The 54769-nt window shown below is 71.7% G+C and carries 58 protein-coding genes, 2 tRNA genes and 1 pseudogene (1 of these 61 cut by a window edge); 40 read left to right on the top strand and 21 right to left on the bottom strand.

The window, feature by feature from the left end; genetic code table 11:
• Both DLJ58_RS33440 and DLJ58_RS33435 read right to left on the bottom strand, forming a co-directional pair.
• Window positions 1-178: the 5' end (the start) of a CoA-binding protein gene (locus DLJ58_RS33440; protein WP_124863060.1), read on the bottom strand. Its footprint begins 230 nt before the window's first position; the window shows 178 of its 408 coding nt (coding positions 1-178); it begins with the start codon at window positions 176-178; its stop codon lies beyond the left edge, outside the window.
• Window positions 179-197: 19 nt separating this feature from the next.
• The gene (locus tag DLJ58_RS33435) at window positions 198-1244 is read right to left on the bottom strand and encodes an Rv2578c family radical SAM protein (protein WP_124863056.1); all 1047 of its coding nucleotides are present in this window, start codon (window positions 1242-1244) and stop codon (window positions 198-200) included.
• Window positions 1245-1337: 93 nt separating this feature from the next.
• Between DLJ58_RS33435 and DLJ58_RS33430 the strand changes: the two genes are divergently transcribed.
• A complete protein-coding gene (locus tag DLJ58_RS33430; RefSeq protein WP_124863053.1) occupies window positions 1338-1757 on the top strand; it encodes a thiol-disulfide oxidoreductase DCC family protein in 420 nt (139 codons plus the stop codon).
• Here DLJ58_RS33430 and DLJ58_RS33425 read toward each other — a convergent pair.
• The 3 genes from DLJ58_RS33425 to trxA all read right to left on the bottom strand — a co-directional run bounded on the left by DLJ58_RS33425 (window position 1721) and on the right by trxA (window position 3646).
• Complete coding sequence (locus DLJ58_RS33425; protein ID WP_124863051.1) at window positions 1721-2692, bottom strand: HTTM domain-containing protein; 972 nt, start codon at window positions 2690-2692, stop codon at window positions 1721-1723. The two genes, DLJ58_RS33430 and DLJ58_RS33425, sit on opposite strands and share 37 nt — an antisense overlap.
• Complete coding sequence (locus DLJ58_RS33420; RefSeq protein WP_091394742.1) at window positions 2689-3129, bottom strand: hypothetical protein; 441 nt, start codon at window positions 3127-3129, stop codon at window positions 2689-2691. The genes DLJ58_RS33425 and DLJ58_RS33420 overlap by 4 nt, the downstream gene beginning before the upstream one ends.
• A gap of 154 nt (window positions 3130-3283) precedes the next feature.
• Entirely contained in the window at window positions 3284-3646 is a 363-nt protein-coding gene (trxA, locus tag DLJ58_RS33415; RefSeq protein ID WP_007455291.1) for a thioredoxin, read from the bottom strand.
• A 548-nt stretch (window positions 3647-4194) separates the two neighbouring features.
• Here trxA and DLJ58_RS33410 point away from each other — a divergent pair.
• The 11 genes from DLJ58_RS33410 to DLJ58_RS33365 all read left to right on the top strand — a co-directional run bounded on the left by DLJ58_RS33410 (window position 4195) and on the right by DLJ58_RS33365 (window position 12619).
• Window positions 4195-4710, top strand: a complete 516-nt coding sequence (locus tag DLJ58_RS33410; protein ID WP_030486570.1) for a MaoC family dehydratase — start codon at window positions 4195-4197, stop codon at window positions 4708-4710.
• Window positions 4711-4802: 92 nt separating this feature from the next.
• Window positions 4803-5339, top strand: a complete 537-nt coding sequence (locus DLJ58_RS33405) for a hypothetical protein (RefSeq protein WP_208741488.1) — start codon at window positions 4803-4805, stop codon at window positions 5337-5339.
• 51 nt (window positions 5340-5390) lie between these two features.
• On the top strand, window positions 5391-6014 hold the full coding sequence (locus DLJ58_RS33400) for a TrmH family RNA methyltransferase (RefSeq protein ID WP_124863045.1): 624 nt from the start codon (window positions 5391-5393) through the stop codon (window positions 6012-6014).
• A 10-nt stretch (window positions 6015-6024) separates the two neighbouring features.
• Entirely contained in the window at window positions 6025-6771 is a 747-nt protein-coding gene (locus tag DLJ58_RS33395; RefSeq protein WP_341869946.1) for a DUF6758 family protein, read from the top strand.
• Between the two features lie 116 nt (window positions 6772-6887).
• Complete coding sequence (locus DLJ58_RS34190; protein ID WP_007455302.1) at window positions 6888-7046, top strand: hypothetical protein; 159 nt, start codon at window positions 6888-6890, stop codon at window positions 7044-7046.
• Window positions 7047-7052: 6 nt separating this feature from the next.
• Complete coding sequence (locus DLJ58_RS33390; protein ID WP_088951386.1) at window positions 7053-7928, top strand: PH domain-containing protein; 876 nt, start codon at window positions 7053-7055, stop codon at window positions 7926-7928.
• 103 nt (window positions 7929-8031) lie between these two features.
• On the top strand, window positions 8032-8814 hold the full coding sequence (locus DLJ58_RS33385) for a SigE family RNA polymerase sigma factor (protein WP_124863042.1): 783 nt from the start codon (window positions 8032-8034) through the stop codon (window positions 8812-8814).
• Complete coding sequence (locus DLJ58_RS33380; protein ID WP_124863040.1) at window positions 8811-10073, top strand: hypothetical protein; 1263 nt, start codon at window positions 8811-8813, stop codon at window positions 10071-10073. The genes DLJ58_RS33385 and DLJ58_RS33380 overlap by 4 nt, the downstream gene beginning before the upstream one ends.
• A gap of 53 nt (window positions 10074-10126) precedes the next feature.
• Window positions 10127-10999: a PHP domain-containing protein gene (locus DLJ58_RS33375; protein ID WP_124863037.1), complete on the top strand. Its 873-nt coding sequence runs from the start codon at window positions 10127-10129 to the stop codon at window positions 10997-10999.
• Between the two features lie 41 nt (window positions 11000-11040).
• Window positions 11041-11655: a MarC family protein gene (locus tag DLJ58_RS33370; RefSeq protein WP_091394729.1), complete on the top strand. Its 615-nt coding sequence runs from the start codon at window positions 11041-11043 to the stop codon at window positions 11653-11655.
• A gap of 13 nt (window positions 11656-11668) precedes the next feature.
• Window positions 11669-12619 carry a RecB family exonuclease gene (locus tag DLJ58_RS33365; protein ID WP_386995139.1) on the top strand — a complete coding sequence of 317 codons (951 nt, stop codon included), beginning with the start codon at window positions 11669-11671 and terminating at the stop codon, window positions 12617-12619.
• A 72-nt stretch (window positions 12620-12691) separates the two neighbouring features.
• On the opposite strand, the gene DLJ58_RS33360 is transcribed toward DLJ58_RS33365, so the two are convergent.
• Window positions 12692-13504, bottom strand: coding sequence for an oxygenase MpaB family protein (locus tag DLJ58_RS33360; RefSeq protein ID WP_124863031.1), 813 nt, complete (start codon window positions 13502-13504; stop codon window positions 12692-12694).
• Window positions 13505-13563: 59 nt separating this feature from the next.
• A complete protein-coding gene (locus DLJ58_RS33355) occupies window positions 13564-13992 on the bottom strand; it encodes a Fur family transcriptional regulator (RefSeq protein WP_112581661.1) in 429 nt (142 codons plus the stop codon).
• Window positions 13993-14193: 201 nt separating this feature from the next.
• Between DLJ58_RS33355 and DLJ58_RS33350 the strand changes: the two genes are divergently transcribed.
• A complete protein-coding gene (locus DLJ58_RS33350; protein WP_091397283.1) occupies window positions 14194-14676 on the top strand; it encodes a DUF2231 domain-containing protein in 483 nt (160 codons plus the stop codon).
• 34 nt (window positions 14677-14710) lie between these two features.
• On the opposite strand, the gene DLJ58_RS33345 is transcribed toward DLJ58_RS33350, so the two are convergent.
• A complete protein-coding gene (locus DLJ58_RS33345) occupies window positions 14711-15076 on the bottom strand; it encodes a hypothetical protein (RefSeq protein ID WP_124863028.1) in 366 nt (121 codons plus the stop codon).
• Between the two features lie 142 nt (window positions 15077-15218).
• On the opposite strand from DLJ58_RS33345, the gene DLJ58_RS33340 reads away from it, so the two are divergent.
• The gene (locus DLJ58_RS33340; RefSeq protein ID WP_124863025.1) at window positions 15219-15401 is read left to right on the top strand and encodes a hypothetical protein; all 183 of its coding nucleotides are present in this window, start codon (window positions 15219-15221) and stop codon (window positions 15399-15401) included.
• Between the two features lie 122 nt (window positions 15402-15523).
• Here the strand turns inward: DLJ58_RS33340 and DLJ58_RS33335 are convergent, their stop codons facing one another.
• A complete protein-coding gene (locus DLJ58_RS33335; protein WP_124863022.1) occupies window positions 15524-15766 on the bottom strand; it encodes a hypothetical protein in 243 nt (80 codons plus the stop codon).
• Between the two features lie 198 nt (window positions 15767-15964).
• Here DLJ58_RS33335 and DLJ58_RS34810 point away from each other — a divergent pair, with 198 nt between their 5' ends.
• Complete coding sequence (locus tag DLJ58_RS34810) at window positions 15965-16195, top strand: hypothetical protein (RefSeq protein ID WP_244219237.1); 231 nt, start codon at window positions 15965-15967, stop codon at window positions 16193-16195.
• Window positions 16196-16257: 62 nt separating this feature from the next.
• Here DLJ58_RS34810 and DLJ58_RS34805 read toward each other — a convergent pair.
• Both DLJ58_RS34805 and DLJ58_RS33325 read right to left on the bottom strand, forming a co-directional pair.
• Window positions 16258-16416, bottom strand: a pseudogene (locus tag DLJ58_RS34805) (FmdB family zinc ribbon protein); the annotation flags it as partial.
• Window positions 16413-17090: a 5-formyltetrahydrofolate cyclo-ligase gene (locus DLJ58_RS33325; protein WP_124863017.1), complete on the bottom strand. Its 678-nt coding sequence runs from the start codon at window positions 17088-17090 to the stop codon at window positions 16413-16415. The gene DLJ58_RS33325 and the pseudogene DLJ58_RS34805, both read right to left, overlap by 4 nt.
• A gap of 85 nt (window positions 17091-17175) precedes the next feature.
• Between DLJ58_RS33325 and DLJ58_RS33320 the strand changes: the two genes are divergently transcribed.
• From DLJ58_RS33320 to DLJ58_RS33295, 6 genes are all read left to right on the top strand, one after another.
• On the top strand, window positions 17176-19488 hold the full coding sequence (locus DLJ58_RS33320) for a GGDEF domain-containing protein (RefSeq protein ID WP_208741486.1): 2313 nt from the start codon (window positions 17176-17178) through the stop codon (window positions 19486-19488).
• Window positions 19489-19497: 9 nt separating this feature from the next.
• Window positions 19498-20460, top strand: coding sequence for a UTP--glucose-1-phosphate uridylyltransferase (locus DLJ58_RS33315; RefSeq protein WP_124863014.1), 963 nt, complete (start codon window positions 19498-19500; stop codon window positions 20458-20460).
• Window positions 20457-21770, top strand: a complete 1314-nt coding sequence (locus DLJ58_RS33310) for a molybdopterin molybdotransferase MoeA (protein WP_091394702.1) — start codon at window positions 20457-20459, stop codon at window positions 21768-21770. The genes DLJ58_RS33315 and DLJ58_RS33310 overlap by 4 nt, the downstream gene beginning before the upstream one ends.
• 111 nt (window positions 21771-21881) lie before the next feature.
• Window positions 21882-22532: a GNAT family N-acetyltransferase gene (locus DLJ58_RS33305; protein WP_124863011.1), complete on the top strand. Its 651-nt coding sequence runs from the start codon at window positions 21882-21884 to the stop codon at window positions 22530-22532.
• A gap of 207 nt (window positions 22533-22739) precedes the next feature.
• Window positions 22740-23522 carry a divisome protein SepX/GlpR gene (gene sepX / locus DLJ58_RS33300; RefSeq protein WP_208741483.1) on the top strand — a complete coding sequence of 261 codons (783 nt, stop codon included), beginning with the start codon at window positions 22740-22742 and terminating at the stop codon, window positions 23520-23522.
• A 241-nt stretch (window positions 23523-23763) separates the two neighbouring features.
• A tRNA-Ala gene (locus tag DLJ58_RS33295) sits at window positions 23764-23837 on the top strand.
• 106 nt (window positions 23838-23943) lie between these two features.
• Here the strand turns inward: DLJ58_RS33295 and DLJ58_RS33290 are convergent.
• Window positions 23944-24678 carry a hypothetical protein gene (locus tag DLJ58_RS33290; protein WP_124863008.1) on the bottom strand — a complete coding sequence of 245 codons (735 nt, stop codon included), beginning with the start codon at window positions 24676-24678 and terminating at the stop codon, window positions 23944-23946.
• A gap of 59 nt (window positions 24679-24737) precedes the next feature.
• Between DLJ58_RS33290 and DLJ58_RS33285 the strand changes: the two genes are divergently transcribed.
• Window positions 24738-25823, top strand: a complete 1086-nt coding sequence (locus tag DLJ58_RS33285; RefSeq protein WP_124863005.1) for a Gfo/Idh/MocA family protein — start codon at window positions 24738-24740, stop codon at window positions 25821-25823.
• Window positions 25824-25943: 120 nt separating this feature from the next.
• Window positions 25944-26963: a hypothetical protein gene (locus DLJ58_RS33280; RefSeq protein ID WP_124863002.1), complete on the top strand. Its 1020-nt coding sequence runs from the start codon at window positions 25944-25946 to the stop codon at window positions 26961-26963.
• Window positions 26964-27027: 64 nt separating this feature from the next.
• On the opposite strand, the gene DLJ58_RS33275 is transcribed toward DLJ58_RS33280, so the two are convergent.
• Both DLJ58_RS33275 and DLJ58_RS33270 read right to left on the bottom strand, forming a co-directional pair.
• A complete protein-coding gene (locus DLJ58_RS33275; RefSeq protein WP_124862999.1) occupies window positions 27028-27798 on the bottom strand; it encodes a DUF4352 domain-containing protein in 771 nt (256 codons plus the stop codon).
• A 202-nt stretch (window positions 27799-28000) separates the two neighbouring features.
• Window positions 28001-28657 (bottom strand): 4'-phosphopantetheinyl transferase family protein, encoded by a 657-nt coding sequence (locus DLJ58_RS33270; RefSeq protein WP_124862996.1) that lies wholly within the window; start codon window positions 28655-28657, stop codon window positions 28001-28003.
• 198 nt (window positions 28658-28855) lie between these two features.
• Here DLJ58_RS33270 and DLJ58_RS33265 point away from each other — a divergent pair, with 198 nt between their 5' ends.
• The gene (locus tag DLJ58_RS33265) at window positions 28856-29125 is read left to right on the top strand and encodes a hypothetical protein (protein WP_112581650.1); all 270 of its coding nucleotides are present in this window, start codon (window positions 28856-28858) and stop codon (window positions 29123-29125) included.
• Window positions 29126-29171: 46 nt separating this feature from the next.
• Here the strand turns inward: DLJ58_RS33265 and DLJ58_RS33260 are convergent, their stop codons facing one another.
• The 3 genes from DLJ58_RS33260 to DLJ58_RS33250 all read right to left on the bottom strand — a co-directional run bounded on the left by DLJ58_RS33260 (window position 29172) and on the right by DLJ58_RS33250 (window position 33257).
• Window positions 29172-29954 (bottom strand): peptidase, encoded by a 783-nt coding sequence (locus DLJ58_RS33260; protein ID WP_124862994.1) that lies wholly within the window; start codon window positions 29952-29954, stop codon window positions 29172-29174.
• The gene (locus DLJ58_RS33255) at window positions 29954-31231 is read right to left on the bottom strand and encodes a VWA domain-containing protein (RefSeq protein ID WP_124862991.1); all 1278 of its coding nucleotides are present in this window, start codon (window positions 31229-31231) and stop codon (window positions 29954-29956) included. Before DLJ58_RS33255 ends, DLJ58_RS33260 begins: the two co-directional genes overlap by 1 nt.
• 364 nt (window positions 31232-31595) lie before the next feature.
• Entirely contained in the window at window positions 31596-33257 is a 1662-nt protein-coding gene (locus DLJ58_RS33250) for a dolichyl-phosphate-mannose--protein mannosyltransferase (RefSeq protein WP_244219236.1), read from the bottom strand.
• A 140-nt stretch (window positions 33258-33397) separates the two neighbouring features.
• Between DLJ58_RS33250 and rsmI the strand changes: the two genes are divergently transcribed.
• Window positions 33398-34237, top strand: coding sequence for a 16S rRNA (cytidine(1402)-2'-O)-methyltransferase (gene rsmI / locus DLJ58_RS33245; protein ID WP_386995497.1), 840 nt, complete (start codon window positions 33398-33400; stop codon window positions 34235-34237).
• A gap of 31 nt (window positions 34238-34268) precedes the next feature.
• Here the strand turns inward: rsmI and DLJ58_RS33240 are convergent, their stop codons facing one another.
• Window positions 34269-35003 carry a hypothetical protein gene (locus DLJ58_RS33240; RefSeq protein ID WP_124862982.1) on the bottom strand — a complete coding sequence of 245 codons (735 nt, stop codon included), beginning with the start codon at window positions 35001-35003 and terminating at the stop codon, window positions 34269-34271.
• 370 nt (window positions 35004-35373) lie between these two features.
• Here DLJ58_RS33240 and metG point away from each other — a divergent pair, with 370 nt between their 5' ends.
• Window positions 35374-37176 carry a methionine--tRNA ligase gene (gene metG, locus DLJ58_RS33235; protein WP_124862979.1) on the top strand — a complete coding sequence of 601 codons (1803 nt, stop codon included), beginning with the start codon at window positions 35374-35376 and terminating at the stop codon, window positions 37174-37176.
• Between the two features lie 42 nt (window positions 37177-37218).
• On the opposite strand, the gene DLJ58_RS33230 is transcribed toward metG, so the two are convergent.
• A complete protein-coding gene (locus tag DLJ58_RS33230; RefSeq protein ID WP_124862976.1) occupies window positions 37219-38466 on the bottom strand; it encodes a hypothetical protein in 1248 nt (415 codons plus the stop codon).
• A gap of 129 nt (window positions 38467-38595) precedes the next feature.
• Between DLJ58_RS33230 and DLJ58_RS33225 the strand changes: the two genes are divergently transcribed.
• The 6 genes from DLJ58_RS33225 to DLJ58_RS33200 all read left to right on the top strand — a co-directional run bounded on the left by DLJ58_RS33225 (window position 38596) and on the right by DLJ58_RS33200 (window position 44619).
• Complete coding sequence (locus DLJ58_RS33225) at window positions 38596-39495, top strand: TatD family hydrolase (RefSeq protein WP_124862973.1); 900 nt, start codon at window positions 38596-38598, stop codon at window positions 39493-39495.
• A gap of 46 nt (window positions 39496-39541) precedes the next feature.
• The gene (gene rsmA, locus DLJ58_RS33220) at window positions 39542-40411 is read left to right on the top strand and encodes a 16S rRNA (adenine(1518)-N(6)/adenine(1519)-N(6))-dimethyltransferase RsmA (protein WP_124862970.1); all 870 of its coding nucleotides are present in this window, start codon (window positions 39542-39544) and stop codon (window positions 40409-40411) included.
• A gap of 86 nt (window positions 40412-40497) precedes the next feature.
• Window positions 40498-41445 carry a 4-(cytidine 5'-diphospho)-2-C-methyl-D-erythritol kinase gene (locus tag DLJ58_RS33215; protein ID WP_124862967.1) on the top strand — a complete coding sequence of 316 codons (948 nt, stop codon included), beginning with the start codon at window positions 40498-40500 and terminating at the stop codon, window positions 41443-41445.
• A gap of 120 nt (window positions 41446-41565) precedes the next feature.
• Window positions 41566-43371: an ABC-F family ATP-binding cassette domain-containing protein gene (locus tag DLJ58_RS33210; protein WP_124862964.1), complete on the top strand. Its 1806-nt coding sequence runs from the start codon at window positions 41566-41568 to the stop codon at window positions 43369-43371.
• 100 nt (window positions 43372-43471) lie between these two features.
• Window positions 43472-43927, top strand: coding sequence for a DUF4383 domain-containing protein (locus DLJ58_RS33205; protein ID WP_124862961.1), 456 nt, complete (start codon window positions 43472-43474; stop codon window positions 43925-43927).
• 215 nt (window positions 43928-44142) lie between these two features.
• Window positions 44143-44619 carry a DUF4383 domain-containing protein gene (locus DLJ58_RS33200; protein ID WP_124862958.1) on the top strand — a complete coding sequence of 159 codons (477 nt, stop codon included), beginning with the start codon at window positions 44143-44145 and terminating at the stop codon, window positions 44617-44619.
• A gap of 6 nt (window positions 44620-44625) precedes the next feature.
• Here the strand turns inward: DLJ58_RS33200 and DLJ58_RS33195 are convergent, their stop codons facing one another.
• Both DLJ58_RS33195 and DLJ58_RS33190 read right to left on the bottom strand, forming a co-directional pair.
• A complete protein-coding gene (locus DLJ58_RS33195) occupies window positions 44626-45324 on the bottom strand; it encodes a TetR/AcrR family transcriptional regulator (RefSeq protein WP_124862955.1) in 699 nt (232 codons plus the stop codon).
• A 224-nt stretch (window positions 45325-45548) separates the two neighbouring features.
• Window positions 45549-46514 (bottom strand): acyl-CoA desaturase, encoded by a 966-nt coding sequence (locus DLJ58_RS33190; protein WP_124862952.1) that lies wholly within the window; start codon window positions 46512-46514, stop codon window positions 45549-45551.
• A gap of 315 nt (window positions 46515-46829) precedes the next feature.
• Between DLJ58_RS33190 and DLJ58_RS33185 the strand changes: the two genes are divergently transcribed.
• The 8 genes from DLJ58_RS33185 to DLJ58_RS33150 all read left to right on the top strand — a co-directional run bounded on the left by DLJ58_RS33185 (window position 46830) and on the right by DLJ58_RS33150 (window position 54575).
• Window positions 46830-46901, top strand: a tRNA-Gln gene (locus DLJ58_RS33185).
• Between the two features lie 110 nt (window positions 46902-47011).
• Window positions 47012-48544: a bifunctional UDP-N-acetylglucosamine diphosphorylase/glucosamine-1-phosphate N-acetyltransferase GlmU gene (gene glmU / locus DLJ58_RS33180; RefSeq protein WP_124862949.1), complete on the top strand. Its 1533-nt coding sequence runs from the start codon at window positions 47012-47014 to the stop codon at window positions 48542-48544.
• A gap of 58 nt (window positions 48545-48602) precedes the next feature.
• Window positions 48603-49583, top strand: coding sequence for a ribose-phosphate diphosphokinase (locus tag DLJ58_RS33175; protein WP_091394633.1), 981 nt, complete (start codon window positions 48603-48605; stop codon window positions 49581-49583).
• Between the two features lie 333 nt (window positions 49584-49916).
• Window positions 49917-50612, top strand: a complete 696-nt coding sequence (locus tag DLJ58_RS33170; protein ID WP_124862946.1) for a 50S ribosomal protein L25/general stress protein Ctc — start codon at window positions 49917-49919, stop codon at window positions 50610-50612.
• Window positions 50613-50706: 94 nt separating this feature from the next.
• Window positions 50707-51297, top strand: coding sequence for an aminoacyl-tRNA hydrolase (gene pth / locus DLJ58_RS33165; protein ID WP_124862943.1), 591 nt, complete (start codon window positions 50707-50709; stop codon window positions 51295-51297).
• A 132-nt stretch (window positions 51298-51429) separates the two neighbouring features.
• Window positions 51430-52260, top strand: a complete 831-nt coding sequence (locus tag DLJ58_RS33160; protein ID WP_091394622.1) for a 3'(2'),5'-bisphosphate nucleotidase CysQ — start codon at window positions 51430-51432, stop codon at window positions 52258-52260.
• A 75-nt stretch (window positions 52261-52335) separates the two neighbouring features.
• Complete coding sequence (cysD, locus tag DLJ58_RS33155) at window positions 52336-53247, top strand: sulfate adenylyltransferase subunit CysD (RefSeq protein WP_124862940.1); 912 nt, start codon at window positions 52336-52338, stop codon at window positions 53245-53247.
• Between the two features lie 74 nt (window positions 53248-53321).
• A complete protein-coding gene (locus DLJ58_RS33150) occupies window positions 53322-54575 on the top strand; it encodes a sulfate adenylyltransferase subunit 1 (RefSeq protein ID WP_124863102.1) in 1254 nt (417 codons plus the stop codon).
• Window positions 54576-54769 lie beyond the last annotated feature (194 nt).

Genomic DNA, 54769 nt, shown 5'->3' with positions numbered 1-54769 from the left:
GGGTCCGGTAGGCCCGCTCCCCGAACAGTTCGTCGACGGTCGGGTTGACCGGGATGATGCGCCAGCCGTACTGCTGCATCTGCAACGGCACGCCGTGCGCGGCCTTGAACGGGTCGCGGGACGCGCCCACGACGGCGATCACGGCGGAGTCGGCGAGGATCTGCTGAGCGGTACGCACCCGCCGACTGTAGCTCCGACTACAGCAGCGTCAGCTGCTCGGCCGCCGACGGTGGCGGCGGCTCGGGCAGGCTGCGGTTGTCGCCCCGCTCCCCGCGGTGCAGCCCGTGCCGGCGGGCGGCGATCCGCACCCGTGCGGTCAACTCCCGCTGGTACGTCTGCGGCGCGTACGCGCCGGCCCGATACAACTCGCGGTAGCGGGGGACGAGGTGCGGGTGCTCGCGGGCGAGCCAGTGCGCGTACCACTCCCGGGCGCCGGGACGCAGGTGCAGGGGCAGGGCTGTCACGCTCGTCGCGCCTGCGGCGGCGATCGCCGAGACGGTGGCCTCGATCGACTCGTCGCTGTCGCTGAGGCCGGGCAGGATCGGGGCCATCAGCACGCCGACGGAGAAGCCGGCGTCGGCGAGCGCCCGGACGGCGTCCAGTCGGCGGCGTGGGTGCGGTGTGCCCGGCTCGACGGTGCGCCAGAGGTGCTCGTCGACGAACCCCACCGAGAAGGAGATGCCCACGGTGGTCACCTCGGCTGCCTCGCGCAACAGCGGCAGGTCGCGCAGGATCAACGTGCCCTTGGTGAGGATCGAGAACGGGTTGGCGAAGTCTCGCAGGGCGCCGATGATCTGCGGCATCAGCCGGTAGCGACCCTCGGCCCGCTGGTAGCAGTCCACGTTGGTGCCCATCGCCACGTGCGCGCCCCGCCAGCGCGGCGCGGCCAGCTCCCGCCGGACCAGCTCACCGGCGTTGACCTTGACGATCACCTTCCGGTCGAAGTCCGCACCGGCGTCGAGATCGAGATAAGTGTGAGTATTTCTCGCGAAACAGTAGCGACATGCATGAGAACAGCCCCGGTATGGGTTGACCGTCCACTCGAACGGGACGCGGGACTGCCCGGGCACCCGGTTGAGGATGGACTTGGCCTGCACCTCGTAGAAGGTCATCCCGGCGAACTCGGGGGTGTCGAAGGTGCGGGCGACGGCGCCGGGCAGCGCCAGCGGCAGGGGTGGCGTCGCTGGCGCTGCCCGCTCGGGGTCTCCCTCGACCGGGGGAGCGGTGAGGTTGTCCCAGCGCATGGCCATTATTCGAACACGTGTACGAGGCAAGCGCAAGTGACCCGCCGTACACCGGTGGGCGTCCGGGTGGTCGGAGAGGGGAGGATGGACATCATGGAGACGTCGACCTTCGTCTACGACGGGGACTGCGCGTTCTGCACGAGCTGTGCGGAGTTCATCGAGCGCCGCATCCCCACCGCCGCACGGGTGGTGCCCTGGCAGTTCGCCGACCTGGACGCGCTCGGCCTCACCGTGGCCGAGTGCGAGGAGGCCGTGCAGTGGGTCGGCGCGGACGGCTCGCGAGCGGCCGGTCCGGACGCCATCGCGAAGCTGCTCGCCGCGAGTGGTCCGCTCTGGCGGGTCGCCGGCGCCGGCCTGCGGATTCCTCCGGTACGCGTCGCGGCCTGGCCGTTGTACCGCTGGGTGGCGCGCAACCGGCACCGACTTCCCGGTGGCACGGCGGCCTGCTCCCTGCCTCAGGAGGCCCGGGAGCGGCTCTACGGCCCGACCGGTCGCCCGACCACCGGCGCCTGACCGTCGAGCGCCGGCCCCGCGCCGGCTGCCACCGGGCCCTGGTCGGCCGGCACCGGGTCGCCCTCGGCCGGGCGCGGTTCCGGAGCATCGGTCGTCGCTGCCTCGGAAGGGCCACGCCCGATCAGCCGGCGTGCCCGGACCAGCGGGCGCACCCGCTCCAGCGGTAGGAAGCTGGTCATCGCGGCCAGGTGCGGCGCGAACGAGATCGTGATGGTCGCGACGGTGACTGCATGGAACGAGTAGAAGAAGCCGACCATGGCGAGTCGCCAGCGGGGTGGCAGGAAGAAGACCATCGGGCTCAGCAGCTCGAACGCCACGATGCCGAACTGGGCGACGATCAGCAGGTACGGCACCTGGGCGATGAGGTCCGCCAGGTCGGTGCCGCGTCGGATGATCGCACGGGCCAGGACCGAGCCGGTCAGCCAGTCCAGACCGCCGAAGCGCAGCTTGGCGAAGGCGGCCAGGAAGTACGTGCAGATCACCGCGATCTGGGTGACACGTAGCGCCCAGCCGCCGGCCTCGGTGCGGGTGGTGTCGCCGTGTCGGGCGCGACCGGCGGTGGGCAGCACGGCCAGTGCGACGAGCAGCCCGAACCGGTCGTGGTCGACCTTCCCGTAGCTCATCGCGATGATCATCCACTCCAGGTACAGCGCGCACACCGCCCAGCCGAGCAGCCGGGGCGCTCGGCCGGTGGCGGCGAGGAGGGCGAGCAGCAGCAACGCCCAGAAGATCACCGTCACCAGCGTCTCGGTTGGCGTCGGCAGTGGGAGCAGGCGGCCGATCAGGAGTGGCTGGTACAGGTCGCCGGGCACGCTGACCCGGGTGCGTACCCAGGGGGTGAAGATCACCAGATCGGCGGCGACGAACAGGTAGATCAGGGTGCGGAAGGCGGCCACCCGGCCCCGGGGTACGGCCTCGGTCAGCCAGCGGTTCATCGGGTGGCCTGCCAGCGGACGACGGTCTGGTCGGTGTGTTGACCGGTCGGTCGGCCGGCGCGGATGCCGTGCCAGCGGATGACGATGCGGACCTCGACCAGCGCGGGGGCGTCCGGGTGGCGTTCGGCGTACGCGTCGGCGACCTCGGTGAGCAGCGTCGGGTCGGCGGCGTATCGGGCCTGCTGACCCTCGATCTCGGCGCGGCGGATGCCTGTCGCGTTCTGGTCGAGGTCGACCACCGCCCCGGAACTGTTCACCCCCTCGACGCGGGTGTCGGGTGCGGGTGCGTTCGGCGGGTTGGAGGTGGAGTACATCCGGAACGGGCCGAACGGGAAATCGTCGTCGCTGCCCCAGAAGGTGCCGACGACGAGCAGGACGAGGCCGAGTGCGGTCGCGCCCAGCCGGGTCACGCGCCCGCGGGTGGTCAGGTTCTCCATCGGGTCGTGACGATACGGGATGTACCGACGGCCTCGGGTCCCTCCGACGGCCAGTTCGGCCTGACCAGGCAGGTGATCATGTGGGAGTCGGTGGGGGTACGACGAAGGCCGGGCCCGCATCGGGCCCGGCCTCGCGTGTCGTCGTGGGAACGACTCAGTGGTTGTGCTCGGCCAGCTGCTTGCGGACGTCGTCCATGTCCAGCGCTTCGACCTGCTCGATCAGGTTCTCCAGCGCGGACTCGGGAAGGGCGCCCGGCTGGGCGAAGACGATGACGCCGTCACGGATCGCCATGATCGTCGGGATCGACCGAATGTCGAACTTCGCGCCCAGCTCCTGCTGAGCCTCCGTGTCGACCTTGCCGAAGACGATGTTCTGGTGCTTCTCCGAGGAGCGCTCGTAGACCGGGGCGAACCGCTTGCACGGACCACACCAGTCGGCCCAGAAGTCGACCAGGACGATGCCGTCGTTGCCGGTCACCTCGTCGAAGTTCGTCGAGGTCAGCTCAACGGTTGCCATTGCACTCTCCGATCACCGCGGTTTATCTACGTCCCGTAGAACCAGGGCTGACCGTATCGAATTCCCGGGCGGTGGGGCACGAAACGTGCCCGGGGCTGCCGGGGGGTGCCGCAGGTCATCGATGCGCATCTGTTCACACCCGACCTGCGGAACGCAAGTGCATGACGCACTTGCGTGACCTGCGGTGATGGGAGCGTTTCCAGGGAGATCCACGCGATTGAGCGCTACGAATCGGTAACTTGGGCCTTGACAAGGAGGTATCCGGCCTGCAGAGATCGCTGATCAACCTCCGCTTCGTCACTCACAGTAGTGTTACAAAAAGATAAATGTGACCGCGATCTCTGTTGAACCTACGCAGGCGTAGGGCAGAATTCCTCACATCAGAGCGTGGGCGGCGGGTGCCGGGGAGGGCCCCGCCGCTCATTGCGTCTCCCCCCAGGCGAGTGACCGGTGTGACATTTCCGCCGCCGTCGCGCCCCGCCGGTCGCCTTAACCATCGGTAAGGCATGCTGTGCCGAACTCCATCGCCGCCCGTCGAAGGGACCAGCATGCAGTTCGGTCGCTACTACGAGGAGTTCGAGGTCGGCGCGGTCTACCGGCACTGGCCGGGCAAGACCGTCACCGAGTACGACGATCACCTCTTCTGCCTGCTCACCATGAACCACCACCCGCTGCACATGGACGCGCACTACGCCGCGACGGCCAGCCAGTTCAAGCGCAACGTCGTGGTCGGCAACTACATCTACTCGCTGCTGCTCGGCATGTCCGTACCCGATGTGAGTGGCAAGGCGATCGCCAACCTGGAGGTCGAGTCGCTGCGGCACGTCGCGCCGACCTTCCACGGCGACACCATCTACGGCGAGACCACGGTGCTGGACAAGCGTGAGTCCGGCTCGAAACCCGACCGGGGCGTGGTGTCGGTGGAGACCCGCGGCTACAACCAGGACGGCACGATGGTCTGCGTCTTCCGACGCAAGGTCATGGTTCCCAAGCGGGAGTACGCGGCCGCCGCGGTGCCCGACGGAGTGGATCCGGAGCGGCCCAGCTTCCCCGAGCCGCGCTGACAGTCGCGGCGGGCTCGACCGTCGACGAACACAGGGCCCTTTCCCCACCGCGGGTCTGCTGGGGAAGGGGTCCTGTGCCCGTCGCGGGGCATATGCTGACGCCGGAGGTTCCGATGAGCCACTCCGTAGCGGGAGAGCCGTCCTCTGCCGGCCGCCGAGCCGCACCCTTGACCACCGCTGTCTACTCCGCCGCCGAGTGGGATCTGCTCACTGGCCTGCCTGGTCGGGTTCTCGTGGCCGCCGCGGCACCCGGTCCTGGGCGGACGGAGCGTGGAGTGATGGCCGGCCTGGCCGGCCTGGATGCCGTGGCCGCGGGCCGAGCCTCCGACAGCGACCTGGTCCGGGCGGTGGTCGCCACGATCTACGCCCGCCACGACGGCACCCCGCAACCCACCGAGCGGCTCACCGACCTGGTGGACCTGCTGGCCGCCTGCCGTGCGGCGAGCCGGGTCCTCCGGCGACGGGCCGACCCCGCCGACTCGGCCGCGTACCGCCAGTGGGTGCAGTCGGTCGCGGCCCGGGTCTGTCGCGCGGTGCCCGGCACCGGCGCGCGCCGGGTGGACCCACCGGCCAGCCCGGCGGACCGGCGCTTCCTGGACCGGCTCGGTGCCGCCCTCGACCTGGGCTGACCGGCAGGTCGCCGCGCCCGGCGCCGACGCGGTCCGTACCCTCTGATGACCGTGACCGACGACCAGCTCGAGGTGGGCGTGGGCCCCTGGCCGGGGGACCCACCGGACGACAGCCGTTACGACCCGCAACTGCTGGCGGAGGGGGACCGGCGCAACGTCGTCGACCGCTACCGCTACTGGCGGCACGAGGCGATCGTCGCCGACCTGGACCGGCGCCGGCACGGCTTCCACGTCGCGATCGAGAACTGGCAGCACGACTTCAACATCGGCACTGTGGTGCGCAACGCCAACGCGTTCAACGCCGCCGAGGTGCACATCGTCGGACGGCGACGGTGGAACCGACGCGGCGCGATGGTGACCGATCGGTACCAGCACGTACGGCACCACGAGACGATCGAGGAGTTCGTCGCCTGGGCGGCCGAGCGGCAGCTACCGGTGTTCGGCATCGACAACCTGCCCGGGTCGCGTCCGCTGGAGACCGGCACCCTGCCGCGGGACTGCGTGCTGCTGTTCGGCCAGGAGGGGCCTGGCCTCTCCGCGCCGGCCCGTGCCGCCTGCGACCAGCTCTACTCCATCGCCCAGTACGGCTCGACGAGGTCGATCAACGCCGGCGTGGCCAGCGGAATCGCCATGCACGCCTGGATCCGTGCGCACGCCGGTACGCCGCCGGACTGACCCACGTACGGTGCCGAATCGGACGTTCCGGCTTGACGCGCCGACGGTCCGGGGAGACGGTGGGGATGTGAGTGTCGCGGTGAGTTGTCCGAGATGCGGGGGCCCGGTAAGGGCGCCGGATCTGATGAACACCGACTCGAGGTGTGTGCGCTGCGGCCCGGTGCCGCCGTTGCACGTGCCCGAGCACATCGGAGCGGACATCGTGGCGAGCGTGGTGGAACGGATCACCGCGACCGGCGACCCGCCGGTGACGCCGTTGTGGTGCCCGTGGCCGCTGCCGCCCGGTTGGACACTCACCGGCGTGGCGTACGCCGGGGACGACCGGACGGGCGTGCGGGCGACAGTGGTGGCCTGCGCAGGCCCGGCGCCGCTGGGTGGTGGTCCGGCCGATCTGGTCTTCGTGGCCGAGGAACCCGGTGTCGGCCTGGGCACCCGGCTCGCCGGTCTGACCGGCCCGGATCCGGGACCGGAGTTGGTGGACGCGCTGACCGACCCGGGGTCGGGTCACCCTGACCACGTCGGACAGGCGAAGATCAAGGTCGGCGGGCACCCTACTCCACTGTGGTTGGTGAATTCACCAACGGATCGAAGCGCGTACGCCGGCGAGGCTCGGGGAATGTGGCTCCATGCGATAGCCTGGCCGGCGAGTGCGGGTCACCTGCTCGCGGAAGACGTCGTGCTACACGACCTGACCGAGTGGACTCCGCCCGAGCTCGTGTACGGCGCACCGTCCCCGTATCTACCCGGTAGAGCTTGACAACTCTTCCGGATTGACGGAGAACGGACGCAGATATTCACTGTACGACACCACACTGATACTCTGGGTGCCGCTGCGGTAATGGGACCCGGCGCCGCGCGAGAGGATGGCCCGCCATGGTCAAGAAGGTCCTCACCTGGGCCGGAATCGCATTCTTGATCTTCTTCGTCGCCTACCGGCCAAACTCGGCGGCGGACGTGTTCAAGTCGCTCGGCGGCGGGATCATGGATATCGCCCAGGGGTTTGGCGACTTCTTCACCAGCCTCGTCGCCTAGCCGCCGATGGGCAGCCCCTCCGGTCCACCCTTCGACCCGGACGACCCCGACCGGGAACGTCGCGAGCGAGACACCGAGCCGATCCCGCGGATCGGGCCTGATGACGGCCCGGGCTACGGGGCCGGGCCCGGCCTGTCCGACGGTCCGTCCCTTTCGGACGACGTCGGCTATGGCGACGGGCCCGGCTATGCCGGCCAGGGTCGTTCCGGTCGGGGGTGGATCCGTGATCCGGAGGCCAGCTACCAGCCGCCGCAGATCTCCGAGGACGAGCTGGCCGGGTTGCGCGCCGACGCGACCGGCTCGACTCCTCGGCGGGTGCTGCCCCTGGAAGACGAGCCCAGTTCGCTGGTGGCTCGCTACCTCTTCCCCACCGAGCGCTATCGGGGCGAGTGGAAGCGACACTGGATCCACCTCACCAACCCGCTGTTGATCGGTGTCGCGGCGACCTTCGTGCTCGGCTACCTCTCCGGCTTCCTCGCCGGCCAGGACGTCGGCGCGTTGACCACCATCGCCGTGCTGCTGTGGTTCGCGGTGATGGGCTGGGTGGCGTGGAAGGTCGCCGACTGGTGGTATGACCGGTTCATCCTGACCAACAAGCGGGTCATGGTGGTCAACGGCATCGTCACCCGCAAGGTGGCGATGATGCCGCTGGTCCGGGTCACCGACATGAAGTACGAGCAGACCCCGACCGGCCGGGCGCTCAACTACGGCACCTTCGTGCTGGAGTCCGCCGGCCAGGAGCAGGCGCTTCGCGAGATCAAGAACCTGCCCAACCCGAACGAGCTCTACCTGCGTGTCGTCGAGGAGATGTACGAGCCTCAGGCCGTCGAGGCGCGGCTCGGCAAGGAGGCCGACGAGGCCAAGGCCGACGACGGGGCGTGAAGGTTTTCGACCGAACATCGGAGCAAGTGCGCACCTTTCGTCATGGACCAGAGCGCCCCTGACGTGGCACTCTGCCAGGACGGCAGGGGTGTGGAGGTGGGCGGTGGCGAGCAAGGACTCGTTGGAGGAGCAGTTCCGCGAGTTCGTCGCGGCCCGCTCCGCCGCGCTCCTACGCACCGCCTACCTGCTCACCGGCGACTGGGCCACGGCCGAGGATCTGCTCCAGACGGCGTTGACCAAGACCTACCTCGCGTGGAAGCGGCTCGGCGGAATCGAGGCGGTCGAGCCGTACGCCCGGCGTGTGATGGTCAACACGTCGACCAGTTGGTGGCGGCGGCGCTGGCACGGCGAGCGCCCGACCGAGGTCCTGCCCGAACGGGCCGGCGTCGACGAGATCGAGCAGCAACTTGACCGTGACCTGCTCTGGCGGCATCTGCGGGAGTTGCCCAACCGGCAGCGGGCAGTGCTGGTGCTGCGCTACTACGAGGACATGTCGGAGGCGCAGACCGCCGCGATGCTGGACATTTCACCGGGCACGGTGAAGAGCCAGGCGTCCCGGGCGCTCGCCACGCTGCGTCGGCGACTGGGCGCGGACGCACCGGAGCTCGCGGCCGCCGCCGGCATCGCCGGTCGGTCGGCCGCTGCCGCCGGTGCAGGGGCCGCGACCGGTGCCGCCGGCCGGACGACGGGCTCGGGTTCCCGGACCGGGCGAGTCCCGGCGACCGGTGCCGCTGCCACACCCCGTCCCGAACGGGCGGCTGGCCGACCCGCGCCCCGCCCGGCCGCGCCGCGCCCCGCCGTTCCGCGTGCGATCACCCCGCAGGTCGTGCTGCCCACCGCCCCGGCGGCCGTGCCCGTCGGCACGGGCTCCGGGGAACAGCAGTGAGTCAGTTCCCGGGCCGGCGCGACAACCTGACGGACGGCCCGCAGCGTTCATACCAGGTGCGGCCTGACGAACTGGAAGGTGCGGTGCGGGAGACACTCTCGCACCAGGTCGCCGTTGCCCGCCCACTGAGCGTCGATCCGGCCGGCCAGGCCATCCGCCGCGCGAACCGTGTCCGGCGTCGACGCAGCGCCGCCGGCCTCGCCCTCGCGGCGGTCACCACCGTGCTGCTCAGCGCCGGCATGGCCCAGCTCGGTGCCGAGACCAGGCGGGACGGCTCACCCATCGTCGTGATCGGCGACCCGGACCCGACCAACCGACCGCTCCCGACGGCCAGCGTCCCCGGCTCGGCCCCCTCGCCCAAGACGTCGACCTCCCTCATCTTCAGCGAGACGTTGGTCAGCGCCGACGGACGGCGGCTGGTGCTGCCCGATGTCGGGCCGGCCGAACACGTCCAGCCGCTGCCCAGCGGCGGCGGTTGGCTGGTGGTCGGCGCGCCGAGCACAGCAGGACGCTCCCTGTGGGTGGTGCAGGACGACGGCCTGGTGCAGGTGCTGCTGGCCGGTGCCGGCGCGATCGTCCTGGCCCCGGACAGCCTCCAGGTGGCCTGGCGCGACGGGGACGATCTCCTGGTGGCGGGCGTGGTCGGCACCCAACTCATCGGGGCGGTGCGCACCCCGGTTCCGGCGACGGCGGAGCCTGTCCGGTTCGTCGATGACAGCGTGCTGGTCCGACTCGACCCGGCCAGCGCCGGTCACACCCTCTGGCGGCCCGGTGCGGGACCGTTGCCCGAGGCCCTCGACCGGAAGAGCCTCAACGTCTACGGGCGGCTGCCCGACGGACGGCTCGTCGGTCAGGTCACCACGACCGATCCGGGCCGGACCTGCCTCGCCATCCTCACCCCGACGCGTCGTCTGGACCCGGTACGCACCGGCTGCGGTCCAGACCTGGGCCGGGACGGCATCGGTGGGGTCTCGCCGGACGGGCGGTGGCTGCTGGTCAACGGTGAGAGCGGCACGGCCGATCGGTCCCTGCTGGTCGACCTGCAGCGGCTCGGGCCGGGTGCGACAGCCGTTGCGGCCGGGCCGCCGATGACCGGTGCGGTCGTGTGGAGCGACGAGACCGAGGCCTCCTACCTCGACGGCACCGGCGAGCTGGTCCGGGTCGACGTCGGCCGGGTGTGGGCGGGTAAGCCCGCCAGCCCCGCTGCGGTGCCCGGCGTGCCAGCCGGAGAGCGGCCGATCCTGGTGCAGGGCTTCTGACCCCGGGTGGCCCATGTGAGCCGGGCTCGCTGTTTCCTCGGTAACGTCGGGCGGTGACCTCGCGTACCGGCTCCGCCCCCCGGATCGACCTGCACGCCCACTCGACGGCCAGCGACGGCACGCTGACCCCGGCCGAGCTGGTCGGCGCGGCCTTTCACGCCGGGCTGGACGTGCTGGCGATCACCGACCACGACACCACGGCCGGCTGGGCGCCGGCCGTGGGCGCGCTGCCGCCAGGTCTGCGTCTGATCCGGGGTGCCGAGTTGTCGTGTCGCTGGTCCGGCGCGCAGCCGGCGGTGCCGCTGCACCTGCTCGCGTACCTGTTCGACCCGGACCACCCGGAGCTGGTGGCCGAGCTGGCGCGGGTCCGGGCCGCCCGGGAAGAGCGTGGCGAACGGATGGTCGGCCTCCTGCAGGCCGACGGCATCGACGTGAACTGGCCGGACATCCTGGCCGGCGCGGGTGGCGGCACCGTGGGACGTCCGCACATCGCGCAGGCACTCATCCGCGCCGGCCTGGTCGACAGCGTCCGGGAGGCGTTCGGCCCGGACTGGCTGGGCGAGCGGTACCGGCTGCCCAAGGAGGACATCGACGTGTTCCGGGCCGTTCGACTGGTCCGGGAGGCGGGGGGTGTGCCGGTCTTCGCCCACCCGCGAGCCACCCGACGTGGCCGGGTGGTGCCCGACGAGCTGATCGCCGAGTTGGCCGCCGCCGGGCTCGCCGGGCTCGAAACGGACCACGAGGACCACAGCCCGGCCGAGCGGGAACACGTGCGGGCGCTCGCCGCCGAGCTGGGTCTGCTCGTCACCGGCTCCTCGGATTTTCACGGCACCCACAAGACCGTCCAACTCGGCGCTTTCAGCACCAGCGTCGAGGCGTACGAGCGGATCGTCGCCGAGGGGGTGACCGAGGTCGCTTCGGGCTGATCCGGGTATTTCGCCCATCGCGGCGCGACTAGGTTGCTCACGTGGATCTGAAGCTGTTCGGCGAGGTTTTCGTGACCCTGCTGGTGATCACCGACCCGCCGGGCATGATGCCGATCTTCCTGGCGCTGACCGGCCCGCTGCCCGCCCGCGACCGCAACCGGGCAGCCTGGCAGGCCGTCGCGTTGGCGCTCGGCGTCATCGTGATCTTCGCGGTGGCGGGGCAGACCCTGCTCGACTACCTGCACGTGGACCTGCCGGCGTTGCAGGCGGCCGGTGGGCTGCTGCTCGTGCTCGTCGCCCTGGAGCTGCTGACCGGCAAGGCCGACGACCCGAGCCAGCAGGTCACCTCCAACATCGCGCTGGTGCCGCTGGGCACGCCGTTGCTGGCCGGCCCGGGTGCCATCGTGGCCACCATGCTCTTCGTCCAGCAGGCCGACGGGCTGGGAGAGTTCAGCGCCATCGCCGTGGCGATCCTCGCCGTGATGGTCGCCGTCTGGATCGTCCTGCGCTTCTCCGGCGGCATCGTGAAGATCCTCCGGCCGGGCGGGATCGAGGTGCTGACCCGGATCGCCGGCCTGCTGCTGGCCGCGATCGCCGTGCAGCTCATCGCCGACGCGGTGGCCGCCTTCGTCACGCAGTACGTGAACATGGCCTGACGGCACGCGCGCGATGTCGGAGGTGGATGGCAGGATCGCAGGCGTGCGACGATCCTCATCAGCGGGGCGGCCGGCCGCCGGCGGCCGGGCCCCGCGGCAGCGCGCCGGTGACGCCGAGCAGCTCGGCTTCGAGGGCATGCCGGAGCGGCTGTTCGTCTGCACCCCGAGCAAGCTCGGCGCGTACGCGGACTGCCCGCGTCGCTACCGCTACTCCTACGTCGACCGGCCCGCCCCACCCAAGGGCCCGCCGTGGGCGCACAACTCGCTCGGCGCCAGCGTGCACACCGCCCTGAAGAACTGGTATGCGTTGCCCGCCGACCGGCGGCGTCCCGAGGCGCTGGCCACGCTGCTCAAGGGCACCTGGGTCCGTGAGGGCTACCGCGACGATGAGCAGGAGCGGGCCGCCTACCGGCGGGCGTTGGGATGGCTGGAGGCGTACGTCGAGACGCTGGAGCCGGATTCCGACCCGCTCGGCGTGGAGCGGGTGGTGGCGGTCAAGACCGCGGTGTTGGCCTTCAACGGTCGCGCCGACCGGATCGACTCGCGGCCCGGCCCCGAGGGGCCGGAGCTGGTCATCGTCGACTACAAGACCGGCCGCACCGGGCTGGACACGGACGACGCGCGGGGCTCGCAGGCGCTGGCGCTCTACGCTTACGCCGCCGAGCGTGTGTTCCGTCGGCCGTGCCGCCGGGTGGAGCTGCACCACCTGCCGACCGGCACGGTCGCCGGCCACGACCACAGCGTCGAGTCGCTGGCCCGACAACTGACCCGCGCGGAAGAGACAGCCCGCGACATCATGGCCGCCGAGCGGGCAGTCGCCGACGGCGCCGACGCGGACGAGGCTTTCCCGGTGGCACCCGGCCCGCGCTGTGGCTGGTGCGACTTCCGGCGGCACTGCCCGACGGGCGCGCAGGCCCCGGGCAAGGAGCCGTGGGCGGCCATGGACCGGCCCGCCGGCGGCTGATCGGCCCTGCCGAGGGTCGGGTCAGCCGGCCACTGAGGCGGCGGTGTGCCGCGCGGCCCGCTCCTTGGCTGCCTATATCAACGGCCCCTCCAGGTAGCGGCGGGGGACGGCGGCGAACGCGAGCCGCAGCGCGCGCACGCTCAGGTCCGCCGACAGCGCGGTGGTCGGTAGACCGAGACCTCCGTACATCCGACGCGCCCACCCCGGCAGCAGCGCGAACGCGGTGCCGGCGATCCCCAGGTACGCCCAGCGTGGCGGGCCCAGAGTGAGCCCCAACCGGACCGGCAGGCTGAGCTTCCACGGCAGCGGCGGGGCGGTGAGGAACACCGCCGTCTCGGCGGCCTCCCGGGTCATCCGCAACTGTGGCCGTACGGCCTCGTAGTAGTCCGCGACCTCGGCGGCGGTCCCCGGGACGGTGGCCGGGTCCAGGCCGACCAGGGCGGCGGCGCGGCGCTGCTCGGTGTAGTAGCCGTCAACCTCGTCGTCGCTCAGCGGCAGTCCGGCGCGTCGGGCCGTGCTCAGGAACGACTCGACCTCGGTCACGTGCACCCACCGCAGCAGGTCCGGTTCGTCGATCCGGAACTGTTCACCGGTGAGCGTGTCGGTGGCTCGCATCCGGTCGTGCAGACGGCGCAGTCGGGCGCCGGCAGCTTCCGCTTCGGCGGTGGTCCCGTACACGGTGGTCTCCACGTAGGTCGCGGTGCGGAGCAGTCGGCCCCAGGCGTCGGTGCGGTAGTTGCTGTTCTGCGCGACCCCGGCCATGGCCCGGGGGTGCAACGCCTGGAGGTAGAGCGAGCGCAGGCCGGCGACGATCAGGATCGGCTCCTCGTGCACCTTCCACGTGACCGAACCCGGACCGAAAAGGCCGAGGTCATCGGAGTCCACCGCTCAAGAGTGCCACGGTTGGGCCGCCCTCGCCGGTCACGTGCCGCCGGTGCCGCTGGTCAGACGTCGGCGGAGCGGCGGGCCCGGCAGCCCGGGCAGAGGCCCCAGAAGGTCACCTCGGCCTCGTCCACCTCGAACCCGTGCGCGCTGTTCGGCTCCAGGCACGGGGCGCTGCCCACCGCGCAGTCGATGTCGGCGATCTCGCCGCAGCCCCGGCAGACGACGTGGTGGTGGTTGTCGCCCACCCGCGCCTCATAACGGGCGGGACTGCCCGCCGGCTCGATCCGGCGGGACAGTCCGGCCCGGGACAGCGCGCCCAGCACGTCGTAGACCGCCTGGGTGGAGACCGAGTCGAGGCGTTCGCGAACCCGCCGGGTGATTTCGTCGACCTCCAGGTGGCCGCCGCCGGCCAGCACGTCGAGCACCGCGAGGCGTGGCCGCGTGACACGCAGGCCCCTCGACCGCAGCAGCTCCTCGGCACCGGACATTGGCCAATGACAACACGCCCGACCCGCATCGACAACTGTCGCCCGCTCCGGGTGGCCACCGACACAGCCAGGCAAGATCGGGAGTATGGCCCAGAAAATGAACCCGATCGACGCGGCGCGCGTGTCACCGGTCGAGAGCCTGGGGACGATCGGCGGACCATAGGCTGACCACCCCTGACCATGATCCACCTGGAGGGTTCGATGTTCGAGGAGATCCTGGGTCTACCGGTGCACGTCCTGGTAATCCACGCGGTCGTCGTGTTCGTGCCGCTGCTGGCGGTGCTGGCCATCGCGTACGTGGGGCTACCACGGTGGCGGCACCGGCTGGACTGGGCCCTGGGCCTCCTCGCCGTGGCCGCGCCGGTGACCGCCTACGTCGCGGTCAAGTCGGGTGAGGCACTCACCGACGCGCTGGTGGCCCGGGGCTTCCAGGGGCCGATCCTCGATCAGATCTTCGAGCACTCCCGCTACGGTGACATCCTGTTACGCGTCGTGGTGCCGCTCGGGATCGTGGCCATCCTGCTGCTCGTGGCGACGAGTGGGCACCCGCGGGTGCCGCAACTGCCCGCGCTGGTCATCCCGGTGCTGGCGGTAGCGGCCGTGGGGCTTTCCATTGCCGCCCTGGTCTACGTCTACCTGACCGGCCACTCCGGTGCCGAGACGGTTTGGGGCACCACCCTCTGAGCTGCTGCTCGCCGCTGCTGCCCCGGGGATGGCATCAGAAGATGACTCGCGAGCAGAGCAGACAGAGCAGCACGAGAAGCACCACGCCGGCCGCAGCCCCGAAGCCGTAGGTGACCCGCTGCGAGCGCTGCTCGGCCGCATCCAGGCCGACCATGTCCTGCGGTGGCAGTTGTCGCGGCGCCGCCGGCTGCAGATGTACGGGTGGACGCCAACCCGCCGGCGGCGGCACGCTCGGCGGCGGGCCGGCGTATCCGCTGGAGGTACCGCCTGTTGGCGCAGGACCGGTCTGCCCGGCCGGCGGCGGGCCGTCGTTCTCGCTGGTAGTACCCACCGCGTCGTCACCGGTGTCGGGCCGTCGCCAGTAGTCGTCCGGGGTGCTGCCACCGCTGGGGGTCGTCACGCCGTCCGACGCTACCAACGCCACCGGCGGCTCGGTCGCTTCTGGCCGGCGCGCCCACGGTCGGCGGTCCGGCCGGCCTGGCCGGCGTCGCCGCCGCCGATGGCCCGGTCCACCGCCGTCGGCTGCGCTAGTCTTGCCGCTCGTGAGCACCGAGGACCCTGGCACGCACGGCGCACGTGGAGACGATGACCGCGCCGTCGACCTGAGCGAAGACTTCGTGGTGCTGCCCGAGCAGACCTCTGACGACACCGACCGTGGTTGGGGCGAGCGGTCGGGTGGCAACGACGACTGGCTGCTCGCCGAACGCCCCCCGCACTGGGACTGACCTCGGGTGGCTCGCCCAGACCCCCACGACGTCGATCCATCAGCCGGCCTTGCGATGGCCGGGCAGGACGGCTTCGAAGCAGAACCTGCCCGTGGTGGTCGTACCCACCGTCGGTGAGCGGGTCAGCCCCCTCCGTTTCGGGCCCCCGCTGACGGCGGTGGAGTCTGTGGTGGCGGGGTTCGGTCTGCCACCGATGGTGCGTCGGAGGGCACGGCGGCCGGCGGGCATCCGGCCGGGGTGTGCAGGACTGCGGCGGCCAGGCCGAGCAGCGCGGCGACCAGACCGGCCCGGAGCAGGGTGCGCCCGCCGGGCGAAGTGAACTGGCGCAGCGGGCGCAACGCCCGCGCGGAATCCGGATCGACCATCGCCTCTGCCGCCTCCCGTCCCCGAGCGCCGCAGTGGCACCCGTGTACGGGAGGCTAGGCAGTTCCGGCAGCCTCGGCCGACCCACGGCCGACGCCTGTGGACAACCGCCCGGCCTGTGGAAAACGCGCATCCGTCGGCGCGATCTGCTATGGCAGCCGCCTTGATCGACTCAAGATCAAGGAATCCGGGATCAGGACGTGGAACTGGCCGCCGCCGCCTTGCCGCCGCCCGATCCCCCCGAGGACGACCCGGAAGACGACCCGGAGGAGGACGACGAGCCCGAGGACGACCCGGACGAGGACGAGGACCCCGAAGAGGACGACGAGGACGACGAGCTCTCACCGGAGGACGACTCGGACTTCGCCGGCTTGGTGGCCGTGCCGGCGGCGGTCGTCTCGGAACCGGAAGCCCGGGAGTCGGTGCGGTAGAAGCCCGAACCCTTGAAGACGATGCCGACCGAGTTGAAGACCTTGCGCAGCCGCCCCTGACACGCCGGGCACTCGGTCAACGGCTCGTCAGAGAAGGACTGCACCGCCTCGAGCTGCTGACCGCACGTGGTGCAGGCGTACTGGTACGTGGGCACGTTCTCCTCCGGATCTGGGCTCAGCCAGTTGGCACTCGACGTATTCGAGTGCCAATGGTGCGTCATTCGCCCCGGGTTCGTCCAGCAGACGTGTGGGGCGCGACACCGTGCGCCGCTCCCGGGCCGCCGTCAAGCGTACGCACCCCGTCGGCGGGAGTGACGACCGCGCGCACCCGACGGTCGTGGGGCTCCGCCGGCAGCGCCTCGACCAGCTCACCGTCGTGCAGCGGCACCACCGTCAGGGTTGCATCGGGTACCCGGGCGAGTGCGCGGTCGTACGAGCCGCCGCCGCGCCCGAGCCGCCGACCGTGGCGGTCGACAGCGAGAGCCGGTACGACCACGAGTTCCGCGTGCGCCACGGCGGTCACCCCGAGACGGGCACCGACAGGTTCGCGGATACCCCGTCCCGCCGCGATCAAGGCGTCCGGCCCGGTATACGCCGCCCAGTCCAGATCCAGGTCGGCGAGGAGCACCGGCAGCAGCAACTCGGCGTCCGCCGGCAGCGCCGCCCGCAGCACCTCGGGCAGGTCGCTGCCGCCCGGTTCGGAGCCGACCGGCACGTACGCCGTCATCCGGTGTGGGCGCAGTCTGCGTACCAGTGCGACCAGCTCGGCCTGCACGCGCCCGGCGGCGGCTGCCCGGGTGACGGCGGGCAGCGACCGGCGGCGAGCGAGCAGCTCGACGCGGGTGTCCCGCTTCGCCATCCGGGTCACTTCCGCTTCATCAGAAAATTCCGGCACGCAACACTCCTGACGCAACGCCTCTCCCACGGTTGCACTGTGTCAGCATCGCAAGCAACGGAGGCGGAACTTCCGGGGGGACCGAGTGACGCTACGCGGGCGGTTGACGGCAGCCTTCCTCGTGGTGGTGCTCGGGCCGGTCCTGCTCGGCGCGCTCTTCGTCGCCTCCACCCTCGCGGCGGTTGACCGCAGCCGCTCCACCGAGCGCCTGGCGGTGGCGGCGTCCACCGTTCGTACCTCGGTCGACGCGCTCTGCCAGCAGCTACGCGCCACCGCCGACGCGGTGGCGCTCACCGCCGATCCGGCCGTCGCCGCCGCGCAACTGGTCGGCCGGGGACTGGCCGCCGCGGTGCTGATCACCGACGTGGCCGGCCAGGTCACCTACCTGTCGCCCGGTGCTCCGTCGACCCAGTGGCAGAACTGCGCCGGCGCGACCGAGGGCTCGAACCCAGGCTCGACCGGCCCGGTCCGTGCGTTGGCCGCCCAGGTCGACCTGCACGATCGCGCCGGCACCCGGCTGGGCACGGTGACCGCCGCGCAACTGGTCGACCCGGCCTTCGTGGCCCGACTGGCGGCGGTGACCGGGGTGGCGGTCACCCTGCTCGACAGTGGGGCGAGCGCCGCGCGGGTCACCCACACGACCGAGTCCCGGGACGTCCGCGACGCGGTGCTGGCCGCCGCCGTCGGCGTACGGGGCGAGCAGGTCACCGAGACCAACGAGGGCCGGTACGTGCGCAGGCTCGGGCCCTCCGACGCGCAGCCGCTGCCACTGGTGCTCTCCGTGCCCAGTGAACGGCCACCGGGGCTGCACGCCACGCTGCTCGGGGTGGTCGTGCTGGCCGGGCTGCTCGCCGTGCTGGCCGCCTGGCGGCTGGCCCGGGTGACCACCCGGCCGCTGGCGGAGCTGGCCGGTGCGGTCGACCGGGTGGCCCAGGGCGACCTGACCGCCCGGGTGCCGGTACGCAGTCGCGACGAGTTGGGACGGTTGGCCGCCGCGTTCAACCGGATGACCCGGGAGACCGGCTCCTACGTCGCGGCGTTGACCAGCAACCGGGATCAGCTGCGCGGGCACCTCGCGGTGCTGGGCGACACCCTGGCCAGCACGCACGACCTGCAACGCATCCTGCGGGTGATCCTGCGCAGCGCCATCGGGGCAACCGGCGCGCGTGCCGGTGCCGTGCTGCTGGTGGAGACCGGCGGGGTGCTCGTCGCGCAGTGCACCGAGGGGCTGGACGGGCGCTGGCCGGCCGAGGAGGCGGACGGGTCGCAGACGCTCCGGGTGCCGGTCGGCGTCGGCGTGGTCGGTGAGGTCGCCGCCACCGGGGAACCGCAGCGGGGCAGGACGGAGCCGACCGAGGCGCCAACGGGTGAGCCGCGCTGCCGCACCTACGTCGCGGTTCCGTTCGCCGCCCCGGCCGGCGGTGCCACGGCCACCCTCGGCGGGCCCTCGGGGTCGGTCGACGAGGCGGGCGCGGCGGCCGCGCTCGGTGTGCTGGCCCTGTACGACCGGCTGGGCGCCGACGAGTTCGACGACGACGACCTGGCCACCCTGCGTACCTTCGCCGGCCACGCGGCCGTGGCGGTGGACAACGTCCGGGTGCACGAGGAGGCGCAGCGGCTCTCCCTCACCGACCCGCTCACCGGGCTGTGGAACTACCGCTACCTGCGCGAGTCGATCCGGCGGGAGGTGGAACGGGCCAGCCGCTTCGGGCGGATGCTCAGCGTCCTCGCGTTGGACCTGGACCGGTTCAAGGACGTCAACGACACCTACGGGCACGCCGCGGGGGACACCGTCCTGGCCGAGTTCGCCCGGCGGGTGCGCGGGGAGATCCGTGAGGTCGACCTGGCCTTCCGCCAGGGTGGTGAGGAGTTCGTGCTGCTGCTGCCGGAGACCGACGCGCGGGGCGCGGCGATCGTGGCCGAGCGGCTCGGCGCGGCGGTGCGCGACACGCCCATCGCCGTCGAGGCGTACGCCGGGCCGGTCCTGGTGACCGTGTCGGTGGGCATCGCCGTCTACCCGGACAACGGCAGCACCGGGCGGGAGGTGCTGGAAGCCGCCGACGACGCGCTCTACGCGGCCAAGGCGGCCGGCCGCGACACGTACCGGGTCGCCGAAGTGCGCTCGGATCTGCCGACCCGGGAGATTCCGGTGCTCGCGTGTGCGGTGAGCCCACCCGACGGGCTCCCGCGCGCCGGCCAGCCGGCGCAGGCCAGCCGGGAGCCGGGCGGGCCCGCCCGGTCCGACCCGGCGGTGGGCGTACCGGAATCATCTGCGGCGCACGCGCGGCCGGAACCGGCCGGCGACGGCCCGGACAGCGCGACGGGCGCGGCGCGTCCGGGGCCCGGTGGCGGCGCGTCTTCTGGGCCACACCCGCCGCGGCAGAGCCGTGGCCGATAGTCTCGCGGCATGTCGGAGCACTCAGCGAACCCCTCATCGACGGTCGCCGCAAACGGCCGTCCCCTGGCGGTCAAGGCCGTCATCCCGGCCGCCGGACTGGCCACCCGGTTCCTGCCGGCCACCAAGGCGGTGCCCAAGGAGCTGCTGCCGGTGGTGGACAGGCCGGTTCTGCAGTACATCGTCGAGGAGGCCACGCAGGCTGGCATCGGTGACGTGTTGCTGATCACCGGTCGGGGTAAGACGTCGATGGTGGACCACTTCGACCGTCGCCCGGACCTGGAGACCAGGTTGGAGGAGAAGGGCGACTCCGAGCGGCTGGCCGCCGTGCGCCGGCCCAGCGAGCTGGCCGAGATCTACACAGTGCGGCAGCCCGAGCAGCTCGGGCTCGGCCACGCCATCGGGTACGCCGAGTCGCACGTCGGCGACCAGCCCTTCGCGGTGCTGCTCGGCGACGAGTTCGTCAAGCCGTCGGAGCCGCTGCTGCCGGCGATGCTGGAGTTGCAGGCCCGCACCGGCGGTGTGGTGCTCGCCTTCTTCGAGGTCGACCCGTCCGAGACCAAGCGGTACGGGATCGCCTCCGTCGAGCCGGCCGAGTCGGAGCTGACCGACATCGGCGAGGTCGTCAAGGTGACCGGGATGGTGGAGAAGCCGCAGCCCGAGGACGCCCCGAGCAACCTCGCGGTGCTCGGCCGCTACGTGTTGCCGGGCAAGATCTTCGACGCGATCCGGCGGACCAAGCCGGGCAGCGGCGGCGAGATCCAGCTGACCGACGCGATGGAGCTGCTGCGTACCGAGGGCGTCCCGGTGCACGCGATCGTCTACCGGGGCACCCGCTACGACACCGGCATGCCGCTGGGGTACCTCCAGACGGTGGTGCAGATCGCCGCCGAGCGCGAGGACCTGGGCACCGAGTTCCGGTCCTGGCTGGCTGACTTCGTCAAGGCCGACGCGGCAGGCGGATCTGGTACATGACCGCGACGGCCGACGCCGAGGCGGCCGCGAACGAGTTGACGCCGCTCGCCGACTACCTGGGCAGCGTGCTGCGCAGGTTGCGCGCGCTGCCGCCACTCGACCTCGACCTCACCCAGGCGCACGGCAACGTCCTTGCCGAGGACGTCGTCGCGCCGCACGCCTTCCCGGCCTTCGACCAGGCGGCCGTGGACGGCTACGCCGCGCGCTGGGAGGACATTTCCGGAGGGGGTCGGGGGCCAAGCTACGTCCCGGCCCCCTCCGGCACGCCCGGCGGCCGAACCATCCGGCTCAACGTGGTCGGCGATCTCGGCGCCGCGAGCTGGCGGCCGGTCCGGCTCACCCCCGGCTCGTGCTTCTCGGTGGCCGCCGGGGCCCCGCTGCCGGTCGCCGCTGACGTCGTGGTCCCGGTGGAGTGGACCGACCAGGGCATGGCCGCGGTGGAGATCTTCCGCACCCCCAAACGGGGGTACGGGGTACGCCGAGCGGGTGAGGAGCTGCCCGCCGGCACCCTGCTCGCCCGCGCCGGCACGTACGTCTCCCCGGCCCTCGTCGCGGTCTTCGCGGCCACCGGCATCGGGCACGTGGTGGTCCGGCCCAGTCCCCGGGTGGTCATCGTGGCCACCGGTGACGAACTCGTCGACGTGGGCCGGGGCAGTCAGCCCGGTCAGGTGGTGGACGCGAACTCGCACGCGCTGACCGCCGCGGCGGCCGAGGTGGGCGCGCTGGCGTACCGGGTGGGAATCTGCGACGACGACCCGGAGGGGCTGCGCGGGCTGCTGGAGGACCAGACGCTGCGCGCTGACCTGATCATCACCACCGGGGGCACCGGCACCGGCCCCGGAGACATGGTGCGTCGGATCCTCTCCCGCCGTGAGGGCGGTCGCGCCGGGCCGGTCACCTTCACCGACGTGGCGCTCTATCCCGGCACCGCGCTCGGGTTCGGCACTGTCGGCGCCGAGGAGGTGCCGGTGGTCTGCCTGCCCGGCGACCCGGGCGCTGCGTTGATCGGCTTCGAGGTGCTGGCCCGCCCCGCCATCCAACTGCTCGCCGGGGCCGAGCCGGTGTTCCGACCCAGCGTGCGGGCACATCTGCTGGAGACCGTGTCGTCGCCGACGGGGCTGCGCGAGTTCCGGCCGGCGCACGTCGCCGAGCGACGCGGCGGCGGGTACACGGTCCAGCCGCTCAGTGGCGGGCCGTTCACCCTCTCCGGGTTGGCCGAGGCCAACGGGCTGCTGGTGCTCGGCGAGCGGGTCACCACGGCCGCCGCCGGCTCCACCGTGGACGTCCTGCTGCTGGACCGCCGCCGGTGACGCGTCCCGGCCGGTCCGCTCGCGGCCCGCGCCGGTGATCGTCGGGATCTGTGCGGTGAACGCGGTGGGGCCACTTGCGCGCGACACGGTCCCGCGCGGGAGACTGTGCGGGTGAGTCTCTTCGGACCCGCGCGGGCACCGGGCTGGCCGGTGGAGCTGGCCGACGGCCCGGTGCTGCTGCGCCCCTACCGGCGCTCCGACGCGGCGGCCTGGTCGGAGGTACGGCGGGCCAACCGGGCCTGGCTGGCACCCTGGGAGTCGTCACTGCCCGGCGGTTGGGACGAGATGAACTCGCCGGCCGCGTTCCGTTGGGTGCACCGTGACCAGCGCCGTTCGGCCCGCGAGGGTGAGGGCATGCCGTTCGCGGTCTGCCTGCGTGAGGCCGACCGGGACCGGCTGGTCGGGCACATCAACGTGGGCAGCATCGTGCGGCGGGCGCTCTGCTCCGGCTACGTCGGCTACTGGGTGGACGCGCGGGTCGCCGGCCAGGGTGTGATCCCGACGGCGCTGGCGCTCGCCGTGGACCACGCGTTCGGGCCGGGCGGGCTGCACCGGGTGGAGGTGAACATCCGCCCGGAGAACCGGCCGTCCCGCCGGGTGGTGGAGAAGTTGGGCTTCCGCGAGGAGGCGTACCACGTGCGCTACATGCACATCGACGGCGCGTGGCGGGACCACATCGGGTACGCGATGACGAGTGAGGAGATCGCCGCCGACGGTGGTCTGCTGGCCCGCTGGCACCGGGTTCGCGCCAACGCGCGGTAGGAGGATTTCCCGGACATCCGCCCACTCGTCCCACGGACGGGATCGGCGCGGCGCGGTGGCATCCCGGTCGGCGCGCCGTAACCTCAAGTAACTGCAAGCTGCGGCAAGCGCTCCCCGGCCGGACGATCCACGCGCCCAGGCGTGATCGATGGAAGATCCTGCGGTCGGATCGCGGTTGCTTCGAATTCGGTGACGGTGACGGGAGGGGTGAGGGTGCCGACCTCGGTGCTCCTCGCCGTCCTCGCCGCCGCCGGCCTGCTCGCCCTGGCCCCGGCGTTGGTTCGCCGGTACGACGCCACCGAGCGGCTGGTGGCGGAGCGGGCGCAGTCGACGGCGCGGGTGCTCCAGCGCCGCCGACGGCGCCGCACTGTGCCGGGACGGCGACCCGTCCACCCTCCGCGCTCGCTGATCGTCACTCTCAGTGAAGACGCGACTACCGGTGTGTTGAGCGCGCCGGTCTCCGCGCCACCGGCCGTCCGCCGCTCCGGTCGACTGCGCGCCGTGCCCGCCGCACCGAAGCGGTCCCGTCGCCGCCCGCCGCCGCGCCGACAGCACACCCCCGCCGTGTACCGGCGTCGCCGGGTGCTCGCCGCCCTGCTGCTCCTCAACGTCGTCGAGCTGATCGGCGTGCTGTTCGTCAGCCCCGGCTTCTGGGTCGGCTTCGGGGTCACCTTCCTGCTCCTGGCCCTGTACGTCGTGCACCTGCGGGGTCAGGCCCTCGCCGGGCGTCGCCGCCGCCGCGCCCGAGCCCGGGAGGCCGCCTGGTTGGCCGCCCGGCAGGCCGAGGTGCGCCGGGAGCAGGCCCGCCGGGCCGCCGCCCGCCGGGAGGCGCAGCGCCGCCTCGCCGCCCAGCGCGAAGGGGTACGCCGAGCCGCCATGGGCCTGGACCGGCCGGGAGACCTGCCGGCGGCGGTCAACGGTGGATCGGTCTCGTACCGGCGCTCGGGCGGCCTGCGAGGCCGCCCCTACGAGGCCGGCCGAGGCGCCTGACGCGGGTCCCGCCCGTGCCCCGGGTCTGGCCGTGCCCGGCCGGCTTGATCGACTCGGGTTCCTGGAAGTCGGGTGGTTGGGGCGTCCGGGATGCCCCGATTTCCAGGAACCCGAGTCGATCTTTGGGCGGGTCGCAGGGCCGGGCCGGGGGCGGATTCGCGGTGGAGGCCGACGACCTGTTAGCCTTGCTGCCGGCCCGCCCGGTGTAAGCCGGGTGGGACCGAAGCCGGTTCGCCGGTGGGGGGCTGTGGCGCAGACTGGTAGCGCACCTCGTTCGCATCGAGGGGGTCAGGGGTTCAAATCCCCTCAGCTCCACCCCAGGTCAAAGGCCGTTTCCGCGAGTCGGAGACGGCCTTTTGCGATCTTCGGGTGCGTGATCGACCTCCGAGGTCCCCGGCGGGCAGGCCAGGCGTTGATCCACCTAGGCGAAGCGTTCGGTCGTCACGGGTATCAGGCCGTGCCGGCGCAGGACGTTCGTCAGCTCGGACAGGGTCGAGCCGAGCGCCGCGGTGGCGTCGGTTCGCAGCAGCGCGGTCACGTCGAGACACCAGGCCAGGGAGTGGCCGACGCGGCGCAGATCCCAGGTGAACTGGTCGCCGTGTTCGTCGAGACGACCGGTCGCGGCGGACGCGGCCGTGCCGCCCGCCGGTGTCCGCCAGGCCGTCCGGAGGCTCGCCACCTGCTCGGCGCGGAGGTCCTTGGCGAAGAGGACGCGGTACACCCGCCGTTCGTGGAAGCCGTCCGGTGGCTGCGCCGGGCCGAGCCGCAGCGGCGGGGCGGTGGCGATCGGTTGATGGTCGAGGAAGTGCGTACGAAGCACCTTCTCGGCCGGCAGTTGCCAACCACCGAGTGCGCGGTGGACGTCCTCGGCCTCCCGGCGGGAGGTGGGGAGCACCCGCGTCAGCATCTCGGGGTCGGTGCGCATGCCGCGGCTCAGCGCGGCGGAACTCCACCAGCCGGCCTCCGGCGTCCAGCCAGCGCTGTCCAGCCCTGTCGTGGTGAAGTCGTGGTGGCGGGTGAACTCCTCGACGACGATTCCCTCCACAGTGGTGGCCGAGCTGCGGTCGTCGGGTCGAGGTAGGACCAGGTAGTAGTCCAGGGGCGGTCCCGCGTCGGGCATCAGCACGGGTACGGCGCGCCCAGGGTCGGTGGTCATCAGCGCCACCGTAGCGAAGGAGAGCGGTTAGCATCCGGACCTCTACGTGAGGAGCCCAGATGACTTCGGTGGCCCAGACCCGGTTCGGCATCATCGGCAGTGGCTGGCGAGGTGAGTTCTTCCTTCGCCTGGCCCGGCTGCTCCCCGAGCGGTTCCGGGTGACCGGGGTGGTGACGCGTACCGAATCTCGGGGAGCTGCCGTGACGGCCGACTGGGGCGTGCGGACCTTCCGCACGACGGCGGAGTTGCTCGCCCACGAGCGGCCGGACTTCGTCATCGTGTCGGTGCCGTGGCCGGTGACGCCCGAGGCGACCCGGGAGCTGGTGGCAGCCGGCGTACCGGTGCTCGCCGAGACGCCGCCCGCCCCTGACCTGGCGGGTCTGCGCTCGCTCTGGGCCGACGTCGGAGCCAGCGGCCTGGTGCAGGTCGCCGAGCAGTACCTGCTGATGCCTGGGCACGCAGCGCGGCTGGCGTTGGTTGGCGCAGGAGTGCTCGGTGAGCCGACCTCGGTCCAGATCTCCTCGACCCACCTGTACCACGCGGTCTCCCTGATCCGGGGTCTGCTCGGCGTCGGTCACGAGAGCGCCGAGGTGAGCGCGCGCGCCTTCGTCGCACCGCTGGCCAACCCGCTCTCGCCGGCCGGCTGGAGCGGCGACGACACCCCGCAGCAGCTCTCCACCACCCTCGCGACCATCGACTTCGGTGGGCGGATGGGGTTGTACGACTTCACCGACAACCAGTGGTGGAACCCGCTGCGTACCCGCCGATTGGTGGTCCGAGGCTCGCGCGGTGAGCTGGTGGACGACCGGGTGGTCCGCCTGGTCGACCCGAGCACGCCGGTGGAGTCGTTCCTGACCCGGCGGCAGACCGGTCTCGACCTCAACCTGGAAGGGCTCGACCTCAAGCACATCAGCTTCGACGGCGACGTGGTCTACCGCAATCCGTTCGTCGGCAGCGGGATGTCCGACGACGACATCGCGGTGGCCGACATCGTCGCTCGCGCCGGGGCGTGGGCGCGGGCGGAGGGCCCGGCTCCGTATCCCCTCGCCGAAGCATGCCAGGACCACCTGATCAGCCTCGCCATCGAAGAATCGGTACGCACCGGCCAGCCCGTCGTCACTGGCCAGCAGGCTTGGGCGCGGTAGGTCCGGCGGATCCTCTGCTGTCCCTTGGCTGACAGTACGCAACCGAGAAGCCAGCTCACCTGTGGAGCCGAGTATCAACGGAATGCTCGGGAGTACCCGGGCCCCACACGGGGAGCAAGGATGAATCGAAGCACTCGACGCCGGATGCTCGCAGCCACCGCGACCGGTCTGCTGGCCACCTCGCTCGGGGTCGCCGTCTCCGCGACGGCGACCGCCGCGCCCGGCGGGGCGACCCCCCGCACCTGCAAGATCAGAACGCTGCCGTACCCGACCGACACCTATCGGGCCGACGCGAACGCGGTCGACCCGACGGGGCGCTACGTCGCGGGCACCGCGCTGCGGGTCGGTGAGACCGACAACCAGTACCTGCTGCTGTTCTGGGACGGGCAGCGGGTCACCGAACTGGAGTCGAAGAGCACGGACACCCCCGTCGACATCAACGCCGACGGCGTCGTGATCGGCAACGGATCGGCGGAGAGCGGCTACGGGCAGCCGTGGAGGTACCGCGACGGCAAGCTCGAGCAGTTGCCGGTGCTGCCGTCCACCGGCATCTTCGTCAGCGCCATCAACGATGCCGGCGACATCGTCGGCTACGGCTCCGACATCGTCCCCGGGGAACTGGTCGCGCTGCGCTGGCCGGCCGCCCGTCCGGGCACGGTCGAGGTGCTCGACGCCCCGGTAGACGCCCAGGCTGGTGGGATCACGGACAACGGGACGATCGTCGGCAGCGCCGGACCCTTCGGAGACTGGAACAGCTGGGTCCGCCGGCCGAACGGCCGGATCGACGCGCTCACGTTCCCGGGCGCCGAGTGGAGCACGGCCGGCGCGGCGGCGGGCCGCTGGGCGATCGGTCAGGTATGGCTGGGCGGCGGCACCAGCTCGACCAGGGTGCGGTGGGACCTTCGGAACGGCTCACACACGTTGCTCGACCAGGAGATGCCGGCACTGACCGATGTCAACGCCAAGGGCGTCGTGGTGGGTGGTGACCGCGTTGCCAGGGGCTCCACCTCCCGGGTCCTGCCGGGTGGCGGCAAAGGGGTGGTCGTCGGTGCGCGGTCCATCTCCGACTCGGGCACCATCGTCGGGTTCCGCAACATCCTCGCCGACCGGTTGACTCCGGTGCGTTGGACGGGCTGCTGACCCACCGCTCTCCCACCGCGTGGGGCCGGCCCGGAAGGGGCCGGCCCCACGTCGCGTCAGCGCGTCACGGCTTCCAGGAACCGGCGGTCTGGAACTGGTCCTGGTACTCCAACGCGCCCGAGGTGTCGTGCACGTCGAACACCACGCTGCCGGTGCGTCTGGTGCCAGCGGTCAGGTCGTCGACGGCCGGCATCGGTTTGCCGCAGCCGGAGAAGGCGCCACCGATCGCGGTGGTCTTGGTGCCGTCGGCCGCGACCCACTGGAAGTAGAGCGGGTTCGTCGACGCGGTGCCCTTGGTGACAGCCACCGTCACGTCGGCGATCACGTACATGCCCTCGCCGGGCTTCAGGCCGTGGGACTTGCAGGGTTTGGTGGCGCTGCTGAACTTCGTCACGGTGATCTCGACGGTGCCTGCCTGGCTGTTGACGACCAGGGTGTCGCCCGGCGACATGTCGCGGGTGTCGTCGTTCGCCGGCGGTGGGGTCGGCGGGGTGGCCTGAGCCTCGCTCACCGTGGTCGAGGTGCCTTTGGTGCCGATGACGACCGCCACGATGCCGCCGACGCAGGTGAGCAGGGTGAGTACGGCAGCGGTGACCGCGACGAGCACGACGGACTTCTTGGCGCGGTCCGTCTGCGCCAGGGGTGGTGCGATGATCGGGTAGCCGGGGCCGCCGGGAGCCCGATATCCGCCGCCAGCGCCCGTGTACCCGCCGGCCGCCTGGTACGCAGCCCCCGAGAACGGCGGCTGCGGTGTCGCCGCGAACGAGCGGGTCGGCTGCTGCGGGTTCGGTTGTTGGGGGTCGTGCGGCCTGACGCGGGGCTGGGGGTGGGTCACCGTACTCCTTGACGCTTCGGTACGTGCGGTGCGGGAACTCGTCGACGTTACCGTGGGTGGCGGAGTGTCCAGCGGCCACGCCGGAGGCCTTCCCACCGCGAGGATGCTAAACCGCTCTGGCCAGCGTGGACGGTGCTCAAGCGGTCACCGAACGCCAATGTGGATCAGTATCCCATTCATTGCTATGAGTAACCAGGCGAGGTCAACGTGCCGGAAGCACGGCGGCGGTGCGGACCAGCCCGTCGGCGATCACGAAGTGGCCACTGATCGATGTCGGCGGGTCGTCGACCGCCGCCGCGTCCACCCGGGCCGGTGCGATCCGGGCAGTGAACGTGCCGGCATCCGGATCGATGTCGAGTCGGGCGTCGTGGAAGTCCAACCAGCCGCGGACGACCGGATGCCACACCTTGTAGACGGTCTCCTTCGCACTGAACAGCACGACCGGCCAGTGGGTGCCGCTGGGTAGCCGGGCGCAGGTGGCCTCCTCCTCGGGCAGCAGCACGAGTCGGCGTACTCCCGGATTGACCTCGCGGTGCTGCTCGGCGTCCATTCCGACGGACCGGATGTCGGTGGCGTGTGCCGCCGCGGCGGCGCAGTAGCCGGCGGTGTGGGTGATGCTGCCGACCACCCCGGCCGGCCAGACCGGCGCGCGGTCGGCGGCGGCCGGCACGGCGGTCGTCGGCAGGCCGAGGTCGCGCAATGCCCTGCGGGCGCACATCCTCCCTGCAGCGAAGTCCCGCCGACGGGTCTGCACCGCCCGCTCGCCGAGACATGCCTGCTCAGCGGGGAGCAGTTCGCCCGTCCAGTCCTCAGGACCGGCGACGGCGACGGCGACCGTCGATGGCAGCAGGTCACGCATTCCGGTGACCTACTGGTCGGTAGGAATGACGCATCGAATTAACCGTCAAATTTCCGACTCCCACGACGGTCGAAGGTACCGCAAAGATGTAACACCGGAGGGACGCGCGGCGCCCTCCCTGATGGCTCCGGGGGGACCACCATCAATGCTGGCCGGCACGGCAGCCGCCAGTCCCGTGGACATCTGGAAGGACGTGCGATGACCGATGGCCTGGAACGGCCAGGGGTGCGGGCTGACGAACACGCCCCGAAGACCCCCTGCTGGAGCTGCGGCTCCTGCGGTGACGAGTGGCCGTGCGCGACGAAGCGCACTCGGCTGCTGGCGGAATACGAGGGTGATCGAGCCATGCTCAGCGTCTATCTGGGCTCCTGCCTCGCCGCCGCCACCGAGGATCTGCGCGCGGCCCCGGTGATGTCGCTCCAGGACCGGTTCATCGGCTGGTTGCCGCGCGGCTCCCGGCGTAGCTGAGTCTCTGGTGGCCCCGCTGCTGGGCGGGGCCACCAGAGGTGGCGTCTCAGGGACGTCGAGGGCGTCGGGTCACCGCGAAGCCGAACACGCCGGCCACCGCGGCGAGCACGCCACCGATGCCGGTCCATACCCAGCGCGAGCCGAGATCCGGCAACCAGTCCGCCAGCGAGCCGCTCTCGTCGTCGGCCTCCGCGTCCACCGGGGGTACGGCGTTGAGCACCGTGCCGGCCTTGGTGTTCGGCACCAGCGGGGCGGCCAACTCGCCGTCGTCAGCCGAGGCACCCCGGTCGGCGATGGTGCCGACCAGCAGGTCGACGTCGATCGGCGCACCCAGATCCGGCTCCGGCAGCTCGATCACTGAGAGTCGGACGACGTACGTGCCGGGCAGTGGGTCGGCCGACCAGGGCTCCGCCCATGACCGCACCTCGCGCAGCGTGCAGCCCAGCACCACGTTCGACGCCTTCGCGTCCACGGTCGGGGTCTGGGCCCCCGCCGTGCACGCCTGGCGTCGGCGCAGCCCGTCGAAGACGTCCACCGTCCAGGTGGAGGCGCCGCTGCGTCCCTTCGGGAAGGTGACGGTGGCGTTGATCTCGTGGACCTGGCCGGCCGTCGCCGGGAACGACCAGTAGAGGTGGTCGCCGATCGAGGCGTCCACCCGGACCGGTTGGCCGGCGGTGATCGGGGTGGCGGTGAGGAACGACGTGCCGGCACGGTTCACCGGCGTGGCACCCGGGGAGGGGGTCGGTGCGGCGACGGCCGCAGCGGGGAGCAGAGCGGCCACGCCGGCGGCGAGCAGCGCCGCCATCGACCGGAACAGTGCGATACGCATCAGTTCTCCCTCCAGGTGGCGACCCACCAGCGGGTGAGCAGACCGGCGAGCAGGCCGGTGATCAGCCCGGCGATGGTGAGCAGGCCGAGCAGCACCCAGCCCCGGCCGAGGTCCGGTCCGTCCGGTGCGGGTGCGGCGGCGACCACGTCGATGGTCAACTCCACCGGCATGCCCGGGGTGGCCGCGGTGCCGGGACGCGGGGCGAACGAGTTGCTGACCACCAGACAGACGGTGGTGGGTTCGATGACCGGCGCGGAGCTCTGCTCGGTCTCGGCGGCATCCTCGTCGTCGGCGGTGGCCGACCAGCGCAGCCCGGCGGAGAGCACGTCGGCCCGCCCACTGCCGGCGTCCGCGCCCCGGACGAGTTCCCGGCCGTCGGCCGCGGTGGCCCGAAGCAGCACCCCGTAGTCCCGGTTGACGGCCCGGTCCAACGCCATGCTCACCGAAGCCCGCAGCTCCTGCCCGGGGCGGATCGGCACCCGGTAGTAGCGATGCTCGGAGAACGCCTCCCGGTCGGCGTAGACGCCGGGGGCGAGCAGTGGCGCCGAGTCGCACGCGCTCGTGCCGCCAACCACTGTCGGGGCCCGGGTGTGCGTGTCCGCGGCCCGCTCGACGAGCTGTTTGATCCGGTCGGTCAGCTCCTCGGCGCTCTGCGCGGCGGTGTAGGTCCCGCCGGTCGCGCTGGCGATGCAGAGCAGTTGGCGGCGAACCTTCTCGTCGGGGGCCAGACCGAGGGTGTCGACGACCAGGCTGGTGCCCTGGGCGGCCAGTTCCCGGGCCACCTCGCACGGGTCCGGCGGAGCGCAGGTGTCCTCTCCGTCGGTGATCAGCACGATCCGCCGGGTGGTGGCCCCGGTGCCCAGGTCCTGCGCGGCGGAGCGCAGCGCCAGCCCGACCGGAGTGAACCCGGTCGGCCGAAGTGTCGCCACCGCCGCCTTGGCAGCGGACCGGTCCACCGGCCCGACCGGCACGATCTGCTGGGTGTCCTGGCAACCGACCTTCTTGTCCTTGCCGCGGTAGGTCGCGCCGAGCACCCGGATGCCGAGCTGTGTCTCCTCGGGCAGCGCGTCAACCACCTCGTTGAATGCCTGCTGGGCGACCGAGATCCGCGTGCGTCCGTCGATGTCGGCGGCGCGCATCGACCCGCTGACGTCGAGCACCAGCTCGACCCGGGGCGGCTCGGGAGCCGGCTCCTCGTCGGCCTGCGCCGGCCCGGTCAGCGCGGTGGTCGCCAACAGTCCGAGAAGGACCGCAGTCGATCGTCTGAAGTTGATCACGATCCGCAGTGTAGTGAGATCCACTTTGGATGATCGTTTGGGTGGAGGCGCGCCGAACCGACGACTCCGGCTGGGCCGGGGATCGCCTCTGCCGGCCGCACCCGCGCTCAGGGTCCACGCCGGGTCACCCTCGGTCAACTGTGCGAGGAAAGGTGTCGGTTCGGCCAGCATCCGTCGGAAATCTGACCCAAGTCGACCCGTTGTGCCGGTGGTGCGCGGTGGTTAAGCTCTTCATGCGCGCCCCAATCGCCCGCTTCCCCCGTGGCAGGCGATCGGGGCGCGCGTCTTTGTCAAGAAGGGCCCGCACGCTTCGGCGTGCGGGCCCTTCTTCCGTCGCGCTACGCGGCGCGTCGCCTGTCGATGCTTATATCCACCGGCCGTCGAGCCACATCCGGGACAGCCAGTCCGAGTACGGAATCACCCGACCCACGAAGATCGGATAGAAGTACGCGAAGCAGAGTGCCACCAGCAGCACGTACGCCCCCGCCGCGATGCTGCCCACGAGTCGGCGCTCATAACTCGGGTCACCGGGCACCAGCGGCGCCACCGTACCCACGTCACCCCCGGCGGGCGCGATCAGCGCACCCAGCACGTACACCACGGCCAGCACCAGGAACGGCACCGCCGGCGCGGCGTAGAACGAGAACATCGTGCGGCCGTCGAGGGCGAACCAGAACCACGGCAGCAGCCCGGCGGCCACGGTGAGCAGGATCGCGCCGGCCCGCCAGTCCCGACGGGCCACACCCAGCCAGGCCAGCGCCACCAGGGCCGGCAGGAACGACCACCAGAGCAGCGGGGTGCCGAGCAGCAGAATCTCGGAGGCGCAGCTCGCCGCGCCGCAGACGCCGTCGCCGGCGTAGTGGAACGCCACCGGCCGGCCCAACAGCAGCCACTGCCACGGCCACGACTGGTACTTGTGCGCGTCGTCAAGCTGGGCGTGGAAGCCGTACGCCGCGCGGTGGTATTCGAAGAGATTGATCAGCGGGCCGATCACCGGCCGGTCGCTGAGCCGGGAGCCCGGGTAGGACGACGCGAGCCGATAGTAACCGTCGTCGGTGAGCAGCCAGCCCGACCAGGTGGCGAGGTAGGTGCCCAGCATGAGCACGCCGGCGAGCACCAGCCAGGGCAGCTCGTCGACGAGCGCGTCCCGCCAGGGCCGGCGGACGCCCGCCGAGCGGCGGACGCCGACCTCCCAGAAGAGCACCAGCAGCGCGAAGGCCGGCACGAAGTACAGGGCGCTCCACTTCACCGCACAGGCGCAGCCGATCAGCACGCCGGCGGCCAGCCGCCACCACGGCCAGGTGCGCCAACCGGTCGGCGGGCGGCCGGCCCGGCCCGGCTGGCTCGGATCGAGCCCGTCGTCCAGGGCCCGTGCCCAGCGTCGACGGCGGGCGTCCCGATCGAGCACCAGCGCGCCGAACGCCGCCAGCACGAAGAAGAGCAGGAAGATGTCGAGCAGGGCCGCGCGGGACAGCACCAGGTGGAAGCCGTCCAGGGCGAGTAGCAGGCCGGCCGCGCAGCCGAGCACCGTCGAGCGGAACATCCGCCGACCGATGCGGACCAGTAGCAGCACCGACAGCGTGCCGATCACCGCCGCCGAGAAGCGCCAGCCGAACTCCGGTGCGGTGGTCATCAGGTGCCCGGGGACGGAGACCTTGGAATCGGCGTCCTGATAGCCGAACGCCCACTCGCCGACGCCGATCAGCCACTTGCCCAGCGGCGGGTGCACCACGTACGACGGGACGTTGTCCTTGTAGTTCCACTCCACGCCACGCGAGATCAGCCCGTAGGCGTCCTTGGCGTAGTACGTCTCGTCGAAGATCTTGCCCGTCGGGCTGGACAGCCCGACGAAGCGCAGGATCGCCGCGATGGCCACCACCACCGTCGTGGCGAGCCAGGAGAACCGGTCCGCCTGGCTGTCGACGGTCGCGAACCGTCGCCGGACCACGGCGGAGACCCCACCACCCTCGGCGCTCGGGGTCGTCGGCTCCTGGGGGGCACTCGCCTCTGCCGTCACCTGGATCATCTTGTCCGGATCGGCGCTCGGGCTCTGCGCTGTCGACGCACTCGTCACCCGGCGATCGTAGGCTGCCAAGGTGTCCAGTGGCGTCCGTCGTCCCTGATATCGGTATTCCCAGCAATGAAGGAGACGAATCCGTGGGTGAAATGTCCGAAGTTGGGCGCCTGATTCTGCTCGGTGCTCCGCTCGGCAACCCCGCCGACGCCTCGGCCCGACTCCGGGAGGTGCTGATCAGCGCCGACGTGGTCGCCGCCGAGGACACCCGCCGCCTCACCCGGCTGGCCCGCGATCTCGACCTCACCGTCGGCGGTCGAATCGTCTCCTACTTCGAGGGCAACGAGGAGCGGCGCACCCCCGAACTGGTCGAGGCCATCCTCGCCGGGTACGTGGTGGCGCTGGTCACCGACGGTGGGATGCCGAGCGTCTCGGACCCCGGCTACCGGCTGGTCCGGGCCACGTTGGATGTCGGAGCGCCGGTCACCGTCGCCCCCGGGCCGAGCGCGGTCACCACCGCGTTGGCCGTCTCCGGGCTGCCCTGCGACCGGTTCTGCTTCGAGGGCTTCCTGCCCCGCAGCGGGGGCGCCCGCCGGTCCCGGCTGCGCGCGCTCGCCGCCGAGGAGCGCACCCTGGTCTTCTTCGAGGCCCCGCACCGGATCGGGGCGACCCTCACCGACCTGGCCGACACGTTCGGGGCGGAACGGCCGGCCGCGCTCTGCCGCGAACTCACCAAGACCTACGAGGAGGTGCTCCGCCGCCCCCTCGGCGAGCTGGCCCGGTGGGCCACCGAGGGGGACCCGCGCGGAGAGATCACCCTGGTGGTGGCCGGAGCGCCGGTGACCGCCGCCGAACGCCCTGACGACGACACCCTGCGCGCCGCCGTCGCCGAGCGGGAGGCCGCCGGCCGGTCCCGCCGGGACGCCATCACCGACGTCGCCACCGAGTACGCGCTGCGCCGCCGGGACGTCTACACGATCGTGCACAGCTGACCGAGGTGGGCCGGTCCGCCGGACGGCGGGTTCACCAGGCGGCGGCCAGGAAGCCGACGGTGATCAGCGTGGGGCCGGCGATGGCGGCGGCCACGGCCCAGCGGCGGTGCCGGCGACCGGGCAGCCGGGCCGACCCGGTCCACCGGACGATGCCGCCGGTGCAGGCCAGCACCATCAGCAGACCGGGCAGCCACCGCAGGTGCCGGCCCACGCCGACGTCCGCGTACGCGGTGCCGCTGTCCGGGCCGGTCATCCGCGCCGGCAGCGCGGTGCCGGCCGTGCTCTTCTCGACGGGCACGCCGCTGACCCGGACGCCATGGGCGATGAACCGCCCGTCCTCGGCCGTGAAGATCCCCCGGCATCGCAGGGTGAGCCCGCCGCCGGAGCAGTCGTCGATCACCACAGTGCCCGTTCGGGCGTGCCCGACCGCGAGCCAGAACGGGCCGGCGCTGACCCAGGCGAAGAAGGCCGTGACCAGGCTCAGCACCACCAGCGCGGCGAGCCCGGGCAGCGGGTCCGGTGGCAGTGGCGTGCGGTGAGGTGCCCGGCGCCGCGCCAGCCGGAAGCCGGGGAACCGCGCCGGTGCCGCGTCCTTGCGAATCGGGGTGCCGTCCCAGTGCACCTGCTCGATCGGCGCCCAGAAAGTGCCGCCGTCGTCGTCCGGCGCGTCGCCGTCGGGCCCGTGGTCGCTCTGCCGGCGGCCCTGCTGCCGGACCGGCACCCGACGCGGCACCGCGTCCACCGGCGCGCCGGTGGTCGGCTCCACCTCGACGGTTTCCGCGCCGGCCGGCGCCGCGCCGGCCGGCGGGCCCGACGAGCCGGGCCGGACCGGGCTGGGTACGGGTGCCCCCGGGGTCGGACGGGTCGGTGTGGGTGACGGCGCCGCTGGCGCGGGGCGGCCCACCCCGGCGGGGAGGTCAGCCGCCCCGGCCCGGTGGGACGGTCCTCGTGGTCCCGTGCCGCTCCTCTGCCCGTCACGACGTTCATTGCACACCGCGCCAGGAGGTGAAACGGGCAGGTGAGCCGCGTGTCGACGACAAATCGGACCAACGGGCGACGTGGTTGGCCCGGTCCGCCGGTCGGGCACCCCCCATTGGTTCGCGAACGCCCCGGACGGGTCACTAGGCTCACTGCTCATGAGTCACGTTCTCGCGGCAGTGGCCTGGCCGTACGCCAACGGCCCCCGCCACATCGGCCACGTCTCCGGTTTCGGCGTTCCCTCCGACGTCTTCGCCCGGTACATGCGGATGGCCGGCCACGACGTGCTCATGGTCTCCGGCACCGACGAGCACGGCACCCCGATCCAGGTGCAGGCCGACGCCGACGGGGTGACCCCGCGCGAGCTGGCCGACCGCTACAACAGGGTGATCGTCGAGGACCTGCACGGCCTCGGTCTCTCCTACGACCTGTTCACCCGCACCACCACCCGCAACCACTACGCGGTGGTGCAGGAGTTGTTCGAGGGGATGTACCGCAACGGCTACATCGTGCCGAAGACCACCATGGGCGCGATCTCCCCGTCCACCGGGCGCACCCTGCCCGACCGCTACATCGAGGGCACCTGCCCGATCTGCGGGTACGACAGCGCCCGCGGTGACCAGTGCGACAACTGCGGCAACCAGCTCGACCCGATCGACCTGATCAACCCGAAGTCGCGGATCAACGGAGAGACTCCGAAGTTCGTCGAGACCGAGCACTTCTTCCTGGACCTGCCGGCCCTGGCCGAGGTGCTGCGGCAGTGGCTGGACACCCGTGAGGGGTGGCGGCCCAACGTGCTGCGGTTCTCCCGCAACCTGCTCGACGACCTCCAGCCTCGGGCGATCACCCGTGACCTGGAGTGGGGCGTGCCGATCCCGCTCGACGACTGGCGCGACCGGCCGGACAAGCGCATCTACGTGTGGTTCGACGCCGTGATCGGCTACCTGTCCGCCTCGATCGAGTGGGCCCGCCGCTCCGGCGACCCGGACGCGTGGCGGAAGTACTGGTCCGCCGACGGGGCGGGGAAGGACGCCCAGTCCTACTACTTCATGGGCAAGGACAACATCGTCTTCCACTCGGTGATCTGGCCGGCGCTGCTCTCCGGCTACTCCGGCGAGGGCTCCCGCGACGGTGAGCCGGGCGAGCTGGGTCGGCTCAACCTGCCCACCGAGGTGGTTTCCAGCGAGTACCTGACCATGGAGGGGCGCAAGTTCTCCTCGTCCCGCAAGGTGGTCATCTACGTTCGCGACTTCCTGGAGCGCTACGACGCCGACGCGCTGCGCTACTTCATCGCCGCCGCCGGCCCGGAGAGCAACGACACCGACTTCACCTGGGCCGAGTTCCTGCGCCGCAACAACGACGAGTTGGTCGCCGGTTGGGGCAACCTGGTCAACCGGTGCGTCTCGATGGCCGCGAAGAACTTCGGGGCGATCCCGCCGGTCGACCCGGCCGGGCTCACCGAGGCTGACGAGGCGCTGCTCGCCGTCGCCCGGACCGGGTTCACCACGGTCGGCGACCTGATCGGCCGGCACCGGCAGAAGCAGGCGATCGGCGAGGCGATGAAGGTGGTCGCCGAGGCCAACAGGTACCTCTCCGAGCAGGCGCCGTGGAAGCTCAAGGACGAGGCGGACAAGCCCCGGATGGGCACCATCCTGCACGTCGCCCTTCAGGTGATCAGCGATGCCAACACGCTGCTCACCCCGTTCCTGCCGCACTCCGCGCAGCAGGTGCACGAGCTGCTCGGGGGCACCGGCGTGCACGCGCCGATGCCGGTGATCGAGCAGGTCGACGACCTGGACGGCGGCCCGGCGTACCCGGTGCTCACCGGGGACTACACCGTCGGCGCGCGCTGGGAGTCGGTGTCGATCGAGGCGGGTCGCCCGCTGGCCGCGCCGAAGCCGGTGTTCCGCAAGCTCGACCCGTCGATCGTCGACGAGGAACTGGCCCGGCTCGCCGACTGAGCGCACGACGCGCGGCGGCGGGTAAGCCGCCGCCGCGCGCGGTCACATCGCGTAGCGGGTGTCCATCACCTGGTCGTCGGTCACCTCGGCGCCCGGCGCCCAGGCCTCGTAGACGCCGCGTTCCTGACACTGCGCGCCGGTCGTGACCACGGTGTCCGGGTTCGGGGAGCGCAGGCGCACCCGCAGCCAGCCGGCCTCCTCCCGCAGCACCAGGCACGGCACCCCGCGCCACTGGGCGAACCGGACCCGGCGGGCCACCGCGTCCACCGGGTAACGGGCCGCCCGGGTCATCGCCAGCACCCGGAACCCACCGGGCAGGTCGGCGACCGCCTCGTACTCGCTGTCGCCGTACATGCCGACCAGCTGGGTGGAGCGGGGGGCGTCGACGTTCGGCACGTACTCCTGGTCCGGGGAGAGACCCGGCACCGCGGCCAGCAGGTGCCGCCACTGCGGGCCCACCATCCGCAGCCACCCGCGCTGCTCGGCCTGGTAGGTGTACAGCACCACCTCCGCACCCTCCGCCGGGTACGCGATGAGGGCCGCGTTCGCCGGCATCGGCAGGTCGGCGAAGTCCCGGGTGATGAACTCGGGGATGAGCTGACCGTTGCTGGGCACGAAGCCGGTGCCGAGCACCGGGGCGCCGAGCCGGTCCCGGGCGGCCAGCGCGGTCAGGCCGCGGTGTGCCGGGCCAACCGGCACGTCGTAGTCACCCGGGTCGGACGCGCGCCAGCGCAGCGCGTACGCCACGTCCGGGCCGTCCCGGCCGACGTCACCATCCGTACGCAGCACCGTCGTCGTCGCCGACGTACGCAGGTGGGCCACGTCGTGCTCGCGGTAGCAGAAGCCGTGTGGCAGCCAACCCCGTACGTAGCCGGCGACCTGCTGGGCCGAGAGCACCTTCATCATCCGGGTGCCCCGCCGGACCACCGCCGACGCGCGCGCCGCGACCAGCATCGGATCGCCCGCCGCCGCCGGCTGCTGGCTGAGCTGATGCAGGTACGCCCAGCCCCGCTCGCGGTGAGCGGGCATCAGCAGCGGCGTCTCCGGTTCGTCAGCCGGCTCCGTCGCCCCGTGCACAGCGGTCACCTCGGTGACGTGCACGAACCGGTGCCACGGCAGGGCGCTACCCGGGCGGGGTGCCCACTCGAAGCCGGCCACCTCGTCGGCGCTGAACAACTCGTACGCGGCGCCTCGGGCGATCTCCTCGGCCGGGTACACGCCGCCACCGAACGCCACGTGCAGTCCGGTCCGTTCACCGGCGCTGCCACCGGCCTGGGGGGTGACGCTCATGCCGTCGCCTCGCTGCTCGGTGGGATGAGGTCCGCACGCTGTCGCGTCCGCTCGTGAGCGACCGTAGAGTCGGGCGGCGTAGTCGGGGTGAACGTCGGGTGGCGGGCAGATGGACAGGCCCGGTGTGTGATGCTGTCGCTGATGAGCGAGCCCACTGAATCCCGCCGCGAGCGTGCCGCCCGGCGGGCCGGAGAGTTTCCGCCCGCCCCCGAGTCGTTGCCCCGGGCGGTGCTGGACAGCCACACCCACCTGGACATCACGGTCAGCGAGGCCGGTGTGCCCGGCGGCGGGCCGGCCGACGACCCGGTTGCCGTGGCCATCGCGTTGGCCGCGAAGGTCGGCGTGGACCGGCTCGTCCAGGTGGGCGTGGACGTCGCCTCCTCCCGGTGGGGCGCGGCCACCGCCGATGAGTACCCCGCCGTGCTGGCCACCGTGGCGCTGCACCCCAACGAGGCACCCCGGCTCAGCGACCTCGACGAGGCGTTGCGGGAGATCGAGTCACTCGCCGCCCGCGACCGGGTCCGGGGGATCGGCGAGACCGGAATGGACTTCTTCCGGACCGGCGACGAGGGGCGTGCCGCGCAGGAGCAGAGTTTCCGGGCGCACATCGCCATCGCCAAGCGGTACGACAAGACGCTGGTCATCCACGACCGCGACGCGCACGCCGACGTGCTGCGGATCCTCGACGACGAGGGCGCTCCCGACCGGGTGGTGCTGCACTGCTTCTCCGGCGACGCCGACTTCGCCCGCGAGTGCGTCCGGCGCGGCTACCTGCTGAGCTTCGCCGGCACCGTCACCTTCGGCAGCGCGACGGAGCTGCGCGCGGCTGCCGCGCTGACCCCGGTGGATCAGATGCTGGTGGAGACCGACGCCCCGTACCTCACTCCGATGCCGTACCGCGGCCGGCCGAACGCGTCGTACCTGATCCCGCTCACCGTCCGCGCGCTCGCCGCGACCACCGGCAGCGACCTGGACGAGCTGTGCGCGGCCATCTCCGCCACCGGCGACCGGGCCTTCGGCCCGTGGTGAGCCCGGCCCGACGGTCGGCACCGACCCCGTCGCTACGCTGCCTGCCATGACCGGTCTCCTCGGCCCGGCGGAGATCCGGGAACTCGCCGCCCGGCTGGGCGTCGCGCCCACCAAGAAGCTGGGCCAGAACTTCGTGCACGACCCGAACACCGTGCGCCGAATCGTGACCGCCGCCGGCCTCACCCCCGACGACGTGGCCCTGGAGGTGGGGCCTGGCCTCGGCTCGCTGACCCTGGGGCTGCTGCCGGTCGCCGGGCACGTGCACGCCGTGGAGATCGACCCGGTGCTCGCCGGGGCACTACCGGAGACCGCCGCGCGGCACGCCGGGGCCGACGCCGCCCGCCTGACCGTGCACCGCGCGGACGCGCTGCGCATCGCCGCCGCCGAGTTGGCCGACCCGGCACCGACCGCGTTGGTGGCGAACCTGCCCTACAACGTCGCGGTGCCCGTGGTGTTGCACCTGCTCGCCGTGCTGCCCACCCTGCGGCACGGTCTGGTGATGGTGCAGAAGGAGGTCGCCGACCGGCTCGTCGCCGGTCCTGGCTCCAAGGTGTACGGCATTCCGTCGGTGAAGCTCGCCTGGTACGCCCAGGCCCGCAGTGCCGGCAAGGTGCCGCCGAACGTGTTCTGGCCGGTGCCCAACGTCGACTCCGGCCTGGTCTCCTTCACCTGCCACGAGCCGCCCCGCGCCGACGTACCGCGGGAGCGGGTCTTCGCCGTGGTGGACGCGGCGTTCGCGCAGCGGCGCAAGACGCTGCGCGCCGCGTTGGCCGGTTGGGCCGGTGGCGCGGACCGGGCCGCCGCGGCGCTCACTGCCGCCGGCGTCGACCCCGGCGCCCGCGGGGAGTCACTGACCGTCGAGCAGTTCGCCGCCATCGCCGCGTCGGCTCCGGTCGGTACGCCGGCCGGGAAGTAGGCTGACGCCGTGCCCGCCGAGGACGCCGAGGAGCTGATCGTGGCCAAGCCGTTCGACATCCGCCTGCACCTTCGGGACGTCACCCCGTGACCGAGGCCTGGCGACCGGACGACGACGAGCGACGCGGGGCCATCGGCCCGGTGCGGGTGCGGGTGCCGGCGAAGATCAACCTGCACCTCGGGGTGGGCCCGCTGCGTCGGGACGGCTACCACGAGCTGAACACGATCTACCACGCCATCTCGATCTACGACGAGCTGACCGCCCGCCGGGGCGACACCCTCGCCCTGACCATGGAGGGTGAGGGCACCGGCGAGCTGGCCCTGGACGACACCAACCTGGTGATCCGCGCCGCGCATGCCCTCGCCGGGTACGCGGGGGTGCTGCCGCACGCCCGACTGCACCTGCGCAAGCAGATTCCGCTCGCCGGTGGGTTGGCCGGTGGCAGCGCCGACGCGGCCGCCGCGCTGGTGGCCTGCGACGCGCTCTGGGGCACCGGGCTGTCCCGCGACGAGTTGGCCGGCATCGCCGCCGACCTCGGCTCCGACGTGCCGTTCCTGATCTACGGCGGCACCGCGCTGGGCACCGGCCGGGGTGAGGCGATCAGCCCCGTGCTGGCCCGCCCCACCTCCTGGCACTGGGTGGTGGCGATCGCCGACGTCGGCCTCTCCACCCCGACCGCGTACCGGGAGCTGGATCGGCTCCGCGACTCCGGTGCCGCCGGCACCCCGCTGGGCAGCACCGACGCCCTGCTGGGCGCGCTGCGCCAGCGTGACCCCCGGGTGCTCGCCCGTACGCTCGGCAACGACCTCCAGGACGCCGCCCTGGCCATGCGCCCGGCGCTGGCCGACACCCTGAAGGCCGGCGAGGCGGCCGGCGCGCTCACCGGCATCGTCTCCGGCTCCGGCCCGACCTGCGTGTTTCTCGCCGCCAACGCGGCCGACGCGGAGCGGATCGCCGCGGAGCTGACCGCTGCGGGCGTCTGCCGGGAGGCGCGGGTCGCGCACGGTCCGGTAGCCGGCGCCCGCGTCGGCTGACGACGCGTTCCACCGGAGCTGCTGGCGCGCGGCGCGGACGTTCGGGGCTTCCGCGTACCCTTGGGACAGGCGTCCAGGTGCCCGCCGGCATCGGGACGCCTTGATCATGAAGGGTGGAATGTGGCGAACATCGTCAATCTGGACCGGGTGTCCAAGGGGTACGGCGCCGCCGGGCGGCTGCTCACGGACGTCTCGCTCGGCCTGGACGACGCCGACCGGATCGGCGTGGTCGGCCTCAACGGCGCCGGCAAGTCCACCCTGCTGCGGCTGCTCACCAAGCAGGAGGACCCTGACGACGGTCGGGTGACCCACCGCCGTGACCTGCGTGTGCTCTGGCTGCCGCAGCAGCTCACGCTCGCCCCCGAGGCCACCGTCCGGGACGTGGTGCTCGGCACCGCCTGGCTCGCCGAGGGCATGGGGGCTGAGCACGAGTGGGCCGGCGACTCCGGGGTGCGGGCCATCCTCGACGGCCTCGGCATGCCACACCTCGGCCTCGACCAGCCGGTCGGCCCGATGTCCGGTGGCGAACGCCGCCGGGTGGCGCTCGCCGCGCTGCTCGTGCGCGACTCCGACCTGCTCATCCTCGACGAGCCCACCAACCACCTGGACGTCGGCGGGGTCGACTGGCTGGCCCGGCACCTGGTCGGCCGCAAGGGCGCCCTGGTCGTGGTCACCCACGACCGGTGGTTCCTGGACGCGGTCTGCACCAACACCTGGGAGGTTGCCGACCAGACCGTCCGCGCCTACGAGGGTGGCTTTGCCGCCTGGATCCTCGCCCGCGCCGAGCGCGAGCGGGTCGCCGCCGCCACCGAGGCCCGCCGGCAGAACCTGCTCCGCAAGGAGATCGCCTGGCTGCGTCGTGGCCCGCCGGCGCGGACCTCCAAGCCGCAGTTCCGCATCGACGCCGCGAACGCGTTGATCGCGGACGTGCCGCCGGCGCGCGACACCATGTCGTTGCAGCGGATGGCGGTTTCCCGCCTGGGCAAACAGGTGTACGAGCTGGAGAACGTCGAGCTGCACGCCGGCCCGAAGGAGATCCTGCGCGACACCTCCTGGCTGGTCGGCCCCGGCGACCGGATCGCCATCCTCGGTGCCAACGGCGCCGGCAAGACCACGCTGCTGCGGATGCTCGCCGGCATCACCCGCCCCGATGGCGGTCGCCTCGGCACCGGCTCCACCGTGCGGCCCGCGTTCCTCTCCCAGGAGCTCACCGAGCTGCCGGGGCACCTGCGGGTGCTGGAGGCGGTGGAGGAGGTCGCCCGCCGGGTTCAGCTCGGCGACCGGGAGGTCTCCGCCGCGCAGCTCGCCGAGGTGTTCGGCTTCGATGACCGCCGCCTCTGGACCCCGGTCAGCGACCTCTCCGGTGGGGAGCGCCGCCGGTTGCAGATGCTGCGGCTGCTGGCCGGCGAGCCCAACGTGCTGCTCTTCGACGAGCCCACCAACGACTTGGACACTGACACCCTCGCCTCGCTGGAGGACCTGCTCGACTCGTGGCCCGGCACGATCATCGTGGCCAGCCATGACCGGTACCTGATCGAGCGGGTCACCGACACGGCGTACGGGATGTTCGGCGACGGTCGGCTGGTGCACCTGCCGGGCGGCGTGGACGAATACCTCGCGCGGACCGCCGAGCGGGCCGGCTCTCCTCGGGCGGGCGTCACCTCGACCTCCGCGCCCGCTGCCCCCTCGGGAGGTGGCATGTCCGCCGCCGAGGTCCGTCAGGCCCGCAAGGAGCTGACCCGGCTGGAGCGGCAACTCAGCAAACTCGACCAGCGCGAGACCACGCTGCTCGATCAGCTCGCGGCGGACGCCACCGACTACGCCCGGGTCGCCGAGTTGGACACCCAGCTCAAGGATCTGCGCGCCGAACGGGAGCGGATCGAGGAGAGCTGGATGACCCTCGCCGAGGACCTGCCCGAGAGCTGAGCGGCCGGGCGCGCCGGCACGGGCCCCGTGTGCGGCGTCACACCACCACATGCGAGACAATCGTCGGCGACACCTACCCCACGGCGTTGGAGACACAGACATGGCACACACCCCCGTCAACCACCCCGCGCGGCCGATCTACCGGGCGATCGGCGGGCTGACCGGTCTGTACCTGGTCGTCTTCGGTGTGCTCGGCATCATCGCGAGCACCGGCAACGAGATCCTCGCCCAGGACGACACCCGGGTCCTCGGTCAGGGCACCAACCTGGGCTTCTCGCTGCTCAGCGTGCTGCTCGGGATCGTCGTGCTGGTCGGCACCGCGCTCGGCCGCAACATCGACGTGGCGATCAACCAGTGGCTGGCGTACACCCTCATGGTGGTCAGCCTGGCCGGTCTCGCGTTCATCCGGACCGACGCCAACATCTTCAACTTCAGCATCACCACCGTGGTCGTGGTGATGACGGCCGCCCTGGTGCTGCTCATGGTCGGCATGTACGGCAAGGTCGGCACGGAGGATGAGGCGGAGGCGTTCCAGAAGGCTCGTCTCGTGCTCTGAGCTTTCTTTTTTGGTTGCGGCCGTGGGTTTTCGCCGGAGCCCGAGCTGCTCCGGGCGGTCAGGCTTGATCCCTGCGCAGCTCGGGCTCCGGCGAAAACCTGACCCGGTCCAGCCTCCGGCGGACCTTCCGGCATTGGTGTTTTTCGGACAGTCGGCTCTGCCTTGGGCGACAATTCCCCTGAAACGGTCAACTCAGGTGGATGGGGTTCAGGGCTATGCCGCATTTTCCGGTCAACCATCCGGCACGGCCGCTCTACCGGGTCCTCTCCGGGCTGATCGGGGTCTACATCCTGGTCTTCGGCGTCTGGGGCGTCGCCGAGACGATCGGCGATCCGCTCTTTGCCCGCAACAGCACCTGGGCCCTCGGACTCCGGACCAACCTGGCCTTCTCGCTCGCCTCGGTGATCTTCGGGGTCGTCCTGATCATCGGGGCCTCGCGGCGCACCAACCTTGGCCACTACATGAACCTCACCGCCGGGGTGGTGTTCCTGGTGACCAGCATCCTGATGATGTCGGTGCTGCAGACCGGAGCGAACTTCCTCAACTTCTCGATGTCGACAGTGGTCGTGTCGATGCTGTTCGGCCTGATCCTGCTCGGCACCGGTCTGTACGACAAGGTCGGCCCACCGGAGTCCGCCGAGGCGGAGCTGGAGCACCGTAAGCACCCGGTGGCCGACGTACACCGCCGTTGATCGGGGTCAGTGGCGCCGGGCGGTGATCAGCGTCGGCTTGGCCTCCAGGTGCGACAACCCGTTCCAGGCCAGGTTGACGAGGTGCGCCGCCACCGTCTCCTTGCGCGGCTTTCGCACCTCCAGCCACCAGCTGCCGGTCAGCGCAACCATGCCCACCAGCGCCTGTGAGTACAGCTCGGCCAGCTTCGGGTCGTACCCCCGGCTCTTGAACTCGGCACCCAGGATGTGCTCGACCTGGTGTGCGACGTCGTTCATGATGCTGCTGAAGGTGCCCGTCGCGGACATCAGCGGCGACTCGCGGACCAGCACGCGGAAGCCGCTGGTCTCCTCTTCGATGTAGCCCAGCAGGGCCAGCGCCGCCTGCTCCAGCAACTCCCTCGGGTGCCCGGCGGTCAACGCCGTGGTGATCCGATCGAGCAGAGCCCGGACCTCCCGGTCCACCACGACCGCGTAGAGCCCTTCCTTGCCGCCGAAGTGCTCGTAGACGACCGGCTTGGAGACTTTGGCGCGGGACGCCACCTCCTCGATGGAGGTGGCGTCGAAACCGCGTTCGGCGAAGAGTTGCCGGCCGGTCGCGATCAACTGCTCCCGGCGTTGGGCCGCCGACATGCGGACCCGGGAGGGAGCTTTGGCTTTCGGTGCCGCCGTAGGCGTCGCCCGTCGGCCGCCGACGGCTGCCGCCGCCTCGTCGCTGACCTCAGGCATGTCGCCGCCTCGCTGGCGCTCGGTGACGCCCTGCCGTGGAATGGTTCCTCCGCTGTGCCCGTTCACGTCGTCGCCTCACTGTCGGGCGGTCCGACCGCCCTGACGCGCCGTTCGACCGTACCCGGATCGGGCTCGGCCCCCCGTCCGACGAGCCGCCCGGTCCCCCCGCATGGCTCGGTCATCCGGCCATCCTGCCAGGCGGCATCGTCGGGCACCGCCCGGTTTCAGCGCGGTGCGACCGGCTTCACCAGCTTGGCGGCGAGGCGCTCGGGCTTTGGCCAGCGCACCTGCGTTGCCGCGCCGGTCTTCTCGAACAACCAGATCACCCTGGCGGAGATGTCCACCTGACCGCGCAGCACGCCGTGCCGGGCGCTGGTCGGGTCGGCGTGGTGCAGGTTGTGCCAGCTCTCGCCGAAGGACAGGATCGCCAGCGGCCAGAAGTTCGACGCACGGTCGCCCTGGCGCATCGCGAACGGACGCTCGCCGTAGACGTGGCACACCGAGTTGATCGCCCACGTGACGTGGTGCAGGAGGCCGATCCGGACCAGCCCGGCCCAGAAGAACGCGGTCAGCGCACCCTGCCAGGACCAGGTCACCAGGCCGCCGATCAGTGCCGGGCCGAGCAGCGAGATGGCCACCAGCGCGGGGAAGAGCCGGTCGACCCGGCTGATGTCCCGGTCGGCGATGAGGTCCGGTGCGAAACGCTGGCGGTTGGACAGCTCCCGGCGGAACAGCCAGCCCACGTGTGCGTGGAACAGGCCCCGGGTCAACGCCCAGAAGCTGGTGCCGAAGCGCCACGGCGAGTGCGGGTCACCCTCCAGGTCGGAGAACGCGTGGTGGCGCCGGTGGTCGGCGACCCACTGAATGATCTCGCCCTGCACCGCCAACGAACCCGCGACCGCCAGAGTCACCCGCAGCCACCGCTTGGCCTTGAACGAGCCGTGCGTGAAGTAGCGGTGGAAGCCGACGGTGATGCCGAGCCCGGAGACGACGTACCAGACCAGGCCGATGATCACGTCGGTCCAGCCCAGCCAGCCGCCCCACGCCACCGGCACGGCGACCAGCAGGGCGACGAAGGGGATCACCACGAAAGCCCAGAGGGCGGCCAGGATGCCGGGGGACTGGCTGCCGTCGGTGAGTGGTTTGGGGCCGGGGCCGGCGGTGTTGGAATCGAGCAGAGCAGTGGACATGGGACCTCGCAGGGGAATGGTAACGATCACTAACTTACGCCTACGTCACCGTAACTTACGGCCCCGTAGATCGCACGGGGAAGTTTCGAATCGCCTTCGCGTAACTGCTCGAAGTCGCAGGTCAGTCGGCACGGTGGCAGGTGCCTGACCGGCCCGGGAAGCGGGCGGCCGAGGTGTCGGCCGACCACACCCGGACGGTCGACGGCATCGACCGCTCGCCGTGCGGCGGGATGAGCGCTGGCGTCCGGCGGCCGGGGCGCTAAGGTGTAGCGGCGGGATGGTCCATCCCTCCTGCGACGTGCTCAGCGTCGCTGATCGGCCGTGGTGTAATTGGCAACACCCGGGTCTTTGGTACCCGTATTTCAGGTTCGAACCCTGGCGGCCGAGCTGCCCACCTACGCCCGTTTTAGGGTCCGGTGGGGGTAAGAGGGGAACGTGCCGGGCCCCGCGGCTAGCATGGCCGCGAGAGTGTCCGCCGTCCCGACGGGAGCCACGTCGTGCCCCAGCCCCACCTCCGTACCGTCGTCGTACTTGCCGCCGGTGAGGGCAAGCGGATGAAGTCGACGCTGCCCAAGGTGCTGCACCCCCTGCTCGGTCGAACGCTCCTCGGTCACGTGCTGAGCGCCGCCGCCCCGTTGGGCGCGGACCGCACCGTCGTCGTGGTGGGGCACGGCGCCGACCAGGTGCGGGCGCACCTGTCCGAGGTCGCCCCGGACGCCACTCCGGTGCTCCAGGCCGAGCAGCTCGGCACCGGGCATGCCGTACGGATCGCACTGGAGGCCGTACCGGACGGTGCCGGAACGGTCGTGGTGATCAACGGTGACGTGCCCCTGCTGCGACCCGAGACGGTGGGCGCGCTGGTGACCGCGCACGAGGAGGCCGCCGCGGCGGCCACCGTGCTGGCCGCCGAGGTGCCCGACCCGACCGGCCTCGGGCGAATCGTGCGGGACGCCGACGGCCGCCTGGAGCAGATCGTCGAGGAGCGCGATGCCGACACGACGCAGCGCGCGATCCGGGAGATCAACGCCGGCATCTACGCGTTCGACGCGGCGCGGCTGCGCGAGGCGCTGGGCAAGCTCTCCACCGACAACGACCAGGGCGAGGAGTACCTGACCGACGTCTTCGGTCTGCTCCGTTCCGCCGGCGAGCCGGTGGCGGTGCACGTCGCCGGGGACCACGTCGAGACGTTGGGCTGCAACGACCGGGTGGAGCTGGCCACGTTGCGTCGGCTGCTGCGCGACCGGATCAACGAGGCGTGGATGCGCACCGGGGTGAGCCTGCTCGACCCCGCCACCACCTGGATCGACGTGACTGTCGCACTGGACCGGGACGCGGTGGTCGACCAGAACACCCAGTTGCGCGGCGGCACGGTGGTCGGCGCGGGCGCGCTGATCGGGCCGGACGTCACCCTGATCGACACGATCGTCGGCCCCGCCGCGTCGGTGATCCGCAGTCACGCCGTCGGCGCCGAGGTGGGCGCGGGCGCGACCGTCGGGCCGTACGCGTACCTGCGGCCGGCCGCCCAGTTGGCCGAGAAGGCGAAGGTCGGCACCTTCGTCGAGGTGAAGAACTCACAGATCGGCGCCGGCGCGAAGGTGCCGCACCTGACGTACGTCGGCGACGCGACGATCGGCGAGCAGACCAACATCGGCGCCGCGTCGGTCTTCGTGAACTACGACGGGGTCAACAAGCACCGCACGGTGATCGGCAGCCACGCGCGGACCGGTGCGGACAACATGTTCGTGGCACCGGTCGAAGTGGGCGACGGGGCGTACACGGCGGCCGGTTCGGTGATCGTCGACGACGTGCCGGCCGGGGCGATGGGCGTCGCCCGGGCGCGCCAGCGCAACATCGAGGGCTGGGTGGTCATGCGGCGCGCCGGCACCGCCGCGGCGGAGGCGGCGCAGCGGGCCCGCGACGCGAAGGGTGCGTCCGGTACGACCGGTGCCGCAAGCCACAGTGAGGCAATCCACGGGGCGACCGAGACGGTGGGCGGCGCATCCGGCGCGGGAGATACTGCAACCGAATAGTCCCTGACCCACCACCACCGGGTCGGGTACCGCCGACATAACGGGAGCAGACGGGCCCATGGGCAGCATCGTCGCCGAAAACCGCAAAAGCCTGATGCTCTTTTCCGGACGTGGCTTTCCGGAGTTGGCCAAGGAGATCGGCGAGGTGCTCGGCGTCGCGCCGACGCCAGCCGACGCGTACGAGTTCGCCAACGGCGAGCTCTTCGTACGGTTCAAGGACTCGGTACGTGGTTCGGACGCCTTCGTGGTGCAGTCCGTCACGCACGGGGTGAACACCTGGGTCATGGAGACCCTGATCATGGTGGACGCGCTGAAGCGGGGGTCGGCCAAGCGGATCACCGTGGTGCTGCCGTTCTACCCGTACGCCCGCCAGGACAAGAAGCACCGCGGCCGGGAGCCGATCTCGGCCCGCCTGGTGGCGGACCTGCTGAAGACCGCCGGCGCGAACCGCATCCTCACCGTCGACCTGCACACCGCGCAGATCCAGGGCTTCTTCGACGGCCCCGTGGACCACCTCTTCGCGATGGACATCCTGGCCGAGTACGTGGAGCACAAGTACGCCGGCCGGCCGATGACCGTGGTGGCACCGGATTCGGGCCGGGTGCGGGTGGCCGAGCGGTGGACCGACCGGTTGGGCGGCTGCCCTCTGGCGTTCATCCACAAGACCCGTGACCCGATGAAGCCGAACCAGGTCGTGGCGAACCGGGTGGTCGGCGAGGTGGAGGGCCGGGTCTGCCTGATCGTCGACGACATGATCGACACCGGGGGCACCATCGCCAAGGCCGCCGACATACTCAAGGAGTCGGGCGCGGCGGAGATCGTGGTCGCGTCCACCCACGCGTTGCTGTCCGATCCGGCCACCGAGCGGCTGAAGAACAGCTCGATCAGCGAGATCGTGGTGACGAACACGCTGCCGCTCCCGCCGGAGAAGCAGCTGGACAAGCTCACCGTGCTGTCGATCGCGCCGCTGCTGGCGCGGGCGATCCGGGAGGTCTTCGACGACGGCTCGGTGACCACCCTCTTCGGTGGCCTGAGCTGATCCTGGGCCCCGTTTCCGCCACTCGACACGCTGGCGGGGGCGGGGCTGGCAAACTGGTGGAAACGGGGCCGGCACGCTGGTGGGAGCACCACCCACGCGCCGGTCTCGAGCCGTGATCGGGGACTGCCGGAAACCCTGGAAACAGCTCGGGTAGACTGGTGCGGTTGCCACGGCGAGGGTGCCCGGCGGGCCGCTGAAAAGCGCCGCACGGAGGCACCGTCATCGACGCGGTGCTCCGGGCAGTCGTTCATGACGCATGAGCCCCAGCGAGCCCCTCGCCCCAGCACCGTTAGACGACAAGCCGCCGCAGCGAAAAGCATCAGGAGTTTCCCCGTGTCCGAGGTAAAGATCAGCGCCGAGCCCCGTACCGAGTTCGGCAAGGGTGGTGCCCGCCGTACCCGCCGGGCCGGCAAGGTGCCCGCCGTGCTGTACGGCCACGGCGAGAAGCCCAAGCACATCGCGCTGCCGTCGCGGGAGTTCGCCGCCGCGATCCGCAAGGGCGGTGCCAACCAGCTCTTCGCGATCGACATCGCCGACGGCACCCAGGTGCTGGCGCTGCCGAAGGCGATCCAGCGTGACCCGATCCGCGACACCTTCGAGCACGTCGACCTGATCCTGGTCCGCCGGGGCGAGAAGGTCACCGTCGAGGTCCCGGTCCAGCTGACCGGCGAGGCCGCCCGGGACACCCTGATCGTGCACGACCACGACACCCTCTCGGTGACCGCGGACGCCACCAAGGTTCCGGACCACCTCGAGGCGTCGATCGAGGGCCTGGAGGCGGGCACCCTGGTGACCGCCGGTGATGTCGAGCTGCCGACCGGCGTCGAGCTGGCCGTCGACTCGGAGCTGACCGTTGCGTCGGTGACCGCCGCCCCGACCGCCGAGCAGCTCGAGGCGACGCTGCCCGAGGTCGAGGTTGCCACCGACGAGGCCGAGGCCGAGGTCGGCGAGACCACCGAGGGCTCCGAGGGCGCGGACGCCGCCCCGGCCGAGGGCGCCGAGACGACCGAGGCGCGCGCCGAGGCCTGATCGGTTCGTACTGTGCGACAGGCGTCCCCGGATGTTCGGGGGCGCCTGTCGGCATATCGGGAGTCGGTGGGATGGGCGTCGGAAGGGACGGGTCGTGACGGACGAGGCGGGGCCGTGGCTGGTGGTCGGCCTGGGAAACCCGGGTCGGGAGTACGCCGGCAACCGGCACAACGTCGGGTTCATGGTGGCCGAGCTGCTGGCCGGGCGGGTGAGTGCGCGTTTCGGCCGGCACAAGCGGGCGGTGGCCGAGGTGGCCGAGGCGCGGCTGGGGTTCGGTGGCCCGAAGCTGGTGCTGGTCAAGCCACTGACGTACATGAACCTCTCCGGCGGGCCGGTCGCGGCATTGGCACAGTTCTACAAGGTGCCCACCGCGCAGGTGATCGCGGTGCATGACGAGCTGGACATCGGCTTCGGCCAGGTGCGGGTCAAGTTCGGCGGCGGCGAGGGCGGGCACAACGGCCTGCGTTCGATGTCGAAGTCGTTGGGGACCAAGGACTACGCCCGGGTGCGGTTCGGCGTTGGCCGACCGCCGGGGCGGCAGGATCCGGCGGATTACGTGCTGTCGGATTTTGGCGCGGCCGAGCGCAAGGAGCTGGATTTCCTGGTGGACCGGGCCGCCGACGTGGTGGAGTCGGTGATCACCAAGGGCGTGGAGCCGACCCAGAACCTCTACCACGGCGGCTGAGCCGGGCGGGGCGTACCCGAATCGGAAACGGCGGGCCGGTAGTCTGCGCCTTTCAGCGTGCCGCGACCGGCGACGCGAGTCGCGGCGGATCGGCCCGTGCGGGCGGCGCGGCGAGGCGACGGGAGCGGACAGATGAGCAGTCCTCCGATGATCGATGGCGCGTTCGCCCGATGGTTGGCGTCCCGAGCCGGGCAGGCGCTGCTCGACCTGCGCACAGAGATGGGTTTCGCCGACGCCGGCGCGCTGAAGTCGGCCGGGGACAAGGTGTCGCACGACCTGATCCGCACGGAGTTGGCGAAGTGGCGTCCGGGTGACGCGGTGCTCTCCGAGGAGGACGAGGGGTCGCGGTTGGCCTGGGCCGCGGAGGTGAACACCGGAGCGGTGTCGCGGTTGAACGCGGACCGGGTGTGGATCGTCGACCCGTTGGACGGCACCCGGGAGTTCTCCGAGGAGGGCCGCTCGGACTGGGCGGTGCACGTGGCGCTCTGGGCGCGCAACGCGCCGAGCCCGCACGGGCTGGTCGCCGGGGCGGTGGGCTTGCCGGCGCAGCACCGGGTGCTGGGCACGGACTACCCGCCGGCGTACCCGCCGATGACCGTGGAGGCGGCGACGGCCGGCGAGCGGAAGATCCGCCTGGCCGCGAGCCGGAGCCGGCCGCCGGTCTTCCTGACCGATCTGGCCGAGGACGTCGGGGCGCACCTGGTGCCGATGGGCTCGGCCGGAGCGAAAATCGCCGCCGTGGTCACCGGCGAGGTGGACGCGTACATCCACGCAGGTGGGCAGTACGAGTGGGACTCGGCGGCCCCGATCGCTGTGGCGACGGCCACCGGACTGCACGCTTCCCGGATCGACGGTTCTGCGCTGAAATACAACGAGGCGGATCCGCGGCTGCCCGACCTCCTGGTCTGCCGCAAGGATCTCGCCACCCGGTTGCTTGCAGCGCTGCAGAAACATTCCGGGTAGCCTGAGCGAACTTTCTTGACATGCCCGACCGGAAAGGTCTGGAAATCGGATGAGCGAGCGAATCGAGCCGGTGTCATGACCACCCCCGCGGCGTACCAGGTCTCCCACCTGGACGCCTTGGAAGCGGAGAGCATCTTCGTGATGCGCGAGGTGGTCGCCGAGATGGAACGCCCGGTGATGCTCTTCTCCGGTGGCAAGGACTCGATCGTCATGCTGCGGCTCGCGCAGAAGGCGTTCGCCCCGGCCAACATCCCCTTCCCGGTCATGCACGTCGACACCGGGCACAACTTCCCCGAGGTCCTGGAATACCGCGACCAACGGGTCGCCGAGCTGGGGTTGCAACTCGTGGTGGCGAGCGTGCCGGAGGCCCTGGCCAGCGGCATGGTCCGGGAGTCCGGTGACGGCATGCGCAACCGGATCCAGACACCGGTGCTGCTGGACGCGGTGGAGAAGCACCGCTTCGACGCGCTGTTCGGTGGCGCCCGCCGGGACGAGGAAAAGGCCCGGGCGAAGGAGCGGGTGTTCAGCTTCCGCGACGAGTTCGGTCAGTGGGACCCGAAGAACCAGCGACCGGAGCTGTGGTCGCTGTACAACGGCCGGCACCACCCGGGTGAGTCGATCCGGGTCTTCCCGCTGTCCAACTGGACCGAGCTGGACGTCTGGCACTACATCGCCCGGGAGCGCATCCCGCTGCCGTCGATCTACTACGCGCACGAGCGCGAGGTGATCGAGCGGGACGGCATGTTCTACGCCGTCAACGAGTTCTTCCGCCCCCGCGCGGGTGAGGAGCGGTTCAAGGCACAGGTGCGCTACCGCACCGTCGGCGACGCCTCCTGCACCGCCGCGGTCCGTTCCGACGCGGACACCGTGGAGAAGGTCATCGAGGAGGTGGCGGCCACCCGGATCACCGAGCGCGGCGCCACCCGTGGTGACGACCGGGTCAGTGAGGCCGCCATGGAGGACCGCAAGCGGGAGGGCTACTTCTGATGAGCACCGAGATCGTGGCGTCCGAGAATGCGGAGGCCCGGGCTGTCACCGGGGCCGGGCCGGAGGCCCGGCCGATGGACCTGCTGCGGTTCGCCACCGCCGGCAGTGTGGACGACGGGAAGTCGACCCTGATCGGGCGGCTGCTCTACGACACCAAGTCGCTCTTCACCGACCAGTTGGCCGCCGTGGAGGCGGTCAGCGCGGCCCGCGGTGACGAATACACCAACCTGGCGTTGCTCACCGACGGTCTGCGTGCCGAGCGGGAGCAGGGCATCACCATCGACGTGGCGTACCGGTACTTCGCCACCCCCCGGCGCAAGTTCATCATCGCCGACACCCCAGGCCACATCCAGTACACCCGCAACATGGTCACCGGGGCGTCGACCGCGGACCTGGCGTTGATCCTGGTGGACGCGCGCAAGGGCCTCGTCGAGCAGTCCCGCCGGCACGCGTTCCTCTGCTCCCTGCTGCGGGTGCCGCACCTGGTCCTCTGTGTCAACAAGATGGACCTGGTCGACTGGTCGCAGGAGGTCTACGAGCGGATCGCCGACGAGTTCACCGCGTTCGCGGCGAAGCTCGACGTACCGGACCTGACCGTGGTGCCGGTCTCCGCGTTGCGCGGCGACAACATCGTCACCCGGTCGGACAACATGCCCTGGTACGAGGGCCCGTCGCTGCTGCACCACCTGGAGCGGGTGCACATCGCCAGCGACCGCAACCTGGTCGACGTCCGGTTCCCGGTCCAGTACGTGATCCGCCCGCAGTCCACCACGGTCACCGACTACCGCGGCTACGCCGGCCAGGTCGCCTCCGGCGTGCTGAAGCCGGGTGACGAGGTGATGGTGCTGCCGTCCGGCTTCACCAGCCGGATCGCCGCCGTGGAGACCGCCGACGGGCCGGTCCCGGAGGCGTTCCCGCCGATGTCGGTGACGGTACGACTGGCCGACGAGATCGACATCTCGCGGGGTGACCTGATCTGCCGGCCGAACAACGCACCGGCGGTGGCCCAGGACATCGAGGCGATGGTCTGCTGGATGGACGAGACGGCCCCGCTGCGGGTCGGCGGCCGGTACGCGATCAAGCACACCACCCGGTCGGCACGGGCGATCGTGCGCGGGCTGCACTACCGGCTGGACATCAACTCCCTGCACCGCGACGAGTCCGCCGACGAACTACGGCTCAACGAGATCGGCCGGGTGCGACTGCGCACGACGGTGCCGCTGCTGGCCGACGAGTACCGCCGTAACCGCACCACCGGCGGCTTCGTCATCATCGACGAGGCGACCAACCGCACGGTAGGCGCCGCCATGATCGTCGAAGCCAGCTAACCCCAAACCCACCGGCTCGCGCGCCGGCCCCTGCTCGCGCGCCGGCCCCTGCTCGCGCGCCGGCCCCTGCTCGCAAGATCGCGCTCGATCCAGGAAGTAGTGGCCTCGCCCGTGGGGCGAGGCCACTACTTCCATGAACAAGCACGATCTCCATCCCTGCCTCCCGTCCGGCGCCCCGCCTCCCGTCCGGCGCC

The organism is Micromonospora arida, from assembly GCF_003857035.1.
GTDB classification, from domain to species: domain Bacteria; phylum Actinomycetota; class Actinomycetes; order Mycobacteriales; family Micromonosporaceae; genus Micromonospora; species Micromonospora arida.
Note: the sequence above shows the minus strand (reverse complement) of the source record. Positions and strands in the feature narration are given on the sequence as shown.

Bases quoted from the DNA above. Each gene is read 5' to 3' on its own strand.
- DLJ58_RS33230 (WP_124862976.1), bottom strand. From the start codon at position 38,466: ATGAGCGTCACCCCCCAGGCCGGTGGCAGCGCCGGTGAACGGACCGGA.
- DLJ58_RS34190 (WP_007455302.1), top strand. From the start codon at position 6,888: ATGGTCAAGAAGGTCCTCACCTGGGCCGGAATCGCATTCTTGATCTTC.
- DLJ58_RS33160 (WP_091394622.1), top strand. From the start codon at position 51,430: ATGAGCAGTCCTCCGATGATCGATGGCGCGTTCGCCCGATGGTTGGCG.
- DLJ58_RS33265 (WP_112581650.1), top strand. From the start codon at position 28,856: ATGACCGATGGCCTGGAACGGCCAGGGGTGCGGGCTGACGAACACGCC.
- DLJ58_RS33150 (WP_124863102.1), top strand. From the start codon at position 53,322: ATGGACCTGCTGCGGTTCGCCACCGCCGGCAGTGTGGACGACGGGAAG.
- DLJ58_RS33200 (WP_124862958.1), top strand. From the start codon at position 44,143: ATGCCGCATTTTCCGGTCAACCATCCGGCACGGCCGCTCTACCGGGTC.
- DLJ58_RS33250 (WP_244219236.1), bottom strand. From the start codon at position 33,257: ATGATCCAGGTGACGGCAGAGGCGAGTGCCCCCCAGGAGCCGACGACC.
- DLJ58_RS33410 (WP_030486570.1), top strand. From the start codon at position 4,195: ATGCAGTTCGGTCGCTACTACGAGGAGTTCGAGGTCGGCGCGGTCTAC.
- DLJ58_RS33405 (WP_208741488.1), top strand. From the start codon at position 4,803: ATGCTGACGCCGGAGGTTCCGATGAGCCACTCCGTAGCGGGAGAGCCG.
- cysD (WP_124862940.1), top strand. From the start codon at position 52,336: ATGACCACCCCCGCGGCGTACCAGGTCTCCCACCTGGACGCCTTGGAA.
- DLJ58_RS33355 (WP_112581661.1), bottom strand. From the start codon at position 13,992: ATGTCCGGTGCCGAGGAGCTGCTGCGGTCGAGGGGCCTGCGTGTCACG.
- DLJ58_RS33365 (WP_386995139.1), top strand. From the start codon at position 11,669: ATGTCGGAGGTGGATGGCAGGATCGCAGGCGTGCGACGATCCTCATCA.
- DLJ58_RS33350 (WP_091397283.1), top strand. From the start codon at position 14,194: ATGTTCGAGGAGATCCTGGGTCTACCGGTGCACGTCCTGGTAATCCAC.
- trxA (WP_007455291.1), bottom strand. From the start codon at position 3,646: ATGGCAACCGTTGAGCTGACCTCGACGAACTTCGACGAGGTGACCGGC.
- rsmI (WP_386995497.1), top strand. From the start codon at position 33,398: ATGTCCGAAGTTGGGCGCCTGATTCTGCTCGGTGCTCCGCTCGGCAAC.
- DLJ58_RS33175 (WP_091394633.1), top strand. From the start codon at position 48,603: ATGGGCAGCATCGTCGCCGAAAACCGCAAAAGCCTGATGCTCTTTTCC.
- rsmA (WP_124862970.1), top strand. From the start codon at position 39,542: ATGACCGGTCTCCTCGGCCCGGCGGAGATCCGGGAACTCGCCGCCCGG.
- DLJ58_RS33285 (WP_124863005.1), top strand. From the start codon at position 24,738: ATGACTTCGGTGGCCCAGACCCGGTTCGGCATCATCGGCAGTGGCTGG.
- DLJ58_RS33435 (WP_124863056.1), bottom strand. From the start codon at position 1,244: ATGCGCTGGGACAACCTCACCGCTCCCCCGGTCGAGGGAGACCCCGAG.
- DLJ58_RS33290 (WP_124863008.1), bottom strand. From the start codon at position 24,678: ATGACCACCGACCCTGGGCGCGCCGTACCCGTGCTGATGCCCGACGCG.
- DLJ58_RS33430 (WP_124863053.1), top strand. From the start codon at position 1,338: ATGGAGACGTCGACCTTCGTCTACGACGGGGACTGCGCGTTCTGCACG.
- DLJ58_RS33315 (WP_124863014.1), top strand. From the start codon at position 19,498: ATGTCGGAGCACTCAGCGAACCCCTCATCGACGGTCGCCGCAAACGGC.
- DLJ58_RS33205 (WP_124862961.1), top strand. From the start codon at position 43,472: ATGGCACACACCCCCGTCAACCACCCCGCGCGGCCGATCTACCGGGCG.
- DLJ58_RS33420 (WP_091394742.1), bottom strand. From the start codon at position 3,129: ATGGAGAACCTGACCACCCGCGGGCGCGTGACCCGGCTGGGCGCGACC.
- DLJ58_RS33195 (WP_124862955.1), bottom strand. From the start codon at position 45,324: ATGCCTGAGGTCAGCGACGAGGCGGCGGCAGCCGTCGGCGGCCGACGG.
- DLJ58_RS33270 (WP_124862996.1), bottom strand. From the start codon at position 28,657: ATGCGTGACCTGCTGCCATCGACGGTCGCCGTCGCCGTCGCCGGTCCT.
- metG (WP_124862979.1), top strand. From the start codon at position 35,374: ATGAGTCACGTTCTCGCGGCAGTGGCCTGGCCGTACGCCAACGGCCCC.
- DLJ58_RS33225 (WP_124862973.1), top strand. From the start codon at position 38,596: ATGCTGTCGCTGATGAGCGAGCCCACTGAATCCCGCCGCGAGCGTGCC.
- DLJ58_RS33260 (WP_124862994.1), bottom strand. From the start codon at position 29,954: ATGCGTATCGCACTGTTCCGGTCGATGGCGGCGCTGCTCGCCGCCGGC.
- DLJ58_RS33425 (WP_124863051.1), bottom strand. From the start codon at position 2,692: ATGAACCGCTGGCTGACCGAGGCCGTACCCCGGGGCCGGGTGGCCGCC.
- DLJ58_RS33280 (WP_124863002.1), top strand. From the start codon at position 25,944: ATGAATCGAAGCACTCGACGCCGGATGCTCGCAGCCACCGCGACCGGT.
- DLJ58_RS33190 (WP_124862952.1), bottom strand. From the start codon at position 46,514: ATGTCCACTGCTCTGCTCGATTCCAACACCGCCGGCCCCGGCCCCAAA.
- DLJ58_RS33310 (WP_091394702.1), top strand. From the start codon at position 20,457: ATGACCGCGACGGCCGACGCCGAGGCGGCCGCGAACGAGTTGACGCCG.
- DLJ58_RS33390 (WP_088951386.1), top strand. From the start codon at position 7,053: ATGGGCAGCCCCTCCGGTCCACCCTTCGACCCGGACGACCCCGACCGG.
- DLJ58_RS33335 (WP_124863022.1), bottom strand. From the start codon at position 15,766: ATGGTCGATCCGGATTCCGCGCGGGCGTTGCGCCCGCTGCGCCAGTTC.